The organism is Streptomyces sp. NPDC054961, assembly GCF_053609145.1.
The window spans coordinates 104171-160042 of the sequence record NZ_JBSGWY010000007.1; the positions used below are offsets into that span (position 1 = coordinate 104171).

51 protein-coding genes and 1 pseudogene (1 of these 52 running past the window's edge) are annotated in these 55872 nt (G+C 73.3%); 22 read left to right on the forward strand and 30 right to left on the reverse strand.

Annotation, left to right across the window (positions count from 1 at the left end; translation table 11 throughout):
• From ACWF9Z_RS09850 to ACWF9Z_RS09875, 6 genes are all read right to left on the reverse strand, one after another.
• Nucleotides 1-346: metallophosphoesterase family protein (locus tag ACWF9Z_RS09850; RefSeq protein WP_453599570.1), on the reverse strand; the 346-nt coding region annotated here is incomplete at its 3' end.
• Nucleotides 347-381: 35 nt separating this feature from the next.
• Complete coding sequence (locus ACWF9Z_RS09855) at nt 382-780, reverse strand: DUF4440 domain-containing protein (RefSeq protein ID WP_453599572.1); 399 nt, start codon at nt 778-780, stop codon at nt 382-384.
• A gap of 152 nt (nt 781-932) precedes the next feature.
• A complete protein-coding gene (locus ACWF9Z_RS09860) occupies nt 933-2363 on the reverse strand; it encodes a dihydrolipoyl dehydrogenase family protein (RefSeq protein ID WP_453599575.1) in 1431 nt (476 codons plus the stop codon).
• A gap of 37 nt (nt 2364-2400) precedes the next feature.
• Nucleotides 2401-2823, reverse strand: a complete 423-nt coding sequence (locus ACWF9Z_RS09865; RefSeq protein WP_453599577.1) for a thioredoxin family protein — start codon at nt 2821-2823, stop codon at nt 2401-2403.
• Nucleotides 2824-2980: 157 nt separating this feature from the next.
• Nucleotides 2981-4180 (reverse strand): thiolase family protein, encoded by a 1200-nt coding sequence (locus ACWF9Z_RS09870; RefSeq protein WP_453599580.1) that lies wholly within the window; start codon nt 4178-4180, stop codon nt 2981-2983.
• Between the two features lie 339 nt (nt 4181-4519).
• Entirely contained in the window at nt 4520-5632 is a 1113-nt protein-coding gene (locus ACWF9Z_RS09875; RefSeq protein ID WP_453599582.1) for a LacI family DNA-binding transcriptional regulator, read from the reverse strand.
• Nucleotides 5633-5932: 300 nt separating this feature from the next.
• Between ACWF9Z_RS09875 and ACWF9Z_RS09880 the strand changes: the two genes are divergently transcribed.
• The 3 genes from ACWF9Z_RS09880 to ACWF9Z_RS09890 all read left to right on the forward strand — a co-directional run bounded on the left by ACWF9Z_RS09880 (nt 5933) and on the right by ACWF9Z_RS09890 (nt 8508).
• Nucleotides 5933-7186, forward strand: coding sequence for an MFS transporter (locus ACWF9Z_RS09880; RefSeq protein WP_453599585.1), 1254 nt, complete (start codon nt 5933-5935; stop codon nt 7184-7186).
• Nucleotides 7187-7259: 73 nt separating this feature from the next.
• Nucleotides 7260-7955, forward strand: coding sequence for an alpha/beta fold hydrolase (locus ACWF9Z_RS09885; protein ID WP_453599849.1), 696 nt, complete (start codon nt 7260-7262; stop codon nt 7953-7955).
• Between the two features lie 82 nt (nt 7956-8037).
• Nucleotides 8038-8508, forward strand: a complete 471-nt coding sequence (locus ACWF9Z_RS09890; RefSeq protein ID WP_453599587.1) for a type II toxin-antitoxin system PemK/MazF family toxin — start codon at nt 8038-8040, stop codon at nt 8506-8508.
• Nucleotides 8509-8582: 74 nt separating this feature from the next.
• Here ACWF9Z_RS09890 and ACWF9Z_RS09895 read toward each other — a convergent pair whose 3' ends face one another.
• A complete protein-coding gene (locus ACWF9Z_RS09895) occupies nt 8583-9413 on the reverse strand; it encodes a TIGR02452 family protein (RefSeq protein WP_453599590.1) in 831 nt (276 codons plus the stop codon).
• A 108-nt stretch (nt 9414-9521) separates the two neighbouring features.
• On the opposite strand from ACWF9Z_RS09895, the gene egtA reads away from it, so the two are divergent.
• From egtA to egtD, 4 genes are read left to right on the forward strand one after another with little or no spacing between them, the layout of a single operon-like run.
• Nucleotides 9522-10808, forward strand: a complete 1287-nt coding sequence (gene egtA, locus ACWF9Z_RS09900; protein ID WP_453599592.1) for an ergothioneine biosynthesis glutamate--cysteine ligase EgtA — start codon at nt 9522-9524, stop codon at nt 10806-10808.
• Nucleotides 10805-12163, forward strand: a complete 1359-nt coding sequence (egtB, locus tag ACWF9Z_RS09905; RefSeq protein WP_453599595.1) for an ergothioneine biosynthesis protein EgtB — start codon at nt 10805-10807, stop codon at nt 12161-12163. The genes egtA and egtB overlap by 4 nt, the downstream gene beginning before the upstream one ends.
• Nucleotides 12163-12951 carry an ergothioneine biosynthesis protein EgtC gene (gene egtC / locus ACWF9Z_RS09910; RefSeq protein WP_453599598.1) on the forward strand — a complete coding sequence of 263 codons (789 nt, stop codon included), beginning with the start codon at nt 12163-12165 and terminating at the stop codon, nt 12949-12951. Before egtB ends, egtC begins: the two co-directional genes overlap by 1 nt.
• A complete protein-coding gene (gene egtD, locus ACWF9Z_RS09915) occupies nt 12948-13991 on the forward strand; it encodes an L-histidine N(alpha)-methyltransferase (RefSeq protein WP_453599601.1) in 1044 nt (347 codons plus the stop codon). The genes egtC and egtD overlap by 4 nt, the downstream gene beginning before the upstream one ends.
• A gap of 257 nt (nt 13992-14248) precedes the next feature.
• On the opposite strand, the pseudogene ACWF9Z_RS09920 reads toward egtD, so the two are convergent.
• The 3 genes and pseudogenes from ACWF9Z_RS09920 to ACWF9Z_RS09930 form a co-directional block, all read right to left on the reverse strand.
• Nucleotides 14249-14782 (reverse strand): annotated as a pseudogene (locus ACWF9Z_RS09920) (lysophospholipid acyltransferase family protein); the annotation flags it as partial.
• Nucleotides 14779-15561: a GNAT family N-acetyltransferase gene (locus ACWF9Z_RS09925; protein ID WP_453599603.1), complete on the reverse strand. Its 783-nt coding sequence runs from the start codon at nt 15559-15561 to the stop codon at nt 14779-14781. The gene ACWF9Z_RS09925 and the pseudogene ACWF9Z_RS09920, both read right to left, overlap by 4 nt.
• A gap of 209 nt (nt 15562-15770) precedes the next feature.
• Nucleotides 15771-17030 carry an extracellular solute-binding protein gene (locus ACWF9Z_RS09930; protein ID WP_453599606.1) on the reverse strand — a complete coding sequence of 420 codons (1260 nt, stop codon included), beginning with the start codon at nt 17028-17030 and terminating at the stop codon, nt 15771-15773.
• A 168-nt stretch (nt 17031-17198) separates the two neighbouring features.
• Between ACWF9Z_RS09930 and ACWF9Z_RS09935 the strand changes: the two genes are divergently transcribed.
• Complete coding sequence (locus ACWF9Z_RS09935) at nt 17199-17414, forward strand: dodecin (protein WP_453599609.1); 216 nt, start codon at nt 17199-17201, stop codon at nt 17412-17414.
• Between the two features lie 21 nt (nt 17415-17435).
• On the opposite strand, the gene ACWF9Z_RS09940 is transcribed toward ACWF9Z_RS09935, so the two are convergent.
• Nucleotides 17436-17930 carry a phosphatase domain-containing protein gene (locus tag ACWF9Z_RS09940; protein ID WP_453599611.1) on the reverse strand — a complete coding sequence of 165 codons (495 nt, stop codon included), beginning with the start codon at nt 17928-17930 and terminating at the stop codon, nt 17436-17438.
• A 179-nt stretch (nt 17931-18109) separates the two neighbouring features.
• Between ACWF9Z_RS09940 and ACWF9Z_RS09945 the strand changes: the two genes are divergently transcribed.
• Both ACWF9Z_RS09945 and ACWF9Z_RS09950 read left to right on the forward strand, forming a co-directional pair.
• Nucleotides 18110-19153, forward strand: a complete 1044-nt coding sequence (locus ACWF9Z_RS09945) for an LLM class flavin-dependent oxidoreductase (protein ID WP_453599613.1) — start codon at nt 18110-18112, stop codon at nt 19151-19153.
• Nucleotides 19154-19163: 10 nt separating this feature from the next.
• On the forward strand, nt 19164-21626 hold the full coding sequence (locus ACWF9Z_RS09950; RefSeq protein ID WP_453599616.1) for an ABC transporter: 2463 nt from the start codon (nt 19164-19166) through the stop codon (nt 21624-21626).
• On the opposite strand, the gene ACWF9Z_RS09955 is transcribed toward ACWF9Z_RS09950, so the two are convergent.
• The 5 genes from ACWF9Z_RS09955 to ACWF9Z_RS09975 form a co-directional block, all read right to left on the reverse strand.
• Nucleotides 21593-21964, reverse strand: coding sequence for a cupin domain-containing protein (locus ACWF9Z_RS09955; protein WP_453599619.1), 372 nt, complete (start codon nt 21962-21964; stop codon nt 21593-21595). The two genes, ACWF9Z_RS09950 and ACWF9Z_RS09955, sit on opposite strands and share 34 nt — an antisense overlap.
• 62 nt (nt 21965-22026) lie before the next feature.
• Complete coding sequence (locus ACWF9Z_RS09960; protein ID WP_453599622.1) at nt 22027-22674, reverse strand: hypothetical protein; 648 nt, start codon at nt 22672-22674, stop codon at nt 22027-22029.
• 122 nt (nt 22675-22796) lie between these two features.
• The gene (locus tag ACWF9Z_RS09965) at nt 22797-23543 is read right to left on the reverse strand and encodes a succinate dehydrogenase/fumarate reductase iron-sulfur subunit (RefSeq protein ID WP_453599624.1); all 747 of its coding nucleotides are present in this window, start codon (nt 23541-23543) and stop codon (nt 22797-22799) included.
• Nucleotides 23540-25546 carry a fumarate reductase/succinate dehydrogenase flavoprotein subunit gene (locus ACWF9Z_RS09970; protein WP_453599627.1) on the reverse strand — a complete coding sequence of 669 codons (2007 nt, stop codon included), beginning with the start codon at nt 25544-25546 and terminating at the stop codon, nt 23540-23542. The genes ACWF9Z_RS09965 and ACWF9Z_RS09970 overlap by 4 nt, the downstream gene beginning before the upstream one ends.
• Before the next feature lie 2 nt (nt 25547-25548).
• Nucleotides 25549-26253 (reverse strand): succinate dehydrogenase, encoded by a 705-nt coding sequence (locus ACWF9Z_RS09975; RefSeq protein ID WP_453599630.1) that lies wholly within the window; start codon nt 26251-26253, stop codon nt 25549-25551.
• Between the two features lie 94 nt (nt 26254-26347).
• Between ACWF9Z_RS09975 and ACWF9Z_RS09980 the strand changes: the two genes are divergently transcribed.
• Entirely contained in the window at nt 26348-27226 is an 879-nt protein-coding gene (locus tag ACWF9Z_RS09980; RefSeq protein ID WP_453599633.1) for a LysR family transcriptional regulator, read from the forward strand.
• A gap of 69 nt (nt 27227-27295) precedes the next feature.
• Here ACWF9Z_RS09980 and ACWF9Z_RS09985 read toward each other — a convergent pair whose 3' ends face one another.
• Nucleotides 27296-27940: a TetR/AcrR family transcriptional regulator gene (locus tag ACWF9Z_RS09985; protein WP_453599636.1), complete on the reverse strand. Its 645-nt coding sequence runs from the start codon at nt 27938-27940 to the stop codon at nt 27296-27298.
• 139 nt (nt 27941-28079) lie between these two features.
• Here ACWF9Z_RS09985 and ACWF9Z_RS09990 point away from each other — a divergent pair, with 139 nt between their 5' ends.
• A complete protein-coding gene (locus tag ACWF9Z_RS09990; RefSeq protein WP_453599639.1) occupies nt 28080-29147 on the forward strand; it encodes an FAD-dependent monooxygenase in 1068 nt (355 codons plus the stop codon).
• Nucleotides 29148-29160: 13 nt separating this feature from the next.
• On the opposite strand, the gene ACWF9Z_RS09995 is transcribed toward ACWF9Z_RS09990, so the two are convergent.
• Both ACWF9Z_RS09995 and ACWF9Z_RS10000 read right to left on the reverse strand, forming a co-directional pair.
• Nucleotides 29161-31353 (reverse strand): putative bifunctional diguanylate cyclase/phosphodiesterase, encoded by a 2193-nt coding sequence (locus tag ACWF9Z_RS09995; RefSeq protein WP_453599642.1) that lies wholly within the window; start codon nt 31351-31353, stop codon nt 29161-29163.
• Nucleotides 31350-32180, reverse strand: coding sequence for an SAM-dependent methyltransferase (locus tag ACWF9Z_RS10000; protein WP_453599645.1), 831 nt, complete (start codon nt 32178-32180; stop codon nt 31350-31352). The genes ACWF9Z_RS09995 and ACWF9Z_RS10000 overlap by 4 nt, the downstream gene beginning before the upstream one ends.
• Before the next feature lie 1082 nt (nt 32181-33262).
• Between ACWF9Z_RS10000 and ACWF9Z_RS10005 the strand changes: the two genes are divergently transcribed.
• Both ACWF9Z_RS10005 and ACWF9Z_RS10010 read left to right on the forward strand, forming a co-directional pair.
• Complete coding sequence (locus ACWF9Z_RS10005) at nt 33263-34033, forward strand: bestrophin-like domain (protein WP_453599648.1); 771 nt, start codon at nt 33263-33265, stop codon at nt 34031-34033.
• A 201-nt stretch (nt 34034-34234) separates the two neighbouring features.
• The gene (locus ACWF9Z_RS10010) at nt 34235-34945 is read left to right on the forward strand and encodes a hypothetical protein (protein WP_453599650.1); all 711 of its coding nucleotides are present in this window, start codon (nt 34235-34237) and stop codon (nt 34943-34945) included.
• Nucleotides 34946-35272: 327 nt separating this feature from the next.
• Here the strand turns inward: ACWF9Z_RS10010 and ACWF9Z_RS10015 are convergent, their stop codons facing one another.
• The gene (locus ACWF9Z_RS10015) at nt 35273-35767 is read right to left on the reverse strand and encodes a hypothetical protein (protein WP_453599652.1); all 495 of its coding nucleotides are present in this window, start codon (nt 35765-35767) and stop codon (nt 35273-35275) included.
• Nucleotides 35768-36129: 362 nt separating this feature from the next.
• Between ACWF9Z_RS10015 and ACWF9Z_RS10020 the strand changes: the two genes are divergently transcribed.
• Nucleotides 36130-36816: a class F sortase gene (locus tag ACWF9Z_RS10020; protein WP_453599655.1), complete on the forward strand. Its 687-nt coding sequence runs from the start codon at nt 36130-36132 to the stop codon at nt 36814-36816.
• 54 nt (nt 36817-36870) lie between these two features.
• Here the strand turns inward: ACWF9Z_RS10020 and ACWF9Z_RS10025 are convergent, their stop codons facing one another.
• The gene (locus tag ACWF9Z_RS10025) at nt 36871-37803 is read right to left on the reverse strand and encodes a polysaccharide deacetylase family protein (protein ID WP_453599658.1); all 933 of its coding nucleotides are present in this window, start codon (nt 37801-37803) and stop codon (nt 36871-36873) included.
• A gap of 91 nt (nt 37804-37894) precedes the next feature.
• Nucleotides 37895-41197, reverse strand: coding sequence for a bifunctional lysylphosphatidylglycerol synthetase/lysine--tRNA ligase LysX (lysX, locus tag ACWF9Z_RS10030; protein ID WP_453599660.1), 3303 nt, complete (start codon nt 41195-41197; stop codon nt 37895-37897).
• Nucleotides 41198-41257: 60 nt separating this feature from the next.
• Here lysX and ACWF9Z_RS10035 point away from each other — a divergent pair, with 60 nt between their 5' ends.
• The gene (locus tag ACWF9Z_RS10035) at nt 41258-41719 is read left to right on the forward strand and encodes a universal stress protein (RefSeq protein ID WP_453599663.1); all 462 of its coding nucleotides are present in this window, start codon (nt 41258-41260) and stop codon (nt 41717-41719) included.
• A 50-nt stretch (nt 41720-41769) separates the two neighbouring features.
• Here ACWF9Z_RS10035 and ACWF9Z_RS10040 read toward each other — a convergent pair whose 3' ends face one another.
• Nucleotides 41770-42975: a CapA family protein gene (locus ACWF9Z_RS10040; protein WP_453599666.1), complete on the reverse strand. Its 1206-nt coding sequence runs from the start codon at nt 42973-42975 to the stop codon at nt 41770-41772.
• A gap of 370 nt (nt 42976-43345) precedes the next feature.
• Between ACWF9Z_RS10040 and ACWF9Z_RS10045 the strand changes: the two genes are divergently transcribed.
• Complete coding sequence (locus ACWF9Z_RS10045; protein WP_453599668.1) at nt 43346-43885, forward strand: sigma-70 family RNA polymerase sigma factor; 540 nt, start codon at nt 43346-43348, stop codon at nt 43883-43885.
• 183 nt (nt 43886-44068) lie between these two features.
• Nucleotides 44069-44569: a hypothetical protein gene (locus ACWF9Z_RS10050; RefSeq protein ID WP_453599671.1), complete on the forward strand. Its 501-nt coding sequence runs from the start codon at nt 44069-44071 to the stop codon at nt 44567-44569.
• A gap of 4 nt (nt 44570-44573) precedes the next feature.
• Here ACWF9Z_RS10050 and ACWF9Z_RS10055 read toward each other — a convergent pair whose 3' ends face one another.
• The 4 genes from ACWF9Z_RS10055 to ACWF9Z_RS10070 all read right to left on the reverse strand — a co-directional run bounded on the left by ACWF9Z_RS10055 (nt 44574) and on the right by ACWF9Z_RS10070 (nt 49434).
• Entirely contained in the window at nt 44574-44975 is a 402-nt protein-coding gene (locus ACWF9Z_RS10055) for a hypothetical protein (protein WP_453599674.1), read from the reverse strand.
• An 88-nt stretch (nt 44976-45063) separates the two neighbouring features.
• Nucleotides 45064-45924 carry an Fpg/Nei family DNA glycosylase gene (locus ACWF9Z_RS10060; protein ID WP_453599677.1) on the reverse strand — a complete coding sequence of 287 codons (861 nt, stop codon included), beginning with the start codon at nt 45922-45924 and terminating at the stop codon, nt 45064-45066.
• A 143-nt stretch (nt 45925-46067) separates the two neighbouring features.
• Nucleotides 46068-48131, reverse strand: coding sequence for a SpoIIE family protein phosphatase (locus tag ACWF9Z_RS10065; protein WP_453599679.1), 2064 nt, complete (start codon nt 48129-48131; stop codon nt 46068-46070).
• Between the two features lie 7 nt (nt 48132-48138).
• The gene (locus tag ACWF9Z_RS10070) at nt 48139-49434 is read right to left on the reverse strand and encodes a DUF6777 domain-containing protein (protein ID WP_453599682.1); all 1296 of its coding nucleotides are present in this window, start codon (nt 49432-49434) and stop codon (nt 48139-48141) included.
• A 175-nt stretch (nt 49435-49609) separates the two neighbouring features.
• Between ACWF9Z_RS10070 and ACWF9Z_RS10075 the strand changes: the two genes are divergently transcribed.
• From ACWF9Z_RS10075 to ACWF9Z_RS10085, 3 genes are read left to right on the forward strand one after another with little or no spacing between them, the layout of a single operon-like run.
• The gene (locus tag ACWF9Z_RS10075; protein WP_453599685.1) at nt 49610-50470 is read left to right on the forward strand and encodes a YndJ family protein; all 861 of its coding nucleotides are present in this window, start codon (nt 49610-49612) and stop codon (nt 50468-50470) included.
• Complete coding sequence (locus ACWF9Z_RS10080) at nt 50467-51060, forward strand: DUF1990 family protein (RefSeq protein WP_453599687.1); 594 nt, start codon at nt 50467-50469, stop codon at nt 51058-51060. Before ACWF9Z_RS10075 ends, ACWF9Z_RS10080 begins: the two co-directional genes overlap by 4 nt.
• A complete protein-coding gene (locus tag ACWF9Z_RS10085; protein WP_453599690.1) occupies nt 51018-52505 on the forward strand; it encodes a lipase maturation factor family protein in 1488 nt (495 codons plus the stop codon). Before ACWF9Z_RS10080 ends, ACWF9Z_RS10085 begins: the two co-directional genes overlap by 43 nt.
• Here ACWF9Z_RS10085 and ACWF9Z_RS10090 read toward each other — a convergent pair.
• Together ACWF9Z_RS10090 and ACWF9Z_RS10095 are read right to left on the reverse strand one after the other, a co-directional pair.
• Nucleotides 52491-53474 (reverse strand): NAD-dependent epimerase/dehydratase family protein, encoded by a 984-nt coding sequence (locus ACWF9Z_RS10090; RefSeq protein ID WP_453599693.1) that lies wholly within the window; start codon nt 53472-53474, stop codon nt 52491-52493. The two genes, ACWF9Z_RS10085 and ACWF9Z_RS10090, sit on opposite strands and share 15 nt — an antisense overlap.
• Nucleotides 53475-53614: 140 nt before the next feature.
• Nucleotides 53615-53791 (reverse strand): hypothetical protein, encoded by a 177-nt coding sequence (locus ACWF9Z_RS10095; RefSeq protein WP_453599695.1) that lies wholly within the window; start codon nt 53789-53791, stop codon nt 53615-53617.
• Nucleotides 53792-54133: 342 nt separating this feature from the next.
• On the opposite strand from ACWF9Z_RS10095, the gene ACWF9Z_RS10100 reads away from it, so the two are divergent.
• Nucleotides 54134-54508 (forward strand): hypothetical protein, encoded by a 375-nt coding sequence (locus ACWF9Z_RS10100; RefSeq protein ID WP_453599852.1) that lies wholly within the window; start codon nt 54134-54136, stop codon nt 54506-54508.
• 78 nt (nt 54509-54586) lie between these two features.
• On the opposite strand, the gene ACWF9Z_RS10105 is transcribed toward ACWF9Z_RS10100, so the two are convergent.
• Nucleotides 54587-55872: the 3' portion of an SDR family NAD(P)-dependent oxidoreductase gene (locus ACWF9Z_RS10105; RefSeq protein ID WP_453599697.1), read on the reverse strand. The gene runs 190 nt beyond the window's last position; only the last 1286 of its 1476 coding nucleotides appear in the window; its start codon lies beyond the right edge, outside the window; its stop codon occupies nt 54587-54589.

The window sequence follows — 55872 nt, forward strand, 5'->3', positions numbered from 1 at the left end:
CTAGCCTTGAGTCTTCTCCCCCCGCAGACCCTCTCCGCCAGCTGTCTCTTTCGGTGTTCGGGGCGGGGCCCCCGGGGCCGGGCCCCCCCCCCCCCCCCGCGCCCCCGCCCCGCCCCCCCTCGTCGTGGTTCCCGGGACAGACGATCAGGGGGTGGCGCGAGACCAGGGCCTTGCGCGCCTCCTCGTACTGCGCCCCGGTCCCGTGATCGGTGATGTCGCCGCTGACCAGCACCGCGTCGAGCGCGTACGGGAGCCCCTCCAGGTACTCCATGACGGCGCGGGTCCGCCCGGCGGCGCGGTCGCCGCCGTCGAGGTGGACGTCGCTCAGGTGGGCGATCACGATCACGGTCGGTGGCTCCTTCTGTCCGCCGGTTTCCCGGGTCAGGGCTGGTCGTACCAGGAGAGCGCCGCGATCCGCCAGCCGTCCGGGGTGCGGACGAACTGGATGGCCTTGGTGCCGCCCCCCTCGAACGGTTCTCCGTCGAGGATCCCGGACTTGCCGTACTCGCCGAACCGGGACGCGATGTCGCCCACGATCTCGGTCCGCCCGGAGGTCTCCCACTCGGAGAACTCCACCAGGCGTCCGTCGGCCAGCAGCCGCTCACGCGGCGCGATGAACTCCTCCACGGTGTAAACGGCGAACTCCGGGCCGGACTTGACGATCACACCGCCCGGCAGCATCAACCGCCGGATCCGGCCCACGTCGGCGGTCCGCCCGCCCCGGTTGTCGAAGGCGCCGAAGAACTCGGCGGTCAGCGCGTCTATTTCGGTCCTGGACATGCCGCGACCGTAACACCGGGGCGCGCCCTCCTCCTCGCTGCCCGCTCAGGGAACGCGGAGCGGACGACGGGTCCGGGCGCGGTGACCGGCCCCGCACGCCCGCCCGCACGCCCGCACGCCCGCACGCCCGCACGCCCGCACGCCCGCCGGGACTATCCCCTGTACGTCTCCAGCAGCCGGAGCCAGATCTCGCTGATCGTCGGGAAGGCCGGGACCGCGTGCCACAGCCGGTCGATCGGGACCTGCGCCGCGACCGCGATCGTCGCCGCGTGCAGGAGCTCGGCCGCGCCGGGGCCGACGAAGGTCACGCCGAGGAGGATCTCGCGGTCCAGGTCCACCACCATGCGGGCGCGGCCCCGGTAGCCGTCGGCGTACAGGCCGGCGCCGGAGACCTTGCCCAGGTCGTAGTCCACGGCCCGGACGCGGTGGCCGGCCCGCTCCGCCTCCGCGAGGGTCAGGCCCACCGACGCGGCCTCGGGGTCGGTGAAGACGGCCTGCGGGAGCGCCAGCGTGTCGGCGGTCGCCGTGTGCGCGCCCCAGCGGCCGGTGTCCAGCGCCTCGTCGCCCGCCGCACGGGCGGCGATGACGGCCCCCGCGATCCGGGCCTGGTACTTGCCCTGGTGGGTGAGGAGCGCCCGGTGGTTCACGTCGCCGACGGCGTACAGCCAGTCGATCCCGGGGACCCGGCAGCTGTCGTCCACCGCGATCCACCCGCCGGCCGCCAGGCCGACGGTGTCCAGCCCGATGTCCTCGGTGCGCGGCGCCCGGCCGGTCGCCATCAGCAGCTCGTCGGCCTCCAGCGTCTCGCCGCCTTCGAGCACCACCGTGACGGGCCCGGTCGCGCCGTCCCGTACGACGGACTCGACGGCCACCCCGGTACGGACCACCGCGCCGGCCTCGCGCAAGGCCTCCGCCACCAGCTCCCCGGCGAAGGGCTCCATGCGCGGCAGCAGCCCGGAGCCGCGGACCAGCACGGTCACCTCGGATCCGAGCGCCTGCCACGCGGTGGCCATCTCGGAGGCCACGACCGACCCGCCGACGATCAGCAGGCGGCCCGGAACCTCCCGCGCGGAGGTCGCCTCGCGGCTGGTCCACGGGCGGGCATCCGCGAGACCGGGCAGGTCGGGGATCACGGCCCGGGTGCCGGTCGCGACGACGACGGCATGCCGGGCGGAGAGCACGTGGTGCTCCCCTTCGGGGCTGGTCACGGCGACCTTCCGGACTCCGTAGAGCCGGCCGTGACCCCGGTACACATCGGCGCCGATCGACTCCAGCCAGTCGATCTGGCCGTCGTCCTTCCAGTTTCCGGTCCAGTAGTCCCGGTGCGCGAACACCGCCTGCGCGTCCAGCGGGCCGCCCACGGCCGCCGCGAGACCGGGCACCCGGCGCGCGTCGGCGCGCGCCAGCACGGGCCGCAGCAGGGCCTTGCTGGGCACGCACGCCCAGTACGAGCACTCGCCGCCCACCAGCTCGCTCTCGACCAGGGCCGTACGGAGCCCTGCGGCGCGGGTCCGGTCCACGATGTTCTCGCCGACCGGCCCGCCACCGAGCACCACTACGTCGTACTCCACCGCTTCAGTCATGCGGGCCAGTCTCACAGGGAGAGGGCCCGGCACGCACTCAGGCGTCCGGCGTGCCGGACTCCCCGGCTCCGGCGCCCTCCGCCGCCCCGCCCGCGGCACCGTTCTTCTCCGCGGCGATCTTCGCGCGCACCTCGTCCATGTCCAGGGCACGGGCCTGCGCGATGAGGTCCGTCAGCGCGACCTCCGGCAGGGCGCCGGGCTGGGCGAAGATCGCCACCTGGTCCCGGACGATCATGAGCGTCGGGATCGAGCTGATCTCGAAGGCGCCGGCCAGCTCCTGCTGCGCCTCGGTGTCCACCTTGGCGAAGACCAGGTCGGGATTGGCCTCGGCGGCCTTCTCGTAGACCGGGGCGAACTGCAGGCAGGGGCGGCACCAGCCCGCCCAGAAGTCGATCAGGACGAACGGGTTCTCGCTCACCGTCTGATCGAAGTTCTCCTTGGTGAGTTCGACAGTAGCCACGGTTCTCCAGCCCTCCTGATTGCCCTATCGCTTTCTCTCACTGAACGAACGGCCCGCGCGAAGCATTCCTGTCCGGCCCGACGATCTCCACCGCCTCGCCGCGCACCGTGGACCTCGCGACCGGCAGCCACCGCCGGCGGAGCGGTCGCCGTCCCGGTCAGCGCTCCAGAACGAGGGCGATGCCCTGGCCCACACCGATGCAGAGCGCGGCCACACCGGTACCCGAGCCCGCCGCCGCGAGCTGGTGGGCCACCGAACCCGCCAGCCGGGCGCCCGAGGCGCCGAGCGGGTGGCCGAGGGCGATGGCCCCGCCGCGCGGGTTGACCAGCGCCGGGTCCAGGCCCGGCCACATGGCGAGGCAGCCCAACGCCTGCGCCGCGAACGCCTCGTTGAGTTCGAACGTGGTCAGATCCCCGAAACCGCGACCCGCCTTGGCGAGCGCCCGCTCGACGGCCTCCACCGGTCCCAGGCCGAAGAGCTGGGGCTCGATCCCGGTCACCGCGGACGTACTGATCCGGGCCAGCGGCTCCCGTCCGGTGGCGGCGAGACCCTCCTCGTCGGTCAACAGCAGCGCGGCGGCCCCGTCGTTGAGCGGTGACGCGTTGGCCGCGGTCACCGTCCCCGTGCCGTCGCTCCGGAAGGCCGGCTTCAGCCGCGCCAGCGCCTCGGCCGTGGAGCCTTCCCGGATGCACTCGTCGCGCGCGAGCTCCACGCCCGCGTACGGGACGACCTCGGCGTCGTACTGCCCCGCCGCCCAGGCGGCCGCCGCCTTGCGGTGGCTCTCCAGCGCGAAGGCGTCCTGCGCCTCGCGGGTGATCCCGTGCTTGTCGGCGACGAGCTCGGCGCCCTCGCCGAGGGAACCGGTCCACTCGGCCGGCATCCGCGGGTTGGTCATCCGCCAGCCGAGGGTGGTGGACCACATCTGCTGGTGCCCGGCGGGGAAGGCCCGCTCCGGCTTCTGCACCACCCACGGGGCGCGGGACATCGACTCGACGCCGCCCGCGATGGCGACGGAGGCGTCACCCAGCGCGATGGCGCGGGCCGCCTGGACGACGGCTTCGAGACCGGAGCCGCAGAGCCGGTTGACGGTCACCCCGGGCACGGTCACGGGCAGCCCGGCGAGCAGCACCGCCATGCGCGCCACGTCGCGGTTGTCCTCGCCCGCGCCGTTGGCGTCGCCGAAGACGACGTCGTCGATGCGGGCCGGATCGAGTGCGGGCGTACGGTCCACGAGGGCGCGCACCACGTGGGCGGCGAGGTCGTCGGGGCGGATCCCGGCGAGGGCGCCGCCGAACTTGCCGATCGGGGTGCGGACGGCGTCGACGACGTAGACGTCGCGGACGGTACGGATGCTCATGGAGTCCCTCCTGGGCGGCCGGGTGGCGGCGCCCTCGTCCGCGCCGCGGTTCGGCACGGCGCGCGCTCCGCCCGCGCCCTGTGGGGCGCGCCCGAAGTCTCCGTCCGCCGCTCCCCACGTGTCAACGCCTCCCCGCCTGCGGCTATGCCCCGGCGCGGGGCCCGCGCCCGTCCTCGGCGGTCCGGGGCGCCGCGCGTGGCCCCTGCTCCGCGCGAGCCGCCGGTGGGGGCGAGGCGGCGGACACGGCCCGGCGCCACGGGGGCGAGCCGCGGGCGCGGGCGGGGTCTCCCGGTCTCCCGGCGGCGCCCATGGCGTCACGTGGAGTCGCGGGCGCGGGCGTCACGTGGAGTCGCGGGCCACCGCCACCGCCGCCATCAGGTCGTGCCTGCGCACGACCTCCGACGGTTCCCGGACCGCCCGGTCCACCAGCCCCGCCAGCCGCTCGCCCGTCGGCATCTCGATCCGGACCGTGCTGAGCCTCGGCCGCAGCAGCCTGCCGATCAGCAGGTCGTCGGCCCCGATGACCGCCACGTCCTGCGGCACCCGCAGCCCCGCGTCCTGGAACGCACGCATCAGCAGCATCGCGTACTCGTCGTTGTACGCGAACACCGCCTCCAGCCCGAGCCCGGCCCAACGGCCCGCCAGCGCCGCCGCCGACTCCTCCGCGTAGGCCATCGCGAGGGGCACGACCTCGGCGCCCTCCACCGACCGCGCCACGGACCGCGCGCCCTCCAGCCGGGGTGTGGAGAACAGCTCCAGGCCCTCCTCCTCCGGGACGATCACGCCGATCCGGCGCCGGCCCCGGTCCATCAGGTGCGCCGCCGCCCGCGCGCCGACCTCCGCCTGGTCCATGACCAGCGCGTGCGCCCCCGGGACGCTGTCCGGGCCCAGCGTTATCACCGCGCGCGCTCCCGCCCGCTTGAGCGTGGCGACGTTGTGCGCCGACAGCGTGATCTCGCCGAGGGAGATCACCGCCACCGGCCGCAGCTCCGCCCAGGCCCGCGCCGCCTCGTCCCCGCTCAGGCCGAGGCTGCCGTACTGCACCACCGTGTAGTCCAGGCGGCGCAGCGCCCACTGCAACTCGTTGAGGAAGGTGCTGTAGAGCGGGCCGACCGGCACGTGGGAGGTGGGCAGCAGGACGATGCGCGTGTGCCCGGCGCGCAGGCTGCGAGCGGCCGCGTGGGGTACGTAGCCCAGTTCCTCGGCGGCCTCGCGCACCTTGCGGCGGGTCGGCTCGCTGATGCGTACGGCTTCCGCGTTGTTCAGGACGTAGGAGACGGTCGCGCGCGACACCCCGGCGAGGCGGGCCACGTCGGCGCTGGTCGGTACGGCCGGAGAGGGCACGGTTGGAGCCGGTTCGGCGGCGGGCTCCCGGGCCGGTGACGGGGGCGATGACGGCGACGAGGACGAGGACGGCTTCGGTGACTTCGGCGGTTTCGGTGACTGAGACATTGCCGTCGCATCTTTCCAGACCGGTTGCGCCCGGGGTCTAGCGGATGGCCAGAAACGAGTGCTACACAGTGGTTACACGCATCACTGACACGTGTAACCCGGTCGTCGTCCCGGCTCCACAAGGGTGTCTCCCCGGCTGTTCCCCCACGTGGCGAGGTCGTGTCCCGTCGTGCCGCCGCCCTGCCGCGTTCCGTCGCACCCCCGCCGTCGTGACGGGGCGGCGCGCACTCCTTCCCGAACCGCCTCCCGCGCTCACCCCGCACCCTCCCCCATCCCCCGGAAACCGCCCAGGAGGGCACCGTGGCCCTTACCTCCTCCGGCACCGGCACCGCCGGCGCCACCCCCGACGCCTCCGCGAAGCCCGCCCCCGGACGCGGACTGCTCCCCTTGCTGCTGGTCGGCAACAGCGCGATGTACGCCCTGTACATCGGCGTCGCCGGCGTTCTGCTCGCGCTCCAGGTGGAAGCCGTCGACCCGGCCCACAAGGTCGCCAACTTCGGCCTGATCGCGGGGGTCTCGGCGATCTTCGCTACGGTCTTCAACCCGGTCGCGGGCGCCCTGTCCGACCGCAGCGGACGCCGCAACCCCTGGATCCTGGGCGGTGGACTCGCCGCGGTACCGGCGATGTTCCTGCTCGGCGCCGCGGACACGATCCTGCTGATCACCATCGCCTGGTGCCTCGGCCAGGCCGTGATGAACGTCTACCAGGCCGCCCTCACCTCCGTGGTCCCCGACCGGGTCCCGATGAGCGCCCGCGGCAAGGCCTCCGCGGCCGTCGGCCTCGGCCTGCCGTTCGGCTCCACCCTCGGCGCCCTGACCGGCGCGGCCTTCTCCGACGACTTCCGCACCGGCTACCTCGTCTTCGGCGCGCTCCTCGCCGGCGCCGCGGTCCTGTTCACCGCCTGCACCCGTGAGGAGCGGCTGCCCGCGCGGGCCCCGATGCCGGTCAAGGCACAGCTCGCGGCCTTCACGAGCGCGCTCAAGGACCACGACTTCCGCTGGGCGTTCATCGGCCGGGCCCTGCTCGTCCTCGGCTACTTCGCCGTGAGCGGCTACCAGTTGTACATCCTCCAGGACCACACCGTCCTGCCCGCCGGCATGAAGCCGGAGTCGGCCGTGGCCGTCATGATGCCGCTGACCAGCGTGGCGATGGTCGTCTCCACCGTCCTCGGAGGCTGGCTCTCGGACAAGTACGACCGCCGCAAGCTCTTCGTCGGCGCCTCCGCCCTGCTGTCCGCCGTCGCGCTCGTGATCCCGGCCCTGTCGGCCAGCTGGACGGCCATGCTGGCCTTCTCCGTGATCAACGGCCTCGCGTTCGGCTGCTACATGGCCGTGGACACCGCCCTGGTGACGATGGTGCTCCCGAAAGCCGAGGACGCGGCGCGCGACATGGGCGTGCTGAACATCGCCAACGCCGGCCCCCAGATCATCGCCCCGTTCATCGCCTCGGTGATCGTCTCCCTGAGCGGCGGATACACGGCCCTGTTCGTCCTCGCCGCCGTACTGGCGGTCGCGGGCGCCCTGGCGGTCAAGCCGATCCGCGGTGTCCGCTGACCGGCCGACGGCCCGACGGCCCGACGGCCACCTCACCACGGACGGCCACCTCCCCACGACGAAAGGCACCACCGTGCAGCTCCACACCCACACCTGGGGCGAAGGCGACCGCATCGCCCTCCTGATCCACGGGATCATGGCCGACCACCGGACGTGGCGCCGGGTCGGACCGGCCCTCGCCGACCGCGGGTACCGCGCCATCGCCGTCGACCTGCGCGGCCACGGCGCGAGCGACCGGGGCGAGTACGGCCCGGCGGTCTTCGCCGACGACCTGGTGGAGTCCCTCCCGGCCGGCGCGGAGCTCGCCATCGGCCACTCCCTCGGCGGCCTCGCCCTCTCGCTCGCCGTCGGACGCCTGAGGCCGGAGCGTGCCGTGTTCTCCGACCCCGCGTGGCATCTGGACACCCCCGGACCGGGCTTCGGCCCCGAGATGTTCGCACGGTTCAAGACCGCGCCCAAGGAGCGGATCCGGGCGATGAACCCGCGCTGGGAGGAGGCGGACGTGGACGTCGAGCTGGAGACGCTGGCGGTCTGGGACGAGGCGACCGCGCTCAGCCTGGGCCCCTTGGCGGGCGCCGACCTGCTGCCGGCCGCGCCGGTGGTTCCCTCGCTCGTGCAACTGGCCGGCCCGAGCTTCCTGATCTCGCGGGAGCGCGCGGCGGTCCTCGCCGAACGCGGCTTCGAGGTCCGCTCGGTGGCGGGCGCCGGACACACCATCCACCGGGACGACTTCGACGGGTTCATGGCGTCCCTCGAGGGCTGGGTCTGACCGCCCGCCCGCCCGGAGCCCCGGCCACCCCGCCCGCGCGTACGTCCGCCACCGCCCGGCCCCACCCAGTAACCTCACCCGGATGACGGCAATCTCCCACCACAGCGGCAACGGCAACGGTCACGTCGAGCAGCCCGGACGGGACGGGGTCACCGCGACCGCCGAGGCCGATCCGCGTGCCATCGGGCCGGTGCAGACCTCGTACGCGCCCGATCGGGACGGGGATCCGGACCCCGGCGAGATCGTCTGGACCTGGGTCCCGTTCGAGGAGAACGACGGGCGCGGCAAGGACCGTCCGGTGCTGGTCGTGGCGCGCGAAGGCAGCGGCACGCTCCTGGCCGTGCAGTTGTCCAGCAAGCGGCACGACCATGACGGGGAGTGGGTGCCCATCGGTACCGGGCCCTGGGACGGTGCGGGCCGGGAGTCCTGGGTCGACGTGGACCGGGTGCTGCGCGTGCACGAGGACGGCATGCGGCGGGAGGCCTGCGCGCTGGACCGCGGACGCTTCCAGCTGGTGGTCGACCGGCTGCGCGAGCGGTACGGCTGGCGCTAGGCCGTCTCCGGAGAGGTTCAGCGGTCACGGCACGAGCCGGCCGGGCCGGGGCGTGGCCGACTGGTGCCGAGCCGTCACATGAGCCCCGTCAGCACCCCCGCGAACGCCTCGCGCGTCTCCGGATTGCGGTCCAGCACCCCGAACACGACCCGCTCGAACACTCCGGCGAACCGTCCTGCCAGCAGGCCCCGGAAGGCCTCCGCCACCTGAGACGCGTCGTTCTGGAAGACACCGCACCCCCACGCCCCCAGCACCAGGTCCCGGTAGCCGTGCAGAGCCGCCACCTCGAGCACCAGCTCCGCCCGGCGCGCGAGCGCGGCGGGAATCCCGGGCACGCGCTCCGGCTCCTGGCGGCGGATCGTGCCCGCGTTCGGGGCCGGTGAGGTGAGGAAACCGGCCCGGAAGGGGGTCTCCATGAGCTCGCCGCGGTCATCGCGGAAAACGGGGACCCCGGGTGAGTGAATCACCCGGTCGGTGTAGAAGGTGCTGACCTCGGCGCGGTGGACCTCGTAGTACTCCGGGGCCTCCAGGAGGGTCTCGTACAAGGCCGAGGCGCGGCAGAGGGCCTCCTCCTGCGCCTTGGCCCCGCGGACGTACCCGCCCCCGGGATTGCGGGCCGAAGCGAAGTTCAGGACGGCCACCGCGGCCGTCCCGGGGTGGGCCGCCGCGAGCCTGCGGGCCGCGACGGTGCTGCTCTCGCCGGTGACCTCCACGACGGTCCGGCCGACCCCCACTCGGACCGGTTCGCCTGGAATGACCGAATCCGGTCCATATATTCTGGTTCCTGCCTTGGCCTCCGCCACGGCGGCGGCCAGCGCCACCTGCCGCCCCGACGGCGCCCGGTACCCGCCGGCCGCCACGATCTCCGCGTTCTCTCGCGCGATCTCGCGCAACCTGCTGCTCATGCTGTGATATTCGGCGCTCCACACGGGCCGAAGCAAGGGATTTGCTCCCCTAGGGACGGGTAGGCACGGGTGATGGCAAAGCCGCAGACGCGAGACGAGGGCCCCGTCATGCCCCATGATCCACCCCGCCTGACCGAAGCCAGCGCCGAGGAGCTGATCCACGGCATCTGTTTCAAGACCGGCCCGCCCCGCCTGCTCGGGGCCGAGCTCGAATGGCTGGTGTTCGACGCGGAACGCCCCGGCGGCCCCGTGTCCCACGACCGGCTGGCGGCCGCGCACGACGCGGCCCGTGCACTGCCCCTGGGCTCCGCCGTCACCGTCGAGCCCGGCGGCCAGCTGGAGCTGAGCTCGGCCCCCGCCGCCTCCCTCACCGGGTGCGTGGACGGCCTCCAGGCCGATCTGGCGGCCGTACGGGGCGCCCTGCGCACGCGGGGACTGGTGCTGCGCGGCCTGGGCCAGGATCCGCGCCTGCCGTACCGCCGGATGCTGGCCAGCGCCCGCTACCAGGCCATGGAGACCTACTTCGACCGCACCGGCCCGGCCGGCCGCGCCATGATGTGCGCCTCCGCGTCCGTGCAGGTGTGCGTGGACGCCGGCCACGAGGAGCCCGGCCCCCTCGGGTACGGCCGCCGCTGGCGCCTCGCCCATCTGCTGGGAGCCGTACTGGTCGCCGCCTTCGCCAACTCCCCCGCGCACGAGGGCCCGTACGCCGGCTGGCGCTGCGCCCGCCAGGGCGTCTGGAACGACCTCGACACCCGGCGCACCCTCGCACCGCCGCTGGACGCGGAGCCGCGCGGGGCGTGGACCCGCCAGGCGCTGGACACCGAGGTGCTCTGCGTGCGCGCGGACGGGGAGGAGGAGCCCTGGGCGGTGCCGCGCGGGCTGACCTTCCGCGACTGGGTGCGGTCCGGCGGCCCGCGTCCGCCCACCGCGGACGACCTGGACTACCACCTGACCACGATCTTCCCGCCGGTCCGGCCCCGCGGACATCTGGAGCTGCGCATGATCGACGCGCAGCCCGGTGACGACGGCTGGCTGGTTCCGGTCGCCGTCGTGCACGCGCTGTTCGACGACCCGGAGGCGGCCGAGACCGCGTACCGGGTGGCCAAGGGGCTCGCCGATTCCTACGGCGCGGGTCCCGCGCCCCGCAATCCGCTGTGGCGGACCGCCGCACGGCACGGGCTGTCCGATCCCGAGCTGAGGGCCGCCGCCCGGGCCTGCTTCCGGGCCGCGAACGAGGCGCTGCCCCGCATGGGCGCGGGCGCCCGTGTCCGGGACACGGTGGCCGAGTTCACCGAACGCTACGTATCGCGCGGCCGCTGCCCCGCCGATGACCGGCTCGCACAGGAGCCGGGCCCGCAGTCGCAGCCGACCGGCGAGGAGGCCCGTTCATGACCACCGGACCGGAACCGCTGCGCGAGCGGGCCGCCGCCGCGCTGACCGCCGCGCGGCTGCGCACGGCCGGCCTCACCGACGCCGTCACCGACGGGGAGCTGACCGCCCAGCACTCCCCCCTCATGTCCCCGCTGGTGTGGGACCTCGCCCACATCGGGAACATGGAGGAGCTCTGGCTGCTGCGCAACGTGGCCGGGCGCGAGTCCATGCACCCCGAGATAGACCCGCTCTACGACGCTTTCGAGCATCCCCGGTCGGAGCGCCCCTCGTTGCCGCTGCTGGCCCCGGACGAGGCCCGCCGCTACGCGGCCGAGGTGCGCGGGCGGGTCTTCGACCTCCTGGAGCGCACACCGCTGGAGGGCACCGCCCTCCTGGACGGAGGCTATGTCTTCGGGATGATCGCCCAGCACGAACAGCAGCACGACGAAACGATGCTGATCACCCACCAGCTGCGCCGGGGAGCGCCGGTCCTGGCGGCCCCCGAGCCGGACCCGCCCCAGGGACCACCGCCCTCCGCGGCCGAAGTCCTGGTACCCGGCGGCCCGTTCACGATGGGGACCTCCGCCGAGCCGTGGTCGCTGGACAACGAGCGCCCGGCACACGTCCGCGAGGTCGAGGCGTTCTGGATCGACACGGTGCCGGTGACCAACGCCGCGTACCAGGTGTTCATGGCGGACGGCGGCTACCGCGAGGAGCGGTGGTGGGCGGCGGAGGGCTGGGAGCAGATCCGCGGGCACGGCATCGAGGCCCCGCTCTTCTGGCACCGCGAGGGCGATACGTGGCTGCGCCGCCGCTTCGGGGTCACCGAGCCGGTGCCCGGGGACGAGCCGGTGCTGCACGTCAGCTGGTACGAGGCCGACGCGTACGCCCGCTGGGCCGGGCGCAGGCTGCCCACCGAGGCGGAATGGGAGAAGGCCGCGCGCCACGATCCGGCGACCGGCCGCTCCACGCGCTATCCGTGGGGCGACGCGGACCCCACCCCGGCCCACGCCAACCTGGGCCAGCGCCACCTGCGGCCGGCCCGCGCGGGCGCGTACCCGGCGGGGGCCTCTCCCCTGGGAGTGCGCCAGCTCATCGGCGACGTGTGGGAGTGGACCTCCTCCGACTTCCTGCCCTATCCCGGCTTCCGCGCGTTCCCGTACCGGGAGTACTCGGAGGTGTTCTTCGGCCCGGAGCACAAGGTGCTGCGGGGCGGCTCCTTCGCCGTGGACCAGGTGGCCTGCCGGGGCACCTTCCGCAACTGGGACCTGCCGGTGCGCCGGCAGATCTTCTCCGGGTTCCGGACCGCGCGGAGCGCACAGGCCCCGGGAAGAGCGTCGAGCGGCGCCGGCACCCGGGCAGCGGGCGGTGCCTGATGTGCCGTCATCTCGCCTATCTGGGGCCGGTCATCACCCTCGGACGGCTACTGAGCGATCCGGAGCACTCGCTCGTGCGCCAGTCCTGGGAACCCCGTCGCCAGCGCCACGGCACGATCAACGCCGACGGCTTCGGCATCGGCTGGTACGCGCAGGGCGATCCGGTCCCCGCCCGCTACCGGCGGGCCGGACCCGTCTGGGGCGACCTGACCTTCGCCGACCTCGCGCGCGTGGTCCGCAGCGGGGCCGTCCTGGCCGCCGTCCGCGACGCCACGCGCGCCGGGGCGGACGGAGAAGCGGCGGCCGCGCCGTTCGCCGAGGGGCGCTGGCTGTTCAGCCACAACGGGGTGATCCGGGACTGGCCCGACGCCGCCGCTCCGCTCGCGGCCGCGCTGCCGCCCCGGGAACTGCTCTCGCTGGCCGCCACGACGGACTCGGCGCTGCTCTGGGCGCTGGTCCTGCACCGGCTGCGCGAGGGGGACGGTCTCGGTGCGGCGCTCGCCGCGCCGGTCCGCGAACTGGCCGCGGCCGCGCCCGGCTCCCGGCTGAACCTCTTGCTGACCGACGGCCGGACGATCGCGGCCACGGCCTGGGGGGATTCCCTCTGGTACCTGGCCGACCCGGAAGCCCGGCGCACCGTGGTGGCGTCGGAGCCCTACGACGACGACCAGCGCTGGTGCGAAGTACCCGACCGGACCCTGCTGACCGCCACCCGCACGCGGGTCGATCTCGTCTCCTTGAAGGAGACCCCCGCCGGCGCCCCTCACCAAGGAGACGAAGGCCCGTGAACGACTTCCGAGTGACCCGCACGCTCGACGAGCACGCCGCCGAGGCGGCGCTGCGCACGGACGTGCTGCACGGGCTGACCCGGACCCCGAAGTCGCTGCCGCCCAAGTGGCTCTACGACGCGCGGGGCAGCGAACTCTTCGAGGAGATCACCCGGCTGCCCGAGTACTACCCGACGCGCGCCGAGCGGGAGATCCTGCTGGAACGGGCGCAGGAGATCGCCTCGGTGAGCGGGGCCCGCACCTTGGTGGAGCTGGGTTCCGGCTCCTCGGAGAAGACCCGGCACCTGATCGAGGCGATGCCCGCGCTGGACACGTACGTACCGGTGGACGTGAGCGAGAGCGCGCTGACCGGTGCGGCCGAGGCGCTGCTCGCGGAACATCCGGGGCTACGGGTGCACGCGCTCCTGGCCGATTTCACGCGGCCGATGCAGTTGCCCGAGACGCCCGGACCGCGGCTCGTGGTGTTCCTGGGCGGCACCATCGGCAACCTGCTGCCGCGGGAGCGCGCCGTGTTCCTCGCGGACGTGCGCGCGATGCTGTCGCCGGGGGACGCGCTGCTCATGGGGACGGACCTGGTGAAGGACGAGGCCGTGCTGGTGTCGGCGTACGACGACGCGCAAGGGGTGACGGCGGAGTTCAACAAGAACGTACTGAACGTCATCGACCGGGAGTTGGGGGCGGATTTCCACACCGCCGAGTTCGCTCACGTGGCGGTGTGGAACCGGGAGCACGAGTGGATCGAGATGCGGCTGCGGGCCCGGGAGCAGGCGGTGGTGAAGGTCAGGGCGCTGGATCTGGAGGTGCGGTTCGAGGCGGGTGAGGAGATCTTGACGGAGATCTCGGCGAAGTTCCGTCAGGAGGGAGTCCGCAAGGAACTTGCCGCGGCCGGGCTCGACTTGACCCATTGGTGGACGGACGCCGCAGGCCGCTTCGCCCTGTCCCTGTCGGTGGCCGACGGCATCGGCGCGGACGGCTGGGCGGGTACGCCGGGGAGCACCGGCCGCGCCGAGGGCTCCGGCGCACCGCACACCGCGGCCTGAGCCGCTGCCGCGAGGTCCCGCCGGTGCGCGTACCGGCCCGGCGGGATCCGCGGCAGCAGCCACACCTCGGCCCGTACGCCGCGGGCCCGCGCGATCCGCCACAGCGAGGCGGCCAGCGAGTCGTCTCCGACGAAGGCGGGGGCCCCGGCCGGCCCGCCGGCGCCCTCCCCAGCCGCTCCGCCGCCGTCGAGCAGGTAGGAGATCCGTACGGGCTGGACGGGCACCCGCGCGTCCAGCGCGGCCTGGAACGCGGCGCGCCGGAAGGGCCCTTGGGCGCGCCCGCACCAGGTGGAGCCCTCGGGGTAGACGGTGACGCGGTCACCCGCGAGCAGGGCGTGCGCGAGGGCCCCGACCGTGGCGGGCAGGGCGCGGATCCGGTCGCGCTCGATGAACAGGGTTCCGGCCTGCCGCGAGAGCGGCCCGAGCACGGGCCAGGTCCGGATGTCGCTCTTGGCCAGCATCCGGGAGGGCATGACGGCGGCGACGAGGGGGATGTCGAGCCAGGAGATGTGGTTGGCGACGATCAGGCGGCCGCCCTCCGGGCCGGGGGTTCCGTGGACGGTGATCCGCAGTCCGAAGGCGCCCAGCAGCGCGGTCGCCCAGGCCCGGACGGCCCTGTGCCGGGGCCGCTGCGGCAGCAGGCGCAGCGGCGGGGCGCCCAGGATCCCGAGCAGGATCAGGGCGAGGGCGGCGGCGAGCCGCAGGACGGCGCGCGGCACGCTCGCCGTGGGGCCCTCGTGGTCGGCGCAGACCGCGGGGGTGCAGGGAGAGGTCGGGAGCCAGGCGTTCATGCGACCGGGGCGAGCGAGAGGAAGTGCTTGAGGTAGCGGGGGTTGGTGCGGCGCAGGGAGAGCAGGACGTACAGGTCGGCGCAGCCGAACTCGGCGTCGAAGGCCGGCTCGCCGCAGACCCAGGCGCCGAGGCGGAGGTAGCCGCGCAGCAGCGGGGGCAGTTCCATGCGGCCGGGGAAGGCGATGCCCTCGGGGTTCCAGGGGCGGTGCGGGGTGACCCGGTACTCGGCGGGTGCGAGGCTGCGGGTGAGGACGTTCTCGCGGGTGGCCGCGGCGAGGACCCCGCCGTCGGAGAGCGGTATCGAGCAGCAGCCGGCCAGCCAGTTGTGCCCTGAGCGGTCCATGTAGCGGGCGAGGCCGGCCCAGATGAGGGCGATGACGGCGCCGTTGCGGTGGTCGGGGTGGACGCAGGAGCGGCCGACCTCCACCAGGTCGGGCCGGACGGGTGCGAGGGCGGAGAGGTCGAACTCGCCCTCTGAGTAGAGGCGTCCGGCGATGGCGGCGCGCTCCGGGGGCAGCAGTCGGTAGGTGCCGACGACCTGCCCGGTCTCCTCGTCGACGACGACGAGGTGGTCGCAGTACGCGTCGAAGGCGTCGGAGTCGAGGCCCGGCTCGGGGCCGTCGAGGCGGGCGCCGAGCTCGCCGGCGAAGACCTGGTGGCGCAGCCGCTGTGCGGCGCGCACCTCGTCCTCGTCGCGGGCGAGGCGGACGGCGTAGCGGGGCGCGGCCGGGGCCTCGGTGAGGGGAAGGACGGACGGGGACAGGGGGGCGATGGTCATGGCGGCTCCTGATCCGGGCACGGAGAGCCAGGCCGGCAGGTATGGCCTGTGCTTCTCTACTTCTTCCGTGCAAGGCTGGATTCGACATGACCGGGTCACGGCCCGCGGATGTGCGAACGCTGAACTCGGCGGGCCGTCGGCGTTCCGGGCGCACCCGGGGGCCGCGGCCAGCGGTCAGGGGTCAGCGGTCAGGGGTCCGCGGCCAGCGGTCAGCGGTCCGAGCTGAGGACCTTGCTGATGGTGTCGGAGGCCGTCTTGGCGGCCTCCCGGGGGTCCTGGCCGGTGAGGACCGCCGTCATGAACGGCTTGATCGGGTTCTTGGCCTCGACCTCGGCCCAGCGGGCGGACTTCGGGGTGGCGCGGCCCTGGGCCGCACCGGCGGCCATCGCGGTGGCGCCCTCGTTGCCCTCGACGACGTGCGCGAGGGTGGTCTTGTTCGGCACGTAGCTCATCGTGCGGGCCAGCTCGGTCTGCCACTTCTCGCTGACCAGGGCCGTGATCACGCGGACGGCGTTGCCGCGCTGCCGCGTCTTCGCCGGGATGATCAGGTCCGATCCGCCGGTGAAGACCGCACCCGGCTTGTCCACGGCCTTGCCGGGGATGGGGAAGAAGCCGAGCTTGCCCTTGAGCGCCGGGTTGGCCGCCTCGATGGCGGCCGCCTGGCCGGGCGGGGCGATGATCTGCGCGACCCCGCCCCGGGCGAAGACCTCGGACTGCGGGGGCGTCTCCTCGTCGGCGTCCTTGGGGCCGTCGCCGAGACCCTGGAGCTGCTTGTAGAACTCCATGCCGGCCAGCGCCTTCTCGTCGTCGAGGGTGCCGAGCCACTGGCCGCTCGTCTCGAGGGCGAGCTCGCCGCCCTCGTCCCAGACGAAGCCGGAGAGCACGTACCAGTTCTGACCTGCGAGGTAGATGCCCTGCTGGCTGCCCTTGTCGAGCTTCTGGGTCGCCTGGATCCACTCCTGGCGCGTTCTGATCGGGGCCTTGATCCCGGCGTTCGCGAAGAGGTCCTTGTTGTAGATCACCACGCGGTTGGCTGCGTACCAAGGGACGCCGAACTGGGCGCCGTTGACGCTGCCGGGGTCCGCGAGCCCCTTCAGCCAGTCCTTGCCGTCCCACTCCCGCAGCGCCTCCAGGGTGAGTTCGGAGACGCCTCCGCCCTCCACGTACTGGGCGACCTGGGTGTTGCCGACCTCGATGACGTCGGCCCCCTCCTCGCCCTTGCCGGCCAGCACGGCGTTGATCTTGTCCCCGATGCCCGTCCATTCCTGGATCCTGACGTCGAGGTCGACGCCCGGGTTCTCCTTCTCGAAGGAGCTGGTGAACCGGGCGATGAAATCCTCCGACGCGCTCCCCTTCATCAGCCAGAGCGTCACCTTCGGCGGACCTCCCGCCGGTCCGGCCAGACCGCACCCGGTGAGGGCGGTCGCGGCCGCGAGAGCGGCGGACACGGCAAGGAAGCGCATCTTCACGAAAAGTCACCTTCTGGGGACGGATCTCGGATGGCTTGAAATTGGCATGGACCAATGAGCGGGTCAAGGGGGTTCGGCTCGGGAGTGTTCGCGCAAAGTTCGCGGACCCGGACTTAGTGGGGCACCGTAGAACAAGGCAACAGCCACCCAGTGTCGGGAGAGAGCTCCATGTCGAATCACACGTACCGGGTGACCGAGATCGTGGGCACGTCCCACGAGGGCATCGACCAAGCCATTCGCAACGGCATCGCCCGCGCGGGCGAGACCCTGCACAACCTCGACTGGCTCGAGGTGACCCAGATCAGGGGCCACCTCGAGAACGGCGAGATCGCGCACTACCAGGTCGGGCTGAAGGTCGGATTCCGGCTCGACGGCGAGGACTGAGGCTCCCGGGGTCCCGAGGACTCAGGTACGGCCCTCGCCCTCCTGCGCCTCCTTGAGCTCCGGCGCCCGCGCCGCCCAGTCCGCGAGGACCACGCGGAACCCCGCCGCGCGCACCGCCTGGCACACCAGCTCGTCGTCGTCCACGAGCATCCGCACCTCCCGGCCCCGCGCGATCCGCCGGAGGACCTCCAGCTTGGTCGTCCGGGCCGGCCGCCGGTCCTGGTCCCCGCGCATCCACAGCCGCCCCTCGGGCAGCCCGTGCCGGGCCAGCCAGTCGACGGTGTCCGCGCGGCACCGCTCGGGGCGGCCGGTCAGGTACACGACCTCGCAGTCGGCCGCGCTCTCCACCGCCAGCGTGACCCCCCGCGCGAGCGGCGGATCGGCCTGTGCCGCGCCGAAGAACCCGCTCCAGTCGCGGGGCCTGCGCTCCAGGAAGCGCTGGCGGTGGCCCGTGTCGGCCAGGGTGTTGTCGATGTCGAAGACGGCCAGGGGCTTGCAGTGCTGAGTGTCGGTCACCCCGCCAGCCTAAACAGCGGCCCCGGCGGGCCCGGGCGGGCCCGGCGCCTCGCCTCCCCCCGGGGTTCACCAGGCCGTCGGGTACCGCCCCGGACCTCGGACGCCTCTGGGCCGGCCCTCCCCGATCGCCCCCGAGGATCACGGGGGAATCCTGGGGCTCCCCGGACGTTGAGCAAGGTGTGATCCGGAGACTCTCGATACTCGACCGCTCCCGCACCCGTACCGGGCACCCCGCCCCACAGGCCCTGCGGGACACGGTGGAGCTCGCCCGCGCCGCCGAACGGCTCGGCTACCACCGGTTCTGGGTCTCCGAGCACCACAGCGTGCCCGGAGTCGCCGGCTCTGCGCCGACCGTGCTGGCCGCCGCCGTCGCCGGCGCCACCGGACGGATCCGCGTCGGGACGGGCGGCGTGATGCTGCCCAACCACCAGCCGCTGGTCGTCGCGGAGCAGTTCGGGGTCCTCGCCTCGCTCTTCCCCGGCCGGATCGACATGGGTCTCGGCCGGTCCGTCGGCTTCACGGGCGGGATCCGGCGCGCGCTGGGCCGCGACACCGGGGACGCCGACCGGTTCGAGGAGCAGCTCGCGGAGCTGCTGGGCTGGCTCGACGGCTCCCAGCGGGCGCATCCGCAGGTCCACGCCCGTCCGGCGGAAGGGCTGCGGATCCCGCCCTACGTGCTGGCCACCGGCGAGGGGGCCGGCATCGCGGCCCGCGCCGGGCTGCCGCTGGTGGTGGGTGACCTGCGGACCCGCGCGCGCGTGGTGGAGGTCATCGAGGGGTACCGCGAGGCGTTCCGGCCCTCCTCGTGGGGCGCCGAGCCGTACGTCGTGGCCTCCGGGACGGTCGCGGTGGCGGCCACCCCCGAGGCCGCCCGCCGGATCCTGGTGCCGGAGGCCTGGGCGCTGGCTCAGTCCCGCACCCGGGGCAGTTTCCCGCCGCTGCGCCCGGCCGAGGAGATCGAGGTGCTCGCCATGACCCCCAAGGAGCGGGAGCTGTTCGAGGGCGCCCTGGACGGGCACGTCCACGGCACGGCGGAGCAGGTCGCGGCGGAGCTCGCCGAGGTCGCGGAGGCGACCGGGGCGGACGAGCTTCTGGTCACCACGTCCACGTACGACCGGACGGCCCTGCTGGACTCCTTCGAAAGGCTCGCACGCCTCGCCGGCCTCACCGGCGACGCGGACCTCACGGGCCTCGTGGGGCGGCCCATGGATCCCGCCCACTAAACTAGGACGAATGCACCAGCCCGCCGCCCCGCACGCCCATGATCCCTACGTCCGCGTCCGCGGCGCCCGGGAGCACAATCTGCGCGGGGTCGACGTGGACATCCCGCGCGACGCGCTGACCGTGTTCACCGGGGTCTCCGGCTCCGGCAAGAGCTCGCTCGCCTTCGGCACGCTCTTCGCCGAGGCCCAGCGCCGGTACTTCGACTCCGTGGCCCCGTACGCGCGGCGGCTGATCCACCAGATCGGCGCGCCGAAGGTCGACTCCGTCACCGGGCTCCCGCCCGCCGTCTCACTGGAGCAGCGGCGCTCCTCCCCCGGCTCGCGCTCGTCGGTCGGGACGGTCACCACGCTCTCCAACTCCCTGCGGATGCTGTATTCACGGGCGGGCACCTACCCTCCGGGCGCCGAACGCCTCGACTCCGACGCCTTCTCCCCCAATACCGTCGCCGGAGCCTGCCCTTCCTGCCAGGGGCTCGGCCGCGTGCACCGCACCAGCGAGGAACTCCTCGTCCCCGACCCCGGCCTGTCGATCCGTCAAGGCGCCATCGCCGCCTGGCCGGGCGCCTGGCAGGGCAAGAACCTGCGGGACATCCTGGAGGCGCTCGGGCACGACGTGGACGCGCCGTGGCGGGAGCTGCCGGCCGGGGACCGCGAGTGGATCCTGTTCACCGAGGAGCAGCCCGTGGTGACCGTGCATCCGGTTCGGGAGGCCGACCGGATCCAACGGCCCTACCAGGGCACCTACATGAGCGCCCACCGGTACGTGATGCGCACGTTCTCCGACAGCAAGAGCGCCGGCCTGCGGGCCCGCGCCGAGAAGTTCCTGACCGACTCCGCGTGCCCGGTGTGCGAGGGGCGCCGGCTGCGCCCCGAGGCGCTGGCCGTCACGTTCGCGGGGCGCACGATCGCCGAACTGGCGGCACTGGCGCTGACCGAGCTGGACGGCGTACTCGCCACCGCGCACGGGAGCGGCGAAGGCGAGGCGGCCCGCGTGCTGACCGAGGACCTGCGCTCCCGGATCGGGCCGGTCACCGAGCTCGGGCTGGGCTACCTCAGCCTGGACCGGGGCGCCCCGACCCTGTCGGCGGGCGAACTGCAGCGCCTGCGGCTGGCGACGCAGCTGCGGTCGGGGCTGTTCGGCGTGGTGTACGTACTGGACGAGCCCTCGGCGGGGCTGCACCCGGCCGACACCGAGGCACTGCTCGGCGTACTGGACCGGCTGAAGGAGGCCGGGAACACGGTCTTCGTGGTGGAGCACCAGCTGGACGTGGTGCGGCACGCGGACTGGCTGGTGGACGTCGGTCCGCTGGCCGGGGAACACGGCGGGCGGGTGCTGCACAGCGGGCCACCGGAGGGGCTGGCCGCGGTGACGGACTCGGCGACGGCGCGGTACCTGTTCCGGACGGCCCCGGACGGCGAGGGGCCCGTGCACGGCCAGGGGAACCCCGGGCGGCCGGTGCGCGAGGCGACCGGGGCCGTCCGCCTCAGCGGCGTCGACCGGCACAACCTCCGTGACGTGGCGGCCGAGTTCCCGCTCGGGGTGTTCACCGCCGTGACCGGGGTGTCGGGTTCGGGCAAGTCCACGCTGGTCGGCCAGGCGCTCGCGCGGGAGGTCGGCGAGCGGCTGACGGAGCCGCGCTTCCCCGTACGGCGACTGGTGGAGGTGGACCAGAAGCCGATCGGGCGGACCCCGCGCTCCAACCTGGCCACCTATACGGGGCTGTTCGACGTGGTCCGCCGGCTCTTCACCGAGGCGCCGGAGTCCAGGGCGCGCGGCTGGAAGGCGGGACGGTTCTCCTTCAACGTGCCGGGCGGCCGGTGCGAGTCCTGCCAGGGCGAGGGTTTCGTGTCGGTGGAGCTGTTGTTCCTGCCCAGCACGTACGCACCGTGCCCCGAGTGCGCCGGCGCGCGGTACAACTCCGAGACCCTGGAGGTCCGTTACTCGGGGCTGAACATCGCCGAGGTGCTCTCCCTGACCGTGGAGGCGGCGGCCTCCTTCTTCGCCGGGGTCCCGGCGGCGGCGCGGAGCCTCGGGGCGCTGTCGGACATCGGCCTGGGCTACCTGCGGCTGGGGCAGCCCGCCACGGAGCTGTCGGGCGGCGAAGCGCAGCGGATCAAGCTGGCGACCGAGCTCCAGCGGCTGCGCCGCGACCACACCCTGTACCTGCTGGACGAGCCCACGACCGGGCTCCATCCGGCCGACGTCGAGGTGCTGCTGCGGCAGTTGCACGGGCTGGTGGACGCCGGGCATTCCGTGGTGGTCGTGGAGCACGACATGGCGGTGGTGGCCGGCGCGGACTGGGTCATCGACCTGGGGCCGGGCGGCGGCGCCGAGGGCGGCCGGGTGGTGGCCGCGGGCACGCCCGCCGAGGTGGCCCGCGCCGTGGGCAGCCGGACGGCGGCCCACCTGGCGCGGGCCCTCGCCGCGCGAGCGGTGGTTCAGGTGCCGGGCGGCTTGGCGAAGTTTCCGTAGCCCTGCCAGTCGAGTACGACGCACGGCTCCTCACCGAGCACCCAGGCGTCGTGGCCGGGGTCGATCTGGATGAAGTCTCCGGGCTGTGCCTCGACGCTCTCTCCGTCGTCCATGACGACCTTCATCCGGCCGCTGACGACGTAGCCCACGTGGGCGGCCTCGCAACTGTCGGTCCCGGCAATGGGCTTGATGTGCTCCGACCACTGCCATCCAGGCTCGAACACGGCCCGTCCCACCGGCCCTTGGTCGGTGTTGAGCAGATCGAGCCTGCCCTTGCCGTCCTCGAACCGACGTGTCTCGTCCGCGGAATCGAACCCTCTGCGCACGATTCCAGACATGAGTGTCTACCTCCCGGCACACGACTGCCCCGAGTCCACTTCTCAGCGTACGCCGGTCCGGTCTACGCGTCCCCGGGGAGCAGGTGCTGCGGGAGTTCGCGGAAGCTCCACACGCCCCGCCGGCGCGTGAACGTCCACACCAGGTCGTAGCGGTCGGGCCAGGCGGCCGGCAGTCCGAGGACTTCGTGCGCCCCGAGGGCCCGGATCAGGCGGGGCACGCCCGTGTGCTCCCAGCAGACGAGCACGGGCATCCGGGCCTCCAGGACCGCGCGGGCCAGGGCCGGCTCGGCTCCGAGTCCGAAGGAGGTGCGCACGGTGGTGTGGAGCCCGGTGGCCAGCGTCTCCACGGTCTGGCGGCACCGCGCGGGTGCCCCCGCCGTGCCGCCCGCCGCGAAGACGGCCTCCGGGCGGGGCAGACCGGCGCCGCGGGACGGCGAGAAGAGGGCGGGCAGTTCCTGGGCCCGGCGCCAGCCCCGGACGGCGAGGAAGCCGAAGTCCTCGTTGCCCTCGCCGTCCTCTCCGGTGTCTCCCCCGGCGGGTTCCTCCGCGGGCCGGATGATCATGACTAGGGCGTCCTTGGCCGCCTCCGGGCCGGGGCGCGGGCTGCGGGGCCGCTCCTCCTCGGCGCAGCCGGCCGCCGCCAGGGGGGTGAGGGCGGCGGCCAGCACGGTGCGGCGGCGCGGACCGGGACCGGCGGGGGCTTGGGGCATGGGGCCCACTGTCGCCCATGCCCGGGGGCAGGCCGGTCACGGCACGACGGGGTCCGCTCCGATCATCCGATCGGCGGACGTCCGGCGGCCGAGCACTCCAAAGCGGCCCCGGATCCACGGCCTCAGCGCGGGCCCTTGCGGACGGCCCGCAGCCACTCCCCGTTCATCGCGGTGATCGACGGCAGCGGGATCCCCTTGGGGCAGGCCGTCGCGCACTCCCCCGTCAGCGTGCAGCCGCCGAACCCCTCGGCGTCCATGGTCGCCACCATGTCCAGCACCCGGGTCTCGCGCTCGGGCGCGCCCTGCGGGAGCACGTTCAGGTGGTTGACCTTCGCGGAGGTGAACAGCATCGCGGAGCCGTTGGGGCAGGCCGCCACGCACGCCCCGCAGCCGATGCACTCGGCGTGCTCGAAGGCATGGTCGGCGTCGGGCTTGGGGACCGCGGTGGCGTGCGCCTCGGGGGCGGCGCCGGTCGGGGCGGTGATGTAGCCGCCCGCCTGGATGATCCGGTCGAAGGCGCTCCGGTCGACGACGAGGTCCTTGATCACGGGGAAGGCGGAGGCCCGCCAGGGTTCGACGTCGATGGTGTCGCCGTCGGAGAAGGAGCGCATGTGGAGCTGGCAGGTGGTGGTGCGCTCCGGGCCGTGGGCGTCGCCGTTGATGACGAGGCTGCAGGCGCCGCAGATGCCCTCGCGGCAGTCGTGGTCGAAGGCGACGGGGTCCTCACCGCGCAGGGTCAGGTCCTCGTTGAGGGTGTCGAGCATCTCCAGGAAGGACATGTCCTTCGAGATGCCGTCGACCTCGTACGAGGCCATCGTGCCGGTGGCGGTGGCGTTCTGCTGGCGCCAGACGCGCAGGGTGAGCTTCATGCGTAGCTCCGCTGGGTGGGGTGGACGTACTCGAAGACGAGGTCTTCCTTGTGCAGGACGGGGGCGTCGCCGGTTCCGGTGTACTGCCAGGCGGCCGCGTACCCGAACTCCTCGTCGCGACGGGCGGCTTCGCCGTCCGGGGTCTGGGACTCCTCGCGGAAGTGGCCGCCGCAGGACTCGGCGCGGTGGAGCGCGTCGAGGCACATCAGCTCGGCGAGCTCGAGGTAGTCGATGATGCGGTTGGCCTTCTCCAGCGACTGGTTGAACTCCTCGCCGCTGCCGGGGACCTTGATCCGCCGCCAGAACTCCTCCCGGATCTCCGGGATCCGGGAGAGCGCCTTGCGCAGCCCTTCCTCGGTCCGGGCCATTCCGCAGTACTCCCACATCAGTTCGCCGATTTCGCGGTGGAAGGAGTCGGGGGTGCGGTCCCCGTCCACGGCGAGCAGTTTGGCCAGGCTGCCGCGGGTCTCGCGGACGGCGGCCGCGACCTCGGGGTGGGTGTCGTCGACGGGGCCCCGGTGCGGGTGGCGGGCCAGGTAGTCGTTGATGGTGGAGGGGAGGACGAAGTAGCCGTCGCCGAGGCCCTGCATGAGCGCGGAGGCGCCGAGGCGGTTGGCCCCGTGGTCGGAGAAGTTGGCCTCGCCGATCGCGAAGAGGCCGGGGACGGTGGTCTGGAGGTCGTAGTCGACCCACAGTCCGCCCATCGTGTAGTGCACGGCGGGGTAGATCCGCATGGGGACCTCGTACGGATTCTCCGCGGTGATCCGCTCGTACATGTCGAAGAGGTTGCCGTACTTCTCGGCGACGCCGTCCTTGCCCAGGCGGCGGATGGCGTCGGCGAAGTCGAGGTAGACGCCCTGTCCGCCGGGGCCCACGCCGCGTCCCTCGTCGCAGACGTTCTTGGCGGCGCGGGAGGCGATGTCGCGCGGCACGAGGTTGCCGAAGGAGGGGTAGATCCGCTCCAGGTAGTAGTCGCGCTCCGCCTCGGGGATGTCGGCGGCGGGGCGCTCGTCGCCCTTGGCCTTGGGGACCCAGATGCGGCCGTCGTTGCGCAGGGACTCGCTCATCAGGGTGAGTTTGGACTGGTGGTCGCCGGTGCGCGGGATGCAGGTGGGGTGGATCTGGGTGAAGCAGGGGTTGGCGAAGTAGGCGCCGCGCCGGTGCGCCCGCCAGACGGCGGTCGCGTTGGAGTTCATGGCGTTGGTGGAGAGGTAGAAGACGTTGCCGTAGCCGCCGCTCGCCAGGACGACCGCGTCGGCGTAGTAGGTGTCGATCTTGCCGGTGACCAGGTCGCGGGCGACGATGCCGCGCGCCACTCCGTCGACGGTGATCAGGTCGAGCATCTCGGTGCGGGCGTGCATCTCGACGTTGCCGGCGGCGATCTGACGCGAGAGCGCCTGGTAGGCGCCGAGCAGCAGTTGCTGTCCGGTCTGGCCGCGGGCGTAGAAGGTGCGGGAGACCTGCACGCCGCCGAAGGAGCGGGTGTCGAGGAGTCCACCGTACTCGCGGGCGAAGGGGACGCCCTGGGCCACGCACTGGTCGATGATCTCCACGGAGATCTGCGCGAGGCGGTGGACGTTGGATTCGCGGGCGCGGAAGTCTCCGCCCTTGACGGTGTCGTAGAAGAGGCGGTGTACGGAGTCGCCGTCGTTGCGGTAGTTCTTGGCCGCGTTGATGCCGCCCTGGGCGGCGATGGAGTGGGCGCGGCGCGGTGAGTCGGAGAAGCAGAACTGGACCACGTGGTAGCCCTGTTCGGCGAGGGTCGCGCCGGCCGCGCCGCCGGCCAGGCCGGTTCCCACGACGATGACCGTGTGGCCCCGCCGGTTGGCCGGGTTGACGAGCTTGGCCTCGAAGCGGCGGCGGTCCCAGCGCTCGGCGATGGGGCCCTCGGGGGCCTTGGTGTCGGCGATCGGTTCGCCGGTGGTGTAGTCGGCGTAGGACGTGCGGGCGGCGGTGTCGGCGCTGGTGCTGGTGTCGGCGCTGGTGCTGGTGTTCTCGCTCATGGTCAGTTCACCACTCCGGTCATGACGGCGACGGGTACGGACGCGAAGCCCGCGAACAGGACGAGCGCGAGGGCGTTCGCCAGGAACCTCAGCGCGCGGTCCCGCCGGGCGCTGCCCGCGCCCAGGGTCTGGGCGGCGCTCCAGAAGCCGTGACGGACGTGCAGGCCGAGGGCGGCCATCGCCACGAGGTAGAGGGTGTTCCCGTACCAGGTGGAGAAGGTGGCGAGGACGTTCTCGTACGGGTGCCCGGCCCAGGCCCGCTCGTTGACGGTGAGCGTGGTGAGGTCGAGCAGGTGCCAGACGATGAAGAGGGCGAGGATGACGCCGCCCCAGCGCATCGTGCGGGTGGCGTAGCTCGCGCCTCGTCGCTTGTGGGCGTACTTCACCGGGCGCGCCTTGATGTCGCGGCGGCTCAGCTGGTAGGCGCACACCCCGTGTGCGACGACGGCGGCGACGAGGGCCACCCGGACGATCCACAGGGCCCACTCGTGGTGGAGGAAGGGCGAGCCGAGGGTGCGCAGCCAGTGGGCGTAGCCGTTGAACTCCTCCGCCCCGAAGAAGATCTTGAGGTTGCCGAGCATGTGCACGACGAGGTAGCCGAGCATGATCAGACCGGAGACCGCCATCACGGACTTCTTGCCGACGGTGGAGTCCCAGAGTGTGCGCGTGGTGGACGGCCGTCGACCCGTCCGCGTTGCCAGAGCCATGGCATCGACCGTAGGGACCCACGTCCCGAAAGGTCCAAGACATGGTGGAGCTCGGGTCGATAGCCAGTCCCTATGAGGGGCGTACGCTGGGACGATGCAGTTCCAGCAGCTCGTCTACTTCGTCGCCGTGGCCGAGACCCGTCACTTCACGCGGGCGGCGGAGCGCGAGCACGTGGCCCAGCCGTCCCTGTCCCAGCAGATCAAGGCGCTCGAGCGGGAGCTGGGCGCCGAGCTGTTCAGCCGGGCGCGCGGGAACATCACGCTCACCGACGCCGGCGAGACGCTGCTGCCGTTGGCCCGGCGGATCCTCGCGGACGCGGACACCGCCCGGCTGGAGGTGCAGGAGCTGGCGCAGCTGCGGCGGGGCCGGGTCCGGCTGGGGGCCACCCCGAGCGTGTGCACGGGCCTGCTGCCGGACGTGCTGCGGGCCTTCCACGCGGCCCATCCGGGGATCGAGCTGCTGATCGAGGAGAGCGGTTCGCTGGATCTCGTACGGGAGCTCGCGCGCGGCGCGCTGGACCTCGCGCTGATCGCCCTGCCGCTGCCGCCCTCGGCTCCGGCGCTGACCACGGTGGAGCTGCTGACGGAGGACCTGGTGGTGGTCTCCTCGGCATCCCTGCCGGCCCCGGCGCGGGGTGGCCCGCTGACGGTGTCCGCACTGCGCGACGAGCCGATGGTGATGTTCCGGCACGGCTACGACCTGCGCGACCTGACGGTGGCGGCCTGCCGGGCGGAGGGCTTCGAGCCGGTGTTCACGGTGGAGGGCGGCGAGATGGACGCGGTCCTGGGCTTCGTCCGCGCGGGGCTGGGCATCGCGGTGGTCCCGGCGATGGTGGTCGACCGCGCGGGCCCGGAACTGCGCGCCACGCCCCTGGCCGGTTCACCGCTGCGCCGCACGATCGCCCTGGCGCACCGTACGGACGTCGCACCCCCGCGCGCGGCGCGGGAGCTGAAGCGCATCCTGCTGGGCTGAGGGTCTCGGAGCCGGGGCGGCCCCGGTGACGGGCCTTCCGGGACCCCCGGCCCGGTCCGCCACGGCTCGTCAGGACGGGCGCACGGGAAGGGCCTTGTCGAGGCCTTCGGCCAGCATCCGGAAGGCCTGCTCGCAGTCGGCCACCGCGCCCGGGTAGGCCTCGTCCGCGCTCTGGCCGGCGTCGAGCCGCTGGAAGTTCTCCCGGCCCAGCTCGTGCCGGACGGCCACCAGGTGGGTGGCGGCCAGCCGCGCGGACAGCGCCGGAACCGCTTCCGACTCCAGCACGGCCGCGAGCAGCTCCACCTCGCGGGCGGTGTAATGCCTCATCCGCAATTCGAGGCCGGCGGTGGTGTAGAGCAGCCGCTGGAAGGCGAGCACGTCGGGGTGGTCGCACAGGCCGGTGATCGGGTCCCGCTCGTCGAGGGCCGCCAGGAAGTGCGCACGGACCGCCCCGGCCGGCCCCTGCCCGGCGGGCCGCTCGCGCACGATGCGCGCCGCCTCGTCCTGATGGTCGGCGAAGCGGTCGAGGACGAGGTCCTCCTTGCTCGGGAAGTACCGGAAGAGCGTGGGCTTCGAGACGTCCGCCGCCGCGGCCACGTCGGCGACGGACACGGCGTCGAACCCGCGCTCCAGGAACAGCTCCAGCGCCGTGGCCGCCAGCTGGCGGCGTGTACGCAGCTTCTTGCTCTCGCGCAGACCCGTCGTGTTGTCCATGTGCGGAAGCGTAGCACGAATTCATGACCAAGTTAATTTCGTGACCGGGTTGCATTTTCCGGTCGGAGGCGCTTCTCTTGAGACATCGCCGCCGACCGACGGCGAGAACCACCGCGTACCGACGAACGAGGGACTTCCGATGACTGACGTACTGATCGTGGGATCCGGCCCCACCGGACTGACGCTCGCCTGCGACCTGGCCCGCCGCGGCATCGGCGTGCGGGTCGTCGAAGGACGCGGGGCGCCCCACCGTGAATCGCGCGGCAAGGGGCTCAACCACGCCAGCCTGGAGACCTTCGAGGCGCTCGGGGCGGCCGAGCGCATGACGGCCGTCGGCCAGCGGGAGATCGTCCTGCGCAAATACTTCGACGGCGCCTACATCAGCGACACCGCCGTGGCCGACGGCCTGCTCATCGGGCAGTGGCAGGTCGAGGAGGCGCTGCGCGAGCGCCTGGCCGAGCTGGGCGTACGCGTCGAGTACGGGGCCGGGCTCGCGTCCCTCACCCAGGACGCCGGCGGGGTCGACGCGGAGCTCACGGACGGCACGCTGATCCGGGCCCGCTACCTGGCGGCGTGCGACGGCGGCCGCAGTACGATCCGCCGCATGCTCGGGATCTCCTTCGAGGGGTACACCGAGCCGGAACAGGCGATGGTGCTCGGAGACGTGCGGGCACCGGGGCTGAGCCGGGACTTCTGGCACCAGTGGTTCACCGCGGACGGCGGCGGGATGCTGTTGTGCCCGATGCCGGGGACGGACACCTTCCAGCTCCAGGCCTCACCCGAACCGGACGAGCGGGGCGAGCCCCTGCCTCCGTCGGTGGAGAGCTTCCAGCGCCTCTTCGACCGTCACGCGCGGATGCCGGGGATCCTCCTGTCGGATGCCGGCTGGCTCTCGTTCTGGCGGGTCAACGTCCGCATGGCCGACCGGATGCGCGAGGGCCGGGTCTTCCTCGCCGGGGACGCCGCGCACGTCCACCCGATAGCCGGCGGGCTCGGGATGAACACCGGCGTCCAGGACGCGTCCGCCCTGGCCCGGACCCTGGCCGCCGCCCTCACGGGACCCGCCGGGGACGAGGTCCTCGACGCCTACGAGGCCGAGCGGCTGCCGGTCGCCGCCGCGGTGCTGGCGGACACCGCGCAGCGGTACGAGAACGTCAGGACGGCCGTGCGCACGCCCGGCCGTGGGACGGAGGCGGGCCGCAGGTGACGGGCCCCGGCGGTCAGAAGGCCGAAGGGACCGCGTCCGAGAGGGACAGGGTGTGGATGCGGTCGGGGGCGCCGGGGCGGGCGTAGTACCAGCCTTGGGCGGTGTCGCAGCCCAGGGCGCGCAGCTGGGCGGCCTGGGCACCGGTCTCCACGCCTTCGACCGTGACGGCCAGTTCGAGACTGTGGGCCAGGGCGACGATGCCCTCCACGATCTTGACGTCGACCGGATTGGCCGGCTGCTGCTGCATCCCCTTGGTGAAGGAGCGGTCCAGCTTCAGGACGCTGACGGGCAGGCGCCGCAGGTTGGCCAGGTTCGAGTAGCCCGTTCCGAAGTCGTCGAGGGCGATGTCCACGCCCAGGGCGGCGAGTCGGCGCAGCGGCTCCAGGAGTTCGTCGTCGGCGCCGATCAGCGCCGACTCGGTGACCTCCAGGCAGAGCGTGCCCGGGGCCAGGCCCGAGGATTCCAGGACGCGGACCGTGTCGGCGACCAGGCCGGGGTGGTGCAGCTGGGTCGGGGACAGGTTGACGTTGATCCGCAGGCGGGAGCCGCCGTGCTGGTGCTGCCAGTTGCGGGCCTGTCGGACGGACTCCTCCAGGACCCAGCGGCCCAGCGGCACGATCAGCCCGGTCCGTTCGGCGAGCGGGATGAAGCGGTCCGGGCCGAGCACCCCGTGCTGCGGGTGCGACCAGCGCACCAGCGCCTCCGCCCCGTGCACGCTGCCGTCGTGCATGTGCACCAGCGGCTGGTACTCGATGAAGAACTCGCCGCGCTCCAGGGCCGCGGGCAGGGCGTTGGTCAGGCCGTGCCGGGTGATGGCGCGCGCGTCGGCCTCGGCGTCGGCGAACTCGAAGCGGTTGCCTCCCGCCGCCTTGGCCCGGTACATCGTGATGTCGGCGGAGCGCAGCACTTCCGCCGCGGTGCGCTCGCGCGCCGGACCCTCGACGATGCCGATGCTGCCCCGGACGGTCAGCTCCCGGCCCTCCAGCCGGATCGGGACCGAGAGGGCGGAGAGGATCCGCACGGCGAGCTCGGTGGACTTCTCCTCGGTGTCGGGGCCGGTGGTCAGCGCCACGAACTCGTCGCCGCCGAGGCGGGCGACCACCTCTCCGGGGCCGGTCGCGCAGCTCTGGAGGCGGTCGGCGACCTCCACCAGCAGCCGGTCCCCCGCCGAGTGGCCGAGGCTGTCGTTGACGGCCTTGAACCCGTCGAGATCGAGGTAGCAGAGGCCGAAGCGGGTGCCGCCGGGCCCGCTGAGCGCCTTCTCCAGCCGCTCGAAGAACAGGGTCCGGTTCGGCAGCCCGGTCAGCGCGTCGTGGGTGGCCTCGTAGCGCAGGCGCAGGTTGAGCAGCCGGCGTTCGGTGGTGTCCTCCATCAGGGCGAGCTGGTACTGCGGCACGCCCTCGGCGTCGCGCAGCAGCGAGACCGTCAGGTTGGTCCACAGCACGGTCCCGTCGTGCCGGTAGTACGGCTTCTCGACGCGGTAGCTGTCGCGCTCGCCGCGCACGAGCTCGCCGTACATCCGCCAGACGTGCGGGGTGTCCTCGGGATGGCTCCACTCGCTGACGTTGCGGCCCCGGACGTGCCCGTCCATGCCGCCGAACATCTGCAGCAGCGCGTCGTTGATCTCGAGGACGTTGCCCTCCAGGTCGGCGATGCCGATCCCGACGGCCGCGCCCTCGAAGACCGCCCGGAAGCGGGCCTCGCTCGCGTGCAGCGCCTGCTGGGCGTCGATCCGCGCGGTCAGGGCGGAGCGGGCGATGGCCTCCTGCTCCTTCAGCGTGCGCTCGCGCAGGGCGCGGGCGAAGCCCGCCGCGATGCCGTGCTGGAGGCGGGCGCAGCGGGAGCGGTACTCCTCGGTGTCCAGGGAGCCCTCGGTGTCGGAGCCCCCCGGTCCGCAGTACAGCACCAGGTAGGACTCGACCACGCCCAGGGTGCCGGCCAGCGCTTCCGGGTCGGTGCAGTGGACGGCGACGAGCTCGGACCCGACCCGCTGGCCCGCGGCCGCCTCGAAGGGCCGGGCGCGCAGGGCGTCGACGAGGGCGCGGGTCAGCGGTACGAGGTGCTGTTCGAACTCGGCGCGGGTGAGCGAGGTCGCCGTGACCGGGAAGATCGCCCTCCCCCAGATGGTGGCGAACCGGGCGATCCGGTCCTCCAGACCACCCTGCGGCGCGTCGGCGCCTCTCGCCGTCTGTGCCGGCAGTCTCACGCCTTGCGCCCCACGCCCGCGAAGCCCGAGAAGGCGTACGGGTCTTCGTCCACGGCCCCGCCCTGCGGCCCGTCGGATCCGTCGGGCCGCCAGTTGGGCATCGCCACCAGGCCGGGCTCGATCAGGTCGAAGCCCTCGAAGAAGCCCTCGATCTGCTGTCCGCTGCGCATGACGAGCGGGTTGCGGATGTCGCGGTAGACCTCGACGGTGCCGGCCGCGTCCTCCTCCGGGAGCGGGATGCCCTCGAACGAGGCGTGCGTGAGGATCAGCAGGCTGCCGGGGGCCAGGGACTCGCGCAGCTCCGCGACGGCGGCGTAGGGCTCGTCCGCGTCCTCCAGGAAGTGCAGGACGGCGACCAGCAGCAGGGCCACCGGGCGGCTCAGGTCCAGGACGCGGCCGACCTCGGGGGCGGCCAGGAGCTCCCGGGGCTTGCGCAGGTCGGCGGCGACGACTCCGGTCCCCTCGGTGCCGGCCAGCACGGCCTGGCTGTGGGCGACGGCCACCGGGTCGTGGTCGACGTAGACCACGCGCGCGTCGGGGGTGGCGGCCTGCGCGATCTCGTGGACGTTCCCGAACGTGGGGATGCCGGAGCCGATGTCGAGGAACTGCGTGACGCCCCCGGCGACCGCGTACCGGACGGCGCGGCGCATGAAGGCCCGGTTCGCCTGCATGATCTTGGGCAGGCCAGGCATGAATTCCATGGCGCGGCGGGCAGCCTGCCTGTCGACCTCGAAGTTGTGAGAGCCGCCCAGGTAGTAATCGTAGATGCGGGACACGCTCGGCACCGATATGTCGATGCCTGGCGGGGCCCAGGCGGGGCGCTCCATCGGGGTCTCCAATGCCGTAGTCCTGCCGCGGTCCGGACGGGGTCGGACCCTGTCCGAGCCGAATGTACTGATCATTGCCCAACGGAGCGAGCAAAAGCGGAAATTGGCGATCCGTTCTTCGTCACACGGCAAAGGCCCGCGCGAGCACGGCAAAGCCTCGCGCGAGCCCGTGCGCGGCGCGGGACCTAAACCGATAAATACCCTTTGGGAAAAGGCCGGTGACGAAACGGGCGTGCTCCGAAACTGGCTCAAACCTCCATAGCCAACACGTCACCCGTTCAGGCGAACCCGAGCCAAGCGCCACCTGCGCGGGCGCGCGCGACCCCATGATCCCCGGGTGAAAAGAGCCCCTTCCAGGCGCCTGCTGGCGGTCCCCGTCCTGCTGTGGGCGGCGCTGTCGACCACGCCGGCCATGGCCGATAGCAGCGCCTACGCGACGACCGCCGACGGTGACGGAGCGAGCGCCTTCCGGCTGGTCGCGTCCGCCGTCGACGGCGCGGCCGGGGGCGGCCGGGGTGGCGGACATCACGCCGGCCGAGCCGGTCGCGGCGGCCCCGAGCGCGGAGACGACGGAGACGACCGCCCCGGGCGGGGCGGCCACGCGGAGGGCCACCACGGCCACCCGAGCCACCACGGCCACCCGCACTGCCCGCCGCCGCCCCCTCCTCCGCCCTGCCCTCCCGAGCCCACTCCGCCGCCACCCCCACCGCCTCCACCGCCCCCCGCGCCGCCTCCCACTCCACCGCCCCCACCACCGCCTCCCGCGCCCGCCCCGCCCGCGCCGAAGCCGCCGGCTCCGGCTCCGGCGCCGCCCAAGCCACCGGCGCCCGTGCGCGCGGCGCCCGCTCCCCCACCCCCCGAGCCCGCCCCGCCCGAGCCGCCGCCGCCCGCCGCGGTCCCGGCGGCCGCGCCCGCGAAGCCGATCGCGCGCCCCAGCTACCACGCGGCGGTGCGCAAACCGGTCGAACACCACATCTCACCGATGACCTTCACCCTGATGACCGCGGTCCCCGCGGTGCTCGCGATCGTCGCGCTGCGCCCGCGCTGAGGAACCACCGCCCGACCCCTGATTTGGAGTCATCTTGTCGGAATGGCTCGTCCTGTCCCTCGCGATGGCGGCGGCGTGTGCCGTCGTGCTCTCCATCGCCTTCTTCAACCAGCGCCGGATCGGCGAGGACGACGATCCCAGCGAGACCCCGGACGTCATCGAGTACATGACGATGATGATCGGGGTGATCTACGCGATCGTGCTGGGACTCGCGATCGCCGGCGTCTGGGAGGGGCGCGGGGCCGCCCAGGAGTACGTGCGCCAGGAATCCCAGGCCCTGCACGAGATCAGCGTCCGCTCCGAGGTCTATCCGGCCGACGTGCGCACGAAGATCCGGTCCGACGTCGACGCGTACGTGACCTACGTCGTGGACACCGAATGGAAGGAGATGGCCGAGAACGGCGATCTCACCGACCGCAGCGGGGAACTGCTGGAGCGGATCCGGCGCGATGTGACGGACTACGAACCGCGCACCGACCACGAGGGCCAGGCCTACCAGCCGCTCGTCGACCAGGTCGCCGTGGTCGACGACGCGCGCAACGCGCGCGGCCAGAGCGCGGGGGCCACGATGCCCGGCGTGGTGTGGTTCGGGCTGATCGCGGGGGCACTGGTGACGGTGGGGCTGATCTTCACCCTGCAGATCAGGCGCTCCTTCCGCGAACTGCTGCTGGCCGGCCTGTTCAGTGCGCTGATCGCCTTCCTGCTGTTCCTCATTTGGGACTTCGACGCACCGTTCGGCCGCGGCATCGCCGCCACCGCCGAGCCGTTCCTCGCGCAGTTCCCGCACCTGGGCCTGCACGGCTGACGGCGCGCGACCCCGGCCGGAGACCGGCAAACCGGGGACGGGCCTCCCGTCCCCGGTTCGGCCTACGCCCATGCCCCATTCGCCCGTTCCTGATCGCGGGCCACCGCACCCGCGCCTAGCGTGGCGGACATCGAGGCGCACGACCCCCCACGTGCGGAAAACCGTTCCGCGGCTGCTCCTCGGGGATCCGGAGAATCAACCATGGGCGCGATACGCACCTCCCCCTCAACCCTGTGGGGCGCCGCCGCCGCGGGCGCGGTCCTCGTCATCGGCCCGGTCGCCGCGGCCCCCGCGAGCGCGGCCGAGGCCGCGCCCATCACCTCCTTCGGCTTCGCCATCACCCCCTCCACGGTCGCCCCCGGCGGCCGGGTGGTGCTGTCCGTCACCGGCTGCAACGCCGCTTTCGCCACCGCCTCCTCCGGAGTCTTCGACACCGTGAGCATCGAGCGGGGCAAGACCGTACGCGTCACTGTGGACCGGGACGCCCGGCGCGGGGCCCAGTACTCGGTCTCCTTCACCTGCAACGGCGAGACGGGCTCGGCCGACCTCACCATCGCGGGCGCCACCAGCAGGCCCACCACCAGCTCCACCGCCGGCATCCGCCCGGGCATCCGCCCGAGCTCCGGCACGGGGACGGGCACGGGCGCGAGCACCGGGACGGGTACGGGTACACGCGCGAGCACCGGGACGGGTACGGGTACACGCGCGAGCACCGGGACGGGTACGGGTACACGCGCGAGCACGAGTACGGCTGCCGCGCGCCGCGCGAGCCAAGGCGTCCGGGGCGGGCTCGGCGGCAGCATCGCCGGTTTCGATCCCCTCGAAGTCGCCGCGGGCGGAGGCCTCCTGCTCGGCGGCCTGGTCGGCCTCGGCTACGCGCTGCGCCGCCGCGACATCCGCCGCATCCACTGAATCCCGCCGCACCCGGCCCGCTCCGGGTCCCGTCCGCTCCCGGCCCGCTCCAGGTCCCCCGCGCACCCGTCCGGCCGGGTCCGGCCCCGCCCGCCCGAACCCCACCGCCCCCGACCGCCGGTCGCCCCGAGTCCTGAGCAGGGCTCGGGGCGACCGGCGGTTCATCGTGTGCGGGAGGAGGGGGGAAAGGGTGCGGGGAGGAGGGAGCGCCGCGCGGATCGAGCCCGGCTGATCCGCAGGACACCTCGCCGACCGGGAAGGCGGGCGGTCAGACCCGGCCGGTCAGACCCGGCCCGTCCGTCAGCCCCGGCTCGTCGGCCCGGCCCGTCAGACCCGGCCGCGCAGCGGACGGCGGCGGCGGATCACGTGCGCACCGGCCCCCAGGGCCGCCGCGCCGACGAGGCTCGCGCCGATGGCCGTCTCGGTGGCGGACGGGCCGAAGGAGCCGCCCAGTCCGCCCTGGGCGCCGTTGCCCTCCAGGATCGTGAAGCGGTGGGTGGCGACCAGGCTGTTGTCGTGGCACTTGACCGACAGCGTGTGGTTGCCCGGCGAGGCGTGGTTGAAGATCCGGACGGTCGCGAACCCGATGGAGCCGGCGGACAGGTTCGTCTGCGGAAAGTTGCCGTGCGAGAAGACGATGCCGCCGTGGCCGCAGCCGGCCGCGCTGACCTGCATCGAGGCGCCCTGGTGCACGGAGTACGGGTTGACGGTGACATTGCTGGGCCCCCCGCCACCCGGGGGATTTGCGACGGCGATCGGTGCGGCGAGGGCGACGGCGGCGAATGCCGCCGCAGTCACGACGAGAGCGCGAGAAGCACGCATGGTGGAACCTCCAGCGGGAAACGCCCCGGAGCGGTGGCCCGGGCAGATCGACGAGAACGCCTCCCATCACGAACCCTCCGGGCGTTCCTCGGCCCGCGCATTTCGGCGCATTTACGGCTTTGGGCCGCAAGGTTGAGCGACACGCCGAGGCGCGGAGACGATCACTGACGGATCCGCAGGTCACGACCCGTCAGACATTTATGTGACGATTACCTGGATGGGCGCACCCCTTCCGGCCCCACCACCCGTTCGCCCTTCCCCGATCGCCGTCCCGCGCGCACCGCCTTAGCGTGCGTGAAGTAGGGCGTACAGGGGTGGGACAAGAACGCGGGTCGGGACCCCCGCGTCGGGAAGGGAGAGCCATGACCGAGGACGAGAGTGAGAGGCCGCCGAGAAGACGCTCCCCCTGGGGCGCCATCGCGCTGGTCATGCTCACCGGCCTCGCCATGATGCGCAACGGAGCCGATGTCGACGCCGGACCTCCGCAACCCGCCGCAGCGGCGGCGGTCGGAGCATCATCCGCGGCGACGGTCGGGCCGCAGGCCGCTCAGGCGCCCGCGGACTCGCCCACGCCGCCGGACGTGGAGGCGCTGGAACACTCGTCGGTCCAGCGCATCCGGATCCCGTCGATCAGCGTGGACGCGCCGGTGATGACGGTCGGACTGGACGCGACGGGCTGGATCGACGCGCCGCCCCCGCAGGAGAAGAACCTGGCGGGCTGGTACCTCAACGGCATCTCGCCGGGCCAGCGGGGATCGGCGGTGATCGTGGGCCACGTGGACAACGCGCAGGGCCCGGCGGTCTTCTTCGGTCTGGGCGCGATCCAGAAGGGCGGCCGCATCGAGGTGGCGCGCTACGACGGGCGCACGGCGGTGTTCGAGGTGTACGGCGTGGAGGTGTTCGCCAAGAACGCCTTCCCCGGAGCCCGGGTGTACGGCGACACCGGACAGCCGGAACTCCGGGTGATCACGTGCGGCGGCGGCTACTCGAAGGCGGGCGGCTACGACGGGAACGTCGTCGTCTTCGCGCGGATGGTGGAGGCCCGCTGACCGGCCGGACACGGGCAGGCACGACGGCGGCCGCCGCGCGGGGACGACCGGTCCTCAGCGCGGCGGCAGCGCCGGCAGCGTCATCCGGAAGCCGCGCCCCAGCAGTTGCGGCAGGTAGGCCGCCAGCGCCTGCACGCTCTGCGAGCGGTTGCCGCCCGCGTCGTGGTTCAGCACGATCACCCCGGGCGCGGCCTCCTTGAGGACCCGCGACACGATCGCGGTGGTGCCGGGCTCCTTCCAGTCCAGGGTGTCGACGGTCCACGCGAGCGGTTCCATTCCCAGCTCCGCGCCGATCTCGAAGGCGGCCCGGTTCCATGCCCCGTAGGGCGCCCGGAACCACACCGGCGCCTCGCCGACGGCCTGTTGTACGACCTCGCTCGTGCGGCCGATCTCGGAGGCGAGGGCGGGCCGGCTGAGCGAGGGGATGAGCGGGTGGGTCCAGGTGTGGTTGCCGATGACGTGACCTTCGGCGACCATCCGGCGCAGCAGGTCGCGGTTGTCGGTGGCCATCTCCCCGCAGACGAAGAACATGGCCCGTACGTCGTGGCGCGCGAGGGTGTCGAGGATCCCCGGGGTGTAGCGGGGGTCGGGGCCGTCGTCGAAGGTGAGCGTCATGGCGCTCCCCGTTCTCGCGTCGGCCGGCAGTTCCAGGATCGGCCGGACCCGTACGGCGGGCTTCGCCGCGGGTCCGCGCTGCGGGCTGCCCTCGGAGGTCATCGGCTGGAGCCGGTACGAGGCTCCGCGCGGGGCCTGCGGCCGGGCGGCGCCGGGGGCTCCGGCGAGCGGCCCCGGTCCGGCGGCTCCGCCCGGGCCCGGTCCGGAGCCGGCTCCCCCGCCGGGACCGGAGGCGCCGGGGCCCGGGCCCCGCCCGGCGCCCGGCAGGTCGTCCTCGCCCGCGGTGAGCAGTCCGGCGGCGGCAGCGACTCCGAGGAAGACGGCGGAGCGCAGGAGCACGCGTCGCCCTACTGTCGGCTCGTCATTTTTCATTACTACTACGTATCAACGACGTCGCCACAGATGTCGAGAGGCGCGGACGCGCCTCCGCCCGCTCACCCGGTCAGCGCACAGCCCGGCCGGTTCAGCCGCGCCGCACCAGCGGGAACGGCAGCGTCTCGCGGATCGTCAGGCCCGTGAGGAACATGACCAGGCGGTCCACGCCGATGCCCAGACCGCCGGTCGGCGGCATCGCGTACTCCAGCGCGTCGAGGAAGTCGTTGTCGATCTCCATCGCCTCCGGGTCGCCGCCCGCCGCGAGCAGGGACTGCGCGGTGAGCCGGCGCCGCTGCTCGACGGGATCGGTCAGTTCCGAGTAGGCGGTGCCCAGTTCGGTCCCGAAGGCCACGAGGTCCCAGCGCTCCGCGAGCCTGGGGTCCTTGCGGTGCTGACGGGTGAGCGGTGAGACGTCGGTCGGGAAGTCCTTGTAGAAGGTGGGCAGCTGGGTCTTCTCCTCGACCAGCCGCTCGTACATCTCCAGGACCACGTCGCCCCGCGTGTCGTCGGGGTTGTGGGGGACGGCGGCCCGGTCGCACAGCCGCCGCAGCACGTGTTCCTCCGTATCGGCGTCGACCTCCTCGCCGAGCGCCTCGCTGATCGCCCCGTACATCGTCTTGACGGGCCAGGTACCGGAGATGTCGTGGACGACGAGCTTCCCGTCCGGGCCCGCCTTGTGCGCGACGGGCGAGCCGAAGGCGGCCGTGGCCGCGCTCTGGATCAGCTCGCGCGTCAGGTCGAGCATCACGTCGTAGTCGGCGAAGGCCTGGTAGGCCTCGAGCATCGTGAACTCGGGGTTGTGCTTGTAGGAGACGCCCTCGTTGCGGAAGGTGCGGCCCATCTCGAAGACCTTCTCCATGCCGCCGACGCACAGCCGCTTCAGGTACAGCTCGGGCGCGATGCGCAGGTACAGGTCGAGGTCGTAGGCGTTGATGTGGGTGCGGAAGGGCCGGGCGTTGGCCCCGCCGTGGATCTGCTGGAGCATCGGGGTCTCGACCTCCAGGTACCCCCGGTCCAGCAGCCCCTGGCGCAGGCCCTGGACCGCGCTGGAGCGGGCCCGTACGACGTCGCGGGCCTCGGGGCTCGCGACCAGGTCGAGGTAGCGCCGCCGGACCCGGGCCTCGGGGTCGGCGAGACCCTTGCGCTTGTCGGGCAGCGGGCGCAGGCATTTGCCGGTGAGCTGCCAGGAGCCGACGACGAGGGACAGCGTGCCGCTCTTGCTGGTGCCGACCTCGCCGCTCGCGACGACGTGGTCGCCGAAGTCGACCTGCGAGGTGAAGGCGTCGAGCACGGCGGTGCCCGCCTCGTCGCGGGTGAACATCAGCTGGACGTCGCCGGACCAGTCCCGCAGGACGGCGAAGACCACGCCGCCGAGGTCGCGTACGACCATGACGCGCCCGGCGAGGGTGACCGGCGAGCCGGTACGGGCACCGGGCGGGCAGCCGGGGTGGGCGGCCTTGAACTCGGCGACCGTGTGGCTGCGCTGCCGGATGCCGACGGGGTAGGGGTCGGTGCCGGACGACCGGATCCGTTCCAGCTTGTCGTGCCGCACGCGCACCTGTTCGGGCAGCCGCTCGGCCGGCGCCGCCGCGCCCTCCTCCTCCACGCGTTCCAGGCCGAGGGAGTCGATGGGCGGCAGGCCCGCCGTGGTGGCGGGAGCGGTGAGCCCGCGGGGGTGGCCGTTGCCCCACAGGGTGCGCATGCGCGGCACGGACACGAAGCCCTCGGCGATGCCGGAGGCGAGGCTGACCCGGGCGAGCGAGCCGGCGTCCTGGTAGCAGAGGAAGCGCGGGTACCACTCGGGGCCGTACTTGACGTTCGAGCGGTACAGCGCCTCCAGCTGCCACCAGCGGGAGAAGAAGAGCAGCAGCCGGCGCCAGGTCTTGAGCACCGGGCCGGCGCCGATCCGGCCGCCCTCCTCGAAGGCGGAGCGGAAGACGGCGAAGTTGAGGGAGATCCGGCGCACGCCGAGGCCGGGGGCGCCGGCGCACAGTTCGGCGACCATGAACTCCATGACCCCGTTGGGGGCGGAGCGGTCGCGGCGCATCAGGTCCAGGGAGATGCCGTCCTTGCCCCAGGGGACGAAGGACAGCAGGGCGATGAGGTCGCCCTTGTCGTCGAAGGCCTCCACGAGCAGGCAGTCGCCGTCGGCCGCGTCGCCGAGCCGGTCCAGGGCCATGGAGAAGCCGCGCTCAGTCTCGGTGTCGCGCCAGGTGTCGGCGCGGTTCACGATCATCTGCATCTCGTCCTCGGAGAGGGCGGAGTGGCGGCGGATGAGCGTGGTGGCGCCGGTGCGCCGGACGCGGTTGACGGCCTGGCGGGTGACGCGCATGTCGCGGCCGTCGAGGTCGAAGTGGGCGACGTGCAGGATCGCCTCGTCCCCGAGCTGGAGGGCGCCGAGACCGGAGCGGGCGTAGGCGGTCGCGCCGGCCTCGGAGGCGCCCATGACGGCGGGCTGCCAGCCGTAGCGGCGGGCGACGGCGAGCCAGGCGTCGATGGCGGGGGTCCAGGCGGCCGGGTCGCCGACGGGGTCGCCGCTGCCGAGGCAGACGCCGGCCTCGACGCGGTAGGTGACGGCGGCCTTGCCGTTGGGGGCGAAGACGACGGCCTTGTCGCGGCGGGTGGCGAAGTAGCCGAGGGAGTCGGCCCGCCCGTACGCGCCGAGCAGGGCCCTGATGCGGGGTTCCTCGTCCCCGTGCAGGGCGGCGGTCAGCCGCTGGGACCGGAACAGGGTGGCGGCGGCGTTCAGCAGGGCGAGGGCGCCGAAGAGGCCGAGCAGGAAGTACAGGGGCCTGGGCGGGCGGCCGTCGAACTGGCGGGCCGAGAAGAGGCCGCCGAAGACCTGCTTGGCGGCCCAGTCCAGCCACTGGCCCTTGGGCAGGGTCCCGGGGAACAGCGCGACCAGCCCCCAGCCGAGGAAGACCGCGGCGAGCAGTCCGAGGCCGAGCACGAGCATGGCCCGCCAGAGCGCGCCGGGACGGGAGGCGGCGTTGAACTCCTTGCGGGCGGCGATCAGGATCACGAGGGCGGCGACCGAGAGGGCCATGGAGGAGAAGCCGACCCAGTAGTCCTCGTCGGCGATGATCAGCACGTCGACCAGGAGCAGCAGGGCCAGGTAGGTGACGACGATCCACCAGGCGACCTTCTTGCGCATGCCGAGTGCCGCGGCGAGCAGGAAGAGGAAGACGGCGTAGGCGAGGTTGGCGCTGACCGGCACCACCACGGCGTCGAGGAAGCGCACGACCTGCCGCAGGAGCCGCCGCAGGGTCGGGGAGAGCGACAGCAGGGCGCAGATCAGCCCGAGCGTTCCGAAGAACGCGCCGAAGGCGTCGGGCACCCGGTTCAGGAAGCGGTTCCGGGTTCCGCGCGTCTCCTCCACGGTGGCACTCATGGTTCGCACTGTAGGGACGGCGGAGCGCCTCCGCGCGTCGAGCCGGATAGCCTCGGGAGGGTGACGGAGCAAGGGAACACGGGATTCGAGCGCGGTACGGACGGCCCGAAGGTGATTCTCGCCGGAGTCGACGGATCGGAGTCCTCGCTGCGCGCGGCGGCGTACGCGGCGGGGCTGGCCCGGCGGCAGAACGCGCTGCTGGCGCTGGTGTACGTGCAGCCGGTGATGCCCGCCGGGGCCTCGATGGGAGCGCCGGTGGGCGATGCCACCGAGGAGATCGCGCAGGGGCTGGTGGCCGAGATCCGGGAGTCCGCGGAACGCCTGAAGGGCGTCTACGACGTCCGCTGGCAGTTCCACACCTTCCGCGGAGACCCGTACTCCGGCCTGGTGAGCGCGGCGACGGAGCTGACGGCGGACGCGGTGGTGGTGGGGGCCTCGGAACAGGCGGGCCACCGGATCGTGGGCTCGGTGGCGGTCCGCCTGGTGAAGGCGGGCCGCTGGCCGGTGACGGTGGTTCCGTAGGGCCGGGCCGCCGGCCGGTGACGGTGGTCGCTCGGCCGCCGGCCGGTTGGCTACTTGGCCGCCGTCAGGCCGTCCTTCGCCGCGCCGCGGCCGAGGACGGCCTCGGTGATGGCGTCCTGGGCGGTCTCGTAGTCCTCGCGGCCCGGGTGCTGGGCGAGGGCGGCGGGCAGGTTGACGACCCGGCCCGCTCCGAGGTCCATCATCTGCGGGACGAACTCGGCCTTGGTGACCTGCCAGCGCTGTCCGGCGGCGGCCGGCGGGGCGAAGGTGAACCGGCCGATGGATCCGTAGTTGCCGCGCAGGTCCCGGGCGCCGCTGTGGTTGAACATCTCGCCGGCGACCTGGTCGCCCATGCCGTAGACGACCCAGGTCCCGTTGACCTTCTCGTACGCCTGCGGGATGTGGGCGTGCGTCCCCAGGATCATGTCCACGTCCGGGCGGCCGCCGGTCCGCGAGGCGGTCAGCGCCTTGCCGAGCGAGAGCTGCTTCTCGTCCGGGTCCGTCTCCCATTCGGTACCCCAGTGGAGGCTGACGAGGACCACGTCCGCGCCCGCCTTCCGGGCGGCCCGCGCGTCCGCGACGATCTTCTCCTCCTCCATCAGGTTGACGGCCCAGGGCTGCCCGTCGGGCATCGGGTAGCCGTTGGTGTCGTACGTGTAGGCGAGGTGCGCGACCTTGGCGGAGCCCGCCGTGTACAGGGTCACGGCGCCCGCCTCGGCGGCCGTGCGCGCCGAGCCCGCGTGCTTGAGCCCGGCCGCGTCGAACGCGTCCAGCGTGCGCTTGAGCCCGGCGCCGCCGCCGTCGAGGGTGTGGTTCGAGGCGGTGGAGCAGCCGTCGTACCCGGCGTCCTTGAGGCCGGCGGCGACCTGGGGCGGCGACTGGAAGGCGGGGTAGCCGCTGAACGGGCCGCCCTCCTCCCCGTAGACGGTCTCCATGTGGCAGATGGCCAGGTCGGCGGCCGAGACCACCGGCTTGACCCCGGAGAACATCGGCCGGAAGTCGTAGCCGTCGCCGTCCGCGTCGGAGGCCGCCCTGCGGATGACCGACTCGTGGGGCAGGACGTCGCCGCTCGCGACCAGGGTGAAGCCCTTGGCGGCGGGGGCCGTGGTGGACCCCGCCGCTCCGGACGGCGCATGGGCCGCCGCGGAGCCGGCCAGGCGGCCCGGGGCGGCGCCCCCGCCGGCGGTGCAGCCGGCCACGGCCGACAGCGCGACGGCGGACAGGAGGGCGAGGGCGTGGCGGGTGCGCGCTGTCATCTGTCCCGGCTCTCCTTGGGTCGATTCGGGCCGGTCCCGCTCGCTTCGGAGCGATCTCGATCAGCACCGATCAATACAACGGATAAATATGACTACCTGATCACCTGTCATTTCTTGGGCAGGGACGCGGGAATCGGGGGCCGGATCCATCGGCCGGCCGCGCGCCCCCTCATGGCCGCTCGGCGCGCCGTTCGACCGTTCACCGCCCCGCGCTGCCGCCCGCCGGACCGCGCGGACGCTTGGGCGCACCATCCCCGCCGGACGGTTCCCGGGCGGCTCCGTGCAGGTCAGGGTGGATCCGTCGCCCTCGAACAGGCATCGAACGATCACTCGAACGGACCTCTGCACGCACCCCCGGAAGGAGCCTCTCGTGCCCCTCGCCCCCGCCCTCCCGCGCACGGAGCCCGAGGCACTGGCCGAACTCCAGCGCGAACACGGACGGGCCCTGCTCGGCTTCCTGCTGAGCCTCACCGGCGGGGACGCGCAGCGCGCGGAAGACCTCGTCCAGGAGACGCTGCTCCGGCTCTGGCAGCACCCGGAGGTCCTGGCGTCCGGTCACGCGTCCCTGCGGCCCTGGCTGTTCACGGTGGCCCGGCGGCTCGCCATCGACGCCCGGCGGGCCCGCCTCTCGCGGCCCCTGGAGGTGGATCCGGAGGGGCTGGAGCACGCGGCGGCACCGGGGGACGCGGTGGCGGGCTCGGTGACGGCCATCGACGTGCGGCGGGCCGTGGGTTCCCTGGGGCCGGAGCACCGGGAGGTGCTGATGCAGGTCTACTTCCAGGACCGCTCGGTGGCCGAGGCCGCGGCGGAGCTGGGCATTCCGGCCGGCACGGTCAAATCCCGCACGTACTACGCCTTGCGCGCTCTGCGGAAAGACCTGCAGGGGTACGGATACGGGCTCGGCGCCTGAGGAACGCGTCAAGAAGTGGCCCGAACGCGCATGTATCGGACAGGGACCGCATCAAAATCGGCAGCGGACCGTTCAAGTTCAGTAAACATCCCCCGCGCCGCGAGCCGCGCAAGCAAGGCTCTGAGCTGACGACGGGACGGCTCGACGCGTGCGGGAGAAGGTGGAACGGTGCAGCCCGAGGGTATGAACGGCACCAGTGACGGCGGACTGGCAGTGCCGATGGCGTGGCTCTACGCGGAGTACATCGCCGACGAACTGCTGCGCACGGGCCGGCTGATCCCGGTCAGCACCCTGGAGTTCCGCGCCGGACGCGACACGCTCGCGCTGACGATCTACCTCTCGGACGCGGCCGGGGAGCTCTCCGGGATCCGGGTGGTCTCACAGCTCGACGAGTGGATGTCCCTGACGGCGTACGGCCATCCCTGGCGCGACTGGGTCCACACCCGTTTCCTCGCGCTGGGCGAGGAGGCCCACGAGCGCGGCGACGGCGAGGACCCGGACCTGGAACTGGCCCGCGCGGCCTGGCGCTGGCTTGACCGCACGGAACTGCTCGCCACCAACCTCGACCCGGGCCGCCACGCTCAGGCCCACACCCCGCCCGGCCTGGACGAGAACGCCCGGGTCTGGACGCCGGCCTGGCAACTGGGACTGCCGCTGGGGCACTTGGCCATGCACCTGTTCTGAGCGGCTACCCGCGTCCCCGCGGTCCGGGCGCCTCGGCCGGATCGGTGACCAGGACGGTGAAATCGGCCTCGTTGCGCTCGGCCCGGATCACGTAGGTACGGGCGATGAACCACAGCACCGGGTACACGAGCACGCCGAGCGCCGCCCAGACCAGCGGCCCCGACGCGACGCGCGGGAGCAGGAACAGCAGCGGCAGCAGGCCGACCAGGAGCGCGAGCGCGGACAGCGCGAACAGTCCGGCGCGCAGCTGGCTGCGCATGAGGGCCCGTACGTACGTGGCGCCGAGGGTGGTCTGTTCGGAGATCTCGGAGCGCGCCGGGGTGTGCGCGGGGGCGCGGCGGGCGCCGCGCGGGACCCCCGTGACGACCTCCCGCCGGGGCGGCTGCGGCTGCTGCTCCTCGGCCATGGGCGGATTCTAGTGCCGTGCCAGAGCCGCGCCCTCCCGGATCCCGGCGGCTCCGACGGCTGCCGGACGGGCCACCGGGCGGCGGCCGCTACTTGAGGAGTCGGGACAGCCGACGGTCCGCGAGCGGTTTGCCGCCGGTCTGGCAGGTGGGGCAGTACTCGAGCGAGGAATCGGCGAAGGACACCGAGCGGACCGTGTCCCCGCACACCGGGCACGGCTCCCCCGCACGGCCGTGCACCCGCAGTCCGCTCTTCTTCTCGGCCTTCAGCCGCCCGGCGGCCACCCCGTGGGCCCGCTCGACGGCCGAGCGGAGGGTGTCCCGTACGGCCTCGTAGAGGTGGTCCACCTGGGCCTCGTCGAAGGAGGCGGCCAGTTTGAAGGGCGACACCTTGGCGTGGTGCAGGATCTCGTCGCTGTACGCGTTGCCGATGCCCGCGATGACGCTCTGATCGCGCAACACGCCCTTGATCTGCCGCCGTTCACCGGCGAGCAGCGCGCCGAAGGCCGCCCGGTCGAAGTCGTCGGCCAGCGGGTCCGGGCCGAGCCGGGCGATGCCCGGGACCTCCAGGGGGTCGCGGACCACGTACACGGCGAGGCGCTTTTGGGTGCCCGCCTCGGTGAGGTCGAAGCCGCCGCCGCCCTCGAGGACGAGGCGCAGCGCGAGCGGCCCCTTCCCGGGGCCCGGCGGCCGCGCCGGAAACGCGTCGGTCCAGCGCAGCCAGCCGGCGCGCGCGAGGTGGGTGACGAGGTGGAGATCGCCGACGCGCAGGGCGAGGAACTTGCCGTACCGGGCCGTGGACCCGGCCGGCTGCCCTTCGAGCGCGCTCGGCGGCGGGTCGTAGGTCTTGAGCACGCTCACGGCGAGCGGGAGGACGCGCTCGACCACCCGCCCGGCGAGGTGCTCGTCGAGGAACTCCCGCAGGGCCTCGACCTCGGGCAGCTCGGGCATGTCCCCAGCCTGCCGCCACCTCGGGCGAAGCGCGAGCCGGGAACGGGTCCCGGGGGCCGATCCGGTCCCGGAGACGGGTCCCGGGGGCCGATCCGGTCCCCCGGGGCCGGTGGGCCGGCCCGGGGCGAGGGCCGCCGTCCCGGTCACGTCAGCGTGAACTCGCACCACACGCACTTGCCGCTCCCCCGCGGTTCCACGCCCCAGACGTCCGCCAGCCGGTCCACGAGCATCAGGCCCCGGCCCGAGACCCCGGAGTCCCCCGCCTCGCGCCGTCGGGGCAGGGCGGAGGAACGGTCCTCCACCTCGACCCGGAGCCTGCGTTCGGGGCCGTTGAGGACGCGCAGGGTCACGATCGCGGGGCCGTCCGTGTGCATGAGGGCGTTGACGATGAGCTCGTCCGCGATCAGTTCGATCTCGTCGGCCCGGTCCCGCGCGCCCCAGGCCCGTACCGCCGCGCCGATCATGTGGCGGGCCGACACCAGGGCCTCCGGGTCGCCCGGGGCCACGTGCTGCTGGAGGCGGCCGCCGCCCTGCGGGGCGTCCTTGGCCTCGCGGCGCAGCAGGAGCAGCGCCATGTCGTCGTCGCCGCCCCGGTCGTCGACGACCTCGCACAGCCGGTCGGCGAGGCTGGCCAGGTCGGCCGGTCCGGTGCGGACGAGGGAGGCGAGGAAGCGGATGCCGTCGTCGAGGTCGGCGCCGGGCTGTTCCACCAGTCCGTCCGTGCAGAGCAGAAGCGTTTCCCCAGGCGCCATCTCGACCGTGGTCACCGGATATTCCAGCCGCCCGAACTCCGCGGACAGTCCGAGCGGCATCCCGCCCTCCAGCGCCAGCCGCTCACAGCCTCCGCCGTGGGTGCGCAGGAGGGGGTCGATGTGGCCGGCCCGGACCATCTGCAGCACCCCGGTCGCGAGGTCGGCCTCGACGTACGTGCAGGTGGCGAAGCGGTCGGTGTCCAGCTCGTGCAGGAAGACGGAGGCCCGGGCCATGACGGTGGCCGGCGAGTGCCCCTCGGCGGCGTAGGCGCGCAGCACGATCCGCAGCTGTCCCATGACCGCCGCCGCGTGGGTGTCGTGTCCCTGGACGTCGCCGATGACCGCGCCGACCCGGCCTCCGGGCAGGGGGATGACGTCGTACCAGTCGCCGCCGATGTCCTGGCCCATCCGGGCCGAGCGGTACCGCACGGCGATCTCGGCGCCCGGCACGGAGGGGATGCGGCGCGGCAGCATCGCCTGCTGCAGGCCCTCCGCCAGGTCGTGCTCCTGTTCCAGGAGCATCGCCCGCTGCAGGCTCTGCGCGATGCTGCTGCCGAGCGCGACGAGCAGGTTCCGCTCTTCCTGGGTGAAGCCGTCCTTGTCCTGGTAGAGCAGGCCGATCGCGCCGATCGGGCGGGCCTGGGCGATCAGCGGCAGGTAGGCGGCGGCCGAGATGTGCATGGACGAGATCTGCGCCCAGAGCCCGGGGTACCCGGAGGCGAACTCGGCGGCGGAGTCCAGGAAGCGCGGCTGGAGCGAGCGGACGACCTCGCTCATCGGGTACTGCTCGTCGATGCGGGTGTAGCGGGTGCCGGGGACGAAACTGCCCGCCGGGCCCTCGGCCACGAGGTGGATCCGGCCGGCTTCGACCAGGCCCATGACCATGCCCATGGAGCCGAGCCGTTCCAGGCCGTGGGCGTCGCCGAGCGCGTCGATGACGTCCTGGACGGTCCGGGCGTGCGCGAGCGCGGCGGTGGTGCTCTCGACCACGGACGTCTGGCGGCGGCGCTCCTCGTCCAGCCCGAGGCGTTCGGCGGAATGGCTGAGTTCCTCGGTGGCGTCGCGGACGATGCCGATAATCCGGTACGGGCGGCCTTCGGGGCCGCGCATGACGCGGCCCTGGGTGTGCGTCCAGCGCAGCCGGCCGTCGTGGCAGCGGATGCGGAAGTACGCGCCGTAGCTGTCCACGCCGCTCTTGAGGGCGGAGGAGACGAGGGCGTCGAGCCGGACGGCCTCCGCGTGCGGGACGCGCGGCGCGAGGGACTCGGGCCGGCCGTCGTACTCCGCGGGGGTGGTGTCGAAGACGTCGAGCCCGGCCGAGTCCATGTGCATGAGACCGGTGAGCAGGTCCCAGTCGAAACTGCCCATCCGATTCAGTGCGAGCGACCGGTCCGGGTGTGCGGGCCAGTCGTCCGGCAGCGATACGGCGGTCGGCACCGGTCCACCATGACACACCGGCGGGTCAGGCGCTCTCCAGGTACGGGGCGTCGTACGGCGGCGTGCCCTGCTGCTGGTCGGGAACCCCGTAGGGCTCGGCGAACGGGTCGTGGAGCGGATCGAGGGACCCGTCGGGGCCGCTCGGCTGCGGGGTGGTGCCGTCGGGGCCGACGAGGATCCCCGAGTCGTCCGGCGTCCGGCCGGGCAGGTCGGACGGGAGGTCCGTGGGGAAGTCGGTGGGGAAGTCGGTGGGGGCGTTCGGGGACAGGTCGGACGTGGGCGGCGGGGTGGTCGGCTGCTGCTGCGGGGCGGTCGGCGGCCGTGTGGGGGCCGTCGGGGTGCCCGGCACGGACTGCGGGGAGCCCGGCGGGCAGTCGGTCGCACCGGGGGCCGGTACCCGGCCCGGGCTGCCGGAGGCCGGCGGCGAGGTGCGGGCGAGGCTGTTGCTGTCCGGGGTCGGGCACGGACGGCCCGGCGAGGTGCCGGGCGGGGTCGCGGGCCCGGCGGGGATGCCCTCGGCCGGGTCGTACGGCGGCGGGGTCTGCGGGGCCCGGTCCTGGGCGCCGTCGTCGCCGCTCTTGCGCTCGATCCAGGTGTTGTCGGTGATGTTGACGATCACCAGGTTGTTGATCACCTGAGCGGTCGGCTCGATGACGACGACCTGGTTGGGCTGGTAGCCGTTCCAGGCATCGCCCTTGAGAACCGGGGCACCCTGGGCCGATCGCGGCGAAGCCAGCGGGTTTCCGCAGGCGCAGCGGACCCGGGGCATTCCGTGGTCGTCGACGAGGACGGCCGTGCCAGCCTGGAGGACGGACTGGAAGGCGTTCGGGTTGCCTCCGACGAACCCGTGGTTGGTGACGCGGGTGTCGGCGCGCAGGACCACCGGGGTGAGCCCGCGCAGGAACTCGGGGATCTTCTCCTGCTCCACCTGCGAGGCCTCCGCGAAGGCCCGGGACTTCGCGTCGTCCGAGGTGAGGGACTGGACCTGGGCCTCCACGTCGCAGCTGCCGAGGCGCTGGGTGCCGCCGTACAGGCCGGGGGTCGCGGCGTTGACAGTGCGGATGCCCTGTCCGGTCGGGTTCGGCAGCGGGGGCTGCACGGGGGCCGACTCGCCGGTGGCGGAGGAGGACGTGAAGGGATCGGGGCCGGCCGAGGCGACGGGCTGGAGGTGCACCTCCTGGCTCTCGGCGGAGGGGCCCTTGGTCTGTCCTTCGTCTCCGGAGGCACCGCAGGCGGCGGCGAGGAGTCCGAGGACCGTGAAGAGGGCCGCGCGGGCCGGTACATGACGGCGCGGCGCCTGACGCGGTGTCGGTGCGTGCACGTTGGATCTCCCTGTTCGCCCCGGTTGCTCCCTCTTGTCTGCCGCATCCACGCGGTCGCCGCAACCGGAGGATCATCACCTCGACCCGGTCTTGAACATGTTCAAGGAACCCCCTAGGCTCACGACCGTGAGTTGAACGCGTTCAAAGCGTTCGGCGCGGGGAGGGGAGTCCAGGGTGACGGTATTGGTGAATCTGATCGTCACCCTGGGCATGCTCTACGTGGTCCCGGCCGGCCTGCGCCTGATCGACCCGGTCCGGCTGCGCGGGACGGCCCGGCTCTGGCCGCTGCTCGCGGCGCCCGGCGCCGTGTGCCTCTGGCTGCCGCGCGGCGTCCCCGCCACGATCCTCGCCGCACTGTACGCGGCGGCCACCCTGACCCTGGCGGCCAGGGCACCGGCCCGGCTGCTGCGGACCGGCCCGCCCAGCCGGGGGTCCGCCCCCGCCGAGGCCGCCGTGCTCACCGCACTGGTCTCGCCCTCGGTCGCCGGCACCGCGCTGGTCGCCGAACGCGCCGGATACCGGCTCTTCGGATTCGACCTCGACATCCTGGCGCTGACCGTCCCGCACTTCCACTTCGCCGGGTTCACGGCCGCCCTGGTCGCCGGCCTGGTGTGCCGGGCCGCCGCCCGCGGCCGGCTCGCACGCTGGGCCGCGTACAGCGTCCCGGCGGGCACCCTGCTCGTCCTCCTCGGCTACTTCGTCGACGACTGGGCCGAGCTGGTCGGCGCGGTGACGCTGACGGGCGGGATGTGGGCGGTGGCCCGGCTGACCTGGCGGGACATCCGCCCGGGAGCCGGCGCCCGCGACCGGCTGACGGGTGCGCTGCTCACGGTCTCGGCCGGAGTGCTGGCGGCCACCATGCTGCTCGCCCTGTGGTGGGCGCTCGGCGAGGCCTCGGGGGTCGTCCACCCCACCCTGACCTGGATGGCCGCGACCCACGGTCTCGGCAACGCCCTCGGATTCGCCCTGTGCTCACTGCTCGCCTGGCGCCGGCTCACCGCCGGCCGAGTTCCCCGAACGGAGACCGCGACATGACCCGCCTCACCGGCCACGGCCGCAGCACCCTCAACTACCCCGACCGGGGCGCCACGGCCCGCCGGCCGCTGCCCGCCGGCTACCACCGCACCCGGATCGGACACGGCCGGGCCGTCCTCGCCGCCGCGGGCGACGCCGTCACCACCTTCGGCGCGCACCGCTCCTCGGGCATGCTCGTCGACGCCGCGGCGGGCCCCGGCCGGCCCGTGCGTCCCGGAGAGCGGGTCGTGGTGGGGATCGGATTCGGCCCGCTGCGGATCGACGCCCCGTGCGAGGTGATCTGGACGGCGGACGAACCCCGGCGGATCGGTTTCGCGTACGGGACCCTGACCGGCCACCCCGAGATCGGCGAGGAGTCCTTCGTCGTCGACATGGACGCGGACGGGGCGGTCTGGTTCGAGGTCACCGCGTTCAGCCGCCCGGGGAGCTGGTACACCCGGCTCGCGGGCCCGGTGATCCCCTTCCTCCAGCTGCGCTACGCCCGCCTGCTCGGACGCCACGTCCGCAGGCTCGCCGTGGAGCCCCGCCCGGCCGGATACTGGAGGCGATGGACTGGTTCACGGCGCCCGGATACTGGCTGGGTCGGCTGATCTTCCAGCGGGCCCTGGCCGGCGTCTACCTGGTCGCCTTCACCGGGGCCGCCCTGCAGTTCCGGGCCCTCATCGGGGCCCACGGCATGCTGCCCGTGCCGCGGTACGTGCGGTACGTGCCCTTCCGGCGCGCCCCGAGCCTGTTCCAGCTCCACTACGGTGACCGCTTCTTCGCCGCCTGCGCCTGGACCGGGGCCCTGCTGGCGGCGGCCCTCGCGGCCGGTGCCGGGGACCGCGTGCCGCTGGGCGCCGCGATGGCGGTGTGGGCGCTGCTGTGGGTGCTGTACCTGTCCGTCGTGAACGTGGGGCAGACCTGGTATTCCTTCGGCTGGGAGTCGCTGCTGCTGGAGGCCGGTTTCCTGGCCGTCTTCCTCGGCAACGCGCGGGCCGGGCCGCCGGTGCTGGTGCTGTGGCTGCTGCGCTGGGTGGTCTTCCGGGTGGAGTTCGGCGCGGGGCTGATCAAGATGCGGGGCGACGCCTGCTGGCGCAAGCTCACCTGCCTGTACTTCCATCACGAGACGCAGCCGATGCCCGGCCCGCTCAGCTGGTACTTCCACCACCTGCCCGCACCGCTGCACCGGGTGGAGTGCGCCGCCAACCACGTGACCCAACTGGTCGTCCCGGTCATGCTGTTCGCCCCCCAGCCGGTGGCCTCGTACGCGGCCGCCGTCATCGTGGCGACGCAGCTGTGGCTGGTGCTCTCGGGAAACTTCGCCTGGCTGAACTGGCTGACGATCACGCTCGCCCTGCCGGCCGTCGATTTCGGCACGTTCGCGGCCGGCGCCGGCGCGCCGCCGGAGGCGGCCTCCCGGACGGGTCCGCTCTGGTACGTGGTCCTCGTGTGCGCGGTGACCGCGCTGGTGCTGGTCCTGAGCCGGCACCCGGTGGCCAACATGATCTCGCGCGGCCAGGTGATGAACCGGTCCTTCGACCCGCTCCACCTCGTCAACACCTACGGGGCATTCGGCACCGTGGGCCGGATCCGCGAGGAGGTGGTGGTGGAGGGCACCGCCGACCGGGAGCCCCGGCCGGACGGCGCGTGGCGGGAGTACGGGTTCAAGGGGAAGCCGGGTGAAGTGCGCCGGGTCCCGCGCCAGTTCGCCCCGTACCACCTGCGGCTCGACTGGCTGATGTGGTTCGCGGCGCTCTCCCCGGCGTACGCGCGGGACTGGTTCGGGCCGTTCGTCGAGCGGCTGCTGGCGGGCGACCGGGACACCCTGCGGCTGATCCGCCACAACCCCTTCCCGGACGCCCCGCCCCGCTTCGTCCGCGCACGGCTGTACCGCTACCGGTTCACGACCCGGCGGGAGCGGCGCGAGACGGGGGCTTGGTGGCACCGCACGCTGGTGGGCGAGTACCTGCCGCCGACCCGGCTCGCCGGGGCGCCCGGCCCGGACGGCGTCGGCACACCGGGGCGGGGCGGCCCGCCCTCAGAGCGCGAGTAGCGCCGCCTCCTTCTCCGGCGGTATGCCCGGGGCCGGCCGGTCGGAGCGCTGCGGGGCGGTCCCGCCGAGCCCCTGGAGCCAGGACCAGGTGTCGGCGACGGTCTCCTCGACCGGCCGGCACGTCAGTCCCGCCGCGAGCGCCTTGGTGACGTCGCCGCCGAACATGTAGTCGTGCAGTTCTCCTTCGGGGAGCCAGATCGGCAGCTCGGTCCAGGGCTCCACGCCCGCTTCCCCGAGCCGGCCCGGGTCGGTCCAGCGCAGCTCGGCGCCGCCGCCCGTCTCGGTCGCGCAGGCCTCGAGGAGGGCGCCCATCGTGGCGTGGCCGACGGGCGAGACCACGTTGAAGGGGCCGCCGCGTCCGGCTTCGGCGGCGTCCAGGGTCCAGCGCGCGAGGTCGCGCACGTCGATGTACTGGAGGGGGAGGCCGGGTGCGCCGGGGGCGAGCGTGGGGCCGCCCCGGGCGGCACGGTTCAGCCACCAGGGCAGCCGGCCGACGTTCTCGTACGGGCCGAGGATGAGTCCGGCGCGGACCAGCAGCGCGCGGTCCCCGAAGGCCTCCAGGGCGGCGAGCTCCCCGCCGCGCTTGTCCTCGGCGTAGGCGGTGGCCTCGGCGTCGGGCGAGCCGTCGACCAGCGGGCCGTCCTCGTCCAGTCCGGCCGGGGCGGGATAGGAGTACACGGAGCGGCTCGATATGTACGCGTACCGGCCGACGCGGCCGGCGAGCAGCCGGGCACTGTCCCGTACGGCCGTGGGGGCGCCGCCCCAGGTGTCGACGACGAGGTCCCATTCCCCCGCCGTCAGGGCGTCCAGGCCGCCGGGGGCGGTGCGGTCCCCGTGCAGCGCCGTCGTTCCGGGGGCGGGCGCGTGGTGCCCGCGATGGAAGACGGTCACCTCCCACCCGCGGTTCAGGGCGTCTTCGGTGATCGCGCGCCCGACGAATTCGGTACCACCCAGCATCAGCAGCTTCATGCACGTCAGCGTGCCCGCGGGCGGGGGCGGGCGTAACCCTTGATCGCCCACAGCGATGACGCTGACGGCGTACCCGCCCGGGGAACCATGCGAGCCCCCGCACCAGTCGGCACGGGGGCTCGGAACGCTCCGGGCAGCGGCTAGTCGATGCCGGGCAGGATGTGCGGCTCCGCGAGGTCGTCCTCGTAGCCGGCGAGACGGATGGGGGCGGACCGGGCCCAGACCTCCAGGTTGCCGAGGGTCTCGGGCCGCTTGATGCTTCGCGAACCCGTGCGTTCCTTCGGGGCCTGCTCGGTCTTCGTCAGTTCTGGCGTCACCGCGCACTCCTTTGTGTCGCGTAACCCGGCAGCGGTCGGACCGCTGGACGGGACAGGAATAAAGGGTTTCCGGACGCGGTGGCGCCTTGGTGGAGCGAGTACCCGGGTAGGGCTCTCATGCCGCTCAGAGTACACATATGAGCGGACCCCCGCTCGATGGAAAGGTAAAATCCACACTGGACCGCTCGTTTTCGCCCCGAGTTCAGTCACTCGTACGGCGGCCCGTCGTGAGCGGCTGCTCTGCTCGACAGCGCCATGCGGTGATGTGCGCGATCGGGCGACGGGGGAACGTCAGTGGCGGGGTCCGAGGTGCCGACGGTCGTCGGAAGCGTCGAGGAACTGATGGATCTGCTCTTCTCCCGTTCCGGGGCCGGCCACGGTCTGAGGGCGGCCGCCTCGCTGCGGCGCTCCTTCCCGTACGACAAGGAGCTCCAAGTCGCCGGGCTGGTGCACGGTCTTGGTCGGCCCGAGCCTACGGCGCGCGCCCTGCGCGCGCTGCTCGGCGAGCGGGTGGCCCGGCTGGTGTGGCAGCTCGCACCGGCTCCGCGGGAGACCCGGGGACCCGGCCCGGAGGCCGGTGCGGAAGCCGACGTGGAGGCCCTGAGACTGGCCGTCGACGCGGGCCGGAGCGCCAGCGGTTCGGAGGCGGGCGTGCTGGAGGACTGGCGTCCGGTGCTGGAACTGGTCGCGGCGGGGGCGTACGACCGAACGGGGTAACACGGCGCGCCCCCGCCCCCTCCGGCGTACGGAGAGGGGGCGGGGGCGCGGTACGCCGTGCGGAAGGGGCCGGGCGGCCTACCAGTTGGCGGGCGCGTAGTCCTTGAGGAAGACGCCGTACAGGTCCTCGCCGAGCTCACCGCGGACGATCGGGTCGTAGACCCGGGCCGCGCCGTCGACCAGGTCGAGCGGGGCGTGGAAGCCCTCCTCGGCCAGGCGGATCTTGTCCGGGTGCGGGCGCTCGTCGGTGATCCAGCCGGTGTCGACGGCGGTCATCAGGATCTGGTCCTTCTGGAACATCTCCTGGGCGCTGGTGCGCGTCAGCATGTTGAGCGCGGCCTTCGCCATGTTGGTGTGCGGGTGGCCGGCGCCCTTGTAGCCGCGGCTGAAGACGCCCTCCATGGCGGAGACGTTGACGACGTAGCGACGGCCGGCCTCGGCCGCGGCCATCGCCGGGCGCAGCTTGCTGATCAGGATGAACGGCGCGGTGGAGTTGCAGAGCTGCACTTCGAGGAGCTCGATCGGGTCGACCTCGGACACCGTCTGGATCCAGCTGTTGGTGTCGTGCAGGTCCGGGACCAGGCCGCCCGCGTCGATCGCGGTGCCAGCCGCGATCCGCTCCAGGGAGGCGGAGCCGGAGACCAGTGCGAGTTCGGTGACGTCCTGCGCGCTGAGCTTCTCGCCCTTGCCGGTGGGCAGCGCGGCGACGCGGTCCACGGTGCCGCTGCCGAAGGTGCCGATGATCTCGGAGGTGGGCAGCTCGCCCGCGGGGAGCGGGGCGTTCTCGGCGGCGACGAGCTCGCTGTAGGCGCCCGGGGAGCGGCGGACGGTCTGCGCGGCGTTGTTGATCAGGATGTCGAGCGGGCCCTCGGCGGCCACGGAGTCCGCCAGCGCGACGACCTGGGCCGGGTCGCGCAGGTCGATTCCGACGATCTTCAGGCGGTGCAGCCACTCGGAGCTGTCGGGCATCGCCTTGAAGCGGCGGATCGCGTCGGCGGGGAAGCGGGTGGTGACGGTGGTGTGCGCGCCGTCGCGCAGCAGCCGCAGCGCGATGTACATGCCGATCTTGGCGCGGCCGCCGGTGAGCAGGGCGCGGCGGCCGGTCAGGTCGGTGCGGGCGTCGCGGCGCGCGTGGTTGAAGGCGGCACAGTCCTGGCAGAGCTGGTGGTAGAACGCGTCGACCTCGACGTAGCGGGTCTTGCAGACGTAGCAGGAGCGCGGACGCTGGAGTATGCCGGCGATCGGGCCCTTGGCGGCGGCGGTCAGGGCGTTGCCCTGGGTCTCGTCGTCGATGCGCTCGGCCGAGCCGGTCGCGGTCGCCTCGGTGACGGCCTTGTCGTTGGCGGTCTTGGCGGCGCGGCGGT

Bases quoted from the DNA above. Each gene is read 5' to 3' on its own strand.
- ACWF9Z_RS10010 (WP_453599650.1), top strand. From the start codon at position 34,235: ATGGGCGCGATACGCACCTCCCCCTCAACCCTGTGGGGCGCCGCCGCC.
- ACWF9Z_RS10090 (WP_453599693.1), bottom strand. From the start codon at position 53,474: ATGAAGCTGCTGATGCTGGGTGGTACCGAATTCGTCGGGCGCGCGATC.
- ACWF9Z_RS09960 (WP_453599622.1), bottom strand. From the start codon at position 22,674: ATGCCCCAAGCCCCCGCCGGTCCCGGTCCGCGCCGCCGCACCGTGCTG.
- ACWF9Z_RS10000 (WP_453599645.1), bottom strand. From the start codon at position 32,180: ATGGAGCGCCCCGCCTGGGCCCCGCCAGGCATCGACATATCGGTGCCG.
- ACWF9Z_RS09950 (WP_453599616.1), top strand. From the start codon at position 19,164: ATGCACCAGCCCGCCGCCCCGCACGCCCATGATCCCTACGTCCGCGTC.
- ACWF9Z_RS09895 (WP_453599590.1), bottom strand. From the start codon at position 9,413: ATGAGCAGCAGGTTGCGCGAGATCGCGCGAGAGAACGCGGAGATCGTG.
- ACWF9Z_RS09890 (WP_453599587.1), top strand. From the start codon at position 8,038: ATGACGGCAATCTCCCACCACAGCGGCAACGGCAACGGTCACGTCGAG.
- ACWF9Z_RS10060 (WP_453599677.1), bottom strand. From the start codon at position 45,924: ATGCCCGAGCTGCCCGAGGTCGAGGCCCTGCGGGAGTTCCTCGACGAG.
- ACWF9Z_RS09955 (WP_453599619.1), bottom strand. From the start codon at position 21,964: ATGTCTGGAATCGTGCGCAGAGGGTTCGATTCCGCGGACGAGACACGT.
- ACWF9Z_RS10020 (WP_453599655.1), top strand. From the start codon at position 36,130: ATGACCGAGGACGAGAGTGAGAGGCCGCCGAGAAGACGCTCCCCCTGG.
- ACWF9Z_RS10085 (WP_453599690.1), top strand. From the start codon at position 51,018: ATGGACTGGTTCACGGCGCCCGGATACTGGCTGGGTCGGCTGATCTTC.
- ACWF9Z_RS09875 (WP_453599582.1), bottom strand. From the start codon at position 5,632: ATGTCTCAGTCACCGAAACCGCCGAAGTCACCGAAGCCGTCCTCGTCC.
- egtB (WP_453599595.1), top strand. From the start codon at position 10,805: ATGACCACCGGACCGGAACCGCTGCGCGAGCGGGCCGCCGCCGCGCTG.
- ACWF9Z_RS09870 (WP_453599580.1), bottom strand. From the start codon at position 4,180: ATGAGCATCCGTACCGTCCGCGACGTCTACGTCGTCGACGCCGTCCGC.
- ACWF9Z_RS09965 (WP_453599624.1), bottom strand. From the start codon at position 23,543: ATGAAGCTCACCCTGCGCGTCTGGCGCCAGCAGAACGCCACCGCCACC.
- ACWF9Z_RS10080 (WP_453599687.1), top strand. From the start codon at position 50,467: ATGACCCGCCTCACCGGCCACGGCCGCAGCACCCTCAACTACCCCGAC.
- ACWF9Z_RS09980 (WP_453599633.1), top strand. From the start codon at position 26,348: ATGCAGTTCCAGCAGCTCGTCTACTTCGTCGCCGTGGCCGAGACCCGT.
- egtC (WP_453599598.1), top strand. From the start codon at position 12,163: ATGTGCCGTCATCTCGCCTATCTGGGGCCGGTCATCACCCTCGGACGG.
- egtA (WP_453599592.1), top strand. From the start codon at position 9,522: ATGCCCCATGATCCACCCCGCCTGACCGAAGCCAGCGCCGAGGAGCTG.
- ACWF9Z_RS10040 (WP_453599666.1), bottom strand. From the start codon at position 42,975: ATGACAGCGCGCACCCGCCACGCCCTCGCCCTCCTGTCCGCCGTCGCG.
- ACWF9Z_RS09925 (WP_453599603.1), bottom strand. From the start codon at position 15,561: ATGACCATCGCCCCCCTGTCCCCGTCCGTCCTTCCCCTCACCGAGGCC.
- ACWF9Z_RS09860 (WP_453599575.1), bottom strand. From the start codon at position 2,363: ATGACTGAAGCGGTGGAGTACGACGTAGTGGTGCTCGGTGGCGGGCCG.
- ACWF9Z_RS09970 (WP_453599627.1), bottom strand. From the start codon at position 25,546: ATGAGCGAGAACACCAGCACCAGCGCCGACACCAGCACCAGCGCCGAC.
- ACWF9Z_RS10025 (WP_453599658.1), bottom strand. From the start codon at position 37,803: ATGAAAAATGACGAGCCGACAGTAGGGCGACGCGTGCTCCTGCGCTCC.
- ACWF9Z_RS10055 (WP_453599674.1), bottom strand. From the start codon at position 44,975: ATGGCCGAGGAGCAGCAGCCGCAGCCGCCCCGGCGGGAGGTCGTCACG.
- ACWF9Z_RS09985 (WP_453599636.1), bottom strand. From the start codon at position 27,940: ATGGACAACACGACGGGTCTGCGCGAGAGCAAGAAGCTGCGTACACGC.
- ACWF9Z_RS09990 (WP_453599639.1), top strand. From the start codon at position 28,080: ATGACTGACGTACTGATCGTGGGATCCGGCCCCACCGGACTGACGCTC.
- ACWF9Z_RS10100 (WP_453599852.1), top strand. From the start codon at position 54,134: ATGGATCTGCTCTTCTCCCGTTCCGGGGCCGGCCACGGTCTGAGGGCG.
- lysX (WP_453599660.1), bottom strand. From the start codon at position 41,197: ATGAGTGCCACCGTGGAGGAGACGCGCGGAACCCGGAACCGCTTCCTG.
- ACWF9Z_RS09935 (WP_453599609.1), top strand. From the start codon at position 17,199: ATGTCGAATCACACGTACCGGGTGACCGAGATCGTGGGCACGTCCCAC.
- ACWF9Z_RS09975 (WP_453599630.1), bottom strand. From the start codon at position 26,253: ATGGCTCTGGCAACGCGGACGGGTCGACGGCCGTCCACCACGCGCACA.
- ACWF9Z_RS10015 (WP_453599652.1), bottom strand. From the start codon at position 35,767: ATGCGTGCTTCTCGCGCTCTCGTCGTGACTGCGGCGGCATTCGCCGCC.
- ACWF9Z_RS10050 (WP_453599671.1), top strand. From the start codon at position 44,069: ATGAACGGCACCAGTGACGGCGGACTGGCAGTGCCGATGGCGTGGCTC.
- ACWF9Z_RS09855 (WP_453599572.1), bottom strand. From the start codon at position 780: ATGTCCAGGACCGAAATAGACGCGCTGACCGCCGAGTTCTTCGGCGCC.